Consider the following 57,671-nt stretch of genomic DNA (forward strand, 5'->3'; position numbering starts at 1 on the left):
CTGAGCAAGTAACTCAGCACCTTGTTGCCAGTCATTTAAATTACTTGGCAGTCCTGCATGATTAATTATAATTTGAAGCTGCGGTAGCTGCTTAGCGTAGTAAGCTATTTGATTGGTTATTTCGCTATTTTCAATATCAAATTGAGCTTCAAAATGCAGTTTATTTGTAGCCAATAAATTAAGGTTATTAATACAATGAGGGCTTTTTAGTCTCACTGCATCACCTTCTTCGGTTATATCTCTTATACCACAAAGGCTTGAATGAGCCAGTGCATTTAGCGCGTGATTAAATTGCTCTGCGGGCGCATCAATTTGGTTGTAACTAATAGCCTTAAATGAAAGGTTTTTTAAATGCGAGCTTAGCCAGTTTAACTCGTTTATAGGTGATTGATTATCAAACCCAGCCTCAATGTGCACAATACCCGCAAGTTCAAAATCAGTACTTTTAACAAGTTGCTCTGCACTTATTGGTTGTTTGATTTTTTCTAGGTTAGGCCATGCTGGTGGGTTTTCGCCTTGTAGCCAAGTATATTGCCCCTCGGCAAGATTAAAAAAATGCACATGAGGGTCAATAATTTGCATGCTCATTGGGCAGTGTAACCACCGTCAATACTTTGTAGGCTGCCAGTAATAAAGCTGGCATCGTCACTTGCTAAAAAGCTCACAAGGGCAGCAACCTCATCGGCTTGACCTAATCGGTTAAGCGGTTGAAGACTTGCTTCCTCGGCAACTATTTCAGCTTTGTTTGCGCCACTTTTTGCGCAGTACGCATCTATCGCGTTATGAAATAGCGGGGTTTCTATTGTGCCAGGGCATACCGCATTTACTCTAATATTAAAGCTCGCGTAATCAAGCGCCGTTGTTTTGGCCATTGAGGCAAGGGCATGTTTTGTTAGGTTATACGCAAAAGAGTTTTGCTTACCTATAATTGCTTGATCGGATGCGACTAATATAATAGCGCCGCTATTTTGCGCTTTCATGCTTGGCAATACGCTTTGTACTGCGGCATAGGCGCCTTTAACATTAAGCGCAAAAAGTGCATCGAGAGTTTGCTCGTCGGTGCTTTCTATATTTGCGCTTAAGTGTTTTCCAGCATTAGAAACAAGTACATCAATACGTTTACTTTGTTCACAGATAGCGTTGATGCAGCTTTGTACCGCCGGTACATCACTTACATCACACTGATGAAATATACCAGTTTCGCTTGGCTCTACATCAAGGTTATGTACTTTATAGCCATTACTTAGCAAACGCTTTACAACGGCTAGACCAATTCCTTTTGTACCACCTGTAACTACTGCAACTTTAGACATACTTACTTCCTTTATTGCTAACTAGTGAGAGTGACCGCAGCCGCCTTCAGCGTGCACATGTCCGTGAGAAACTTCTTCACTCGTCGCTTCACGTACAGATACAACTTCAACGTCAAACGTTAGTGTTTTGCCCGCAAATGGGTGGTTTAAATCACAATCTGCGTTAAAACGACCAACCTTAACAATAGTAACCTGATGACGACCTTGGTTAGAGCTAACCATTGCTGTCATACCTGGTTTCCATACTTTAACGTCGCCTTGTAGATGCTTAAGCGGAATACGTTGAATTAAATCATCAACACGCTCGCCGTACGATTCACTTGGCTCTAGAGTTACACTAAATTTTTCGCCAGCTTCTTTGCCTTCAAGTGCTTTTTCTAAACCAGGAAGCATGCCTTCGCTGCCATGAATGTAAGTAAGTGGCGCTTCGTTTGTGCTACTTTCAATTTGCTCGCCCGCTTCGCTAAGGGTGTAATGAAATTCAACTGCTGAATTTTTGCTAATTTGCATGCTTGTCTCTTCAAATAATAACTATGTTAGGGCGCAATTTTACGCGAAATATACTTGTTTATAAACTTAACGTGGCTGATTTAGTGTTTTTTGTAAATCTAGCAGTAAATCTTTTTTTATTGGGGCTGCTTTTTGCTTTTCAGCCTGTGGTATAAACAGTACTAATTGAGTGCCAGGCTTTAAAATACTTGATGCAGAGAGTTTGTTCCATTTTGCCAAGTCGCTATGAGGTACATCATAAAGCTGACTTATACTCCAAAGGCTATCGCCTGACTTAACTTCGTAATCTATTTCAATGGTGGGGATCGCAATCTCTTGGTGTTCTAAATAAGGGCTGATTTTGTAATCAACAGTTAATGTGCTTGGCAGGGTTTTAGGTTGTCCAACTAATAATTTTTCTCCAACACCTATTAAATTATTATTTTTATTATTAAGTTGTTTTAAAGCTTTTACAGACATACTAAAACGCCTGGCGATACTGTAAAGCGTATCGTTTTGTTTAACGATGTACTCTCCAGCAAAATTTGATTTGAAGAACTGACTTTTTAATAATGCTTCTTGTCCTATAGGCAGCAGTAAAGTGTGCGGCCCGTTAGGTGAGCTTTGATTTTTTAAATATCCCTGATTAATAGCATGTAACTGCTTTGAACCTATACCAGAGAGCTTGGCAATGACTGAAAAGTCGAACTGCTGACCTATGTTCATCTGTGTTGTAAATGGCTTATATGCAAGCTTTGGGCGTTTTATACCCTTTTGTGGGTGTTTAACTAAATAGCTTAAAGCGAGTAACTTAGGTACATAGTCAGCGGTTTCTTTTGGCAGACTGAGCGACCAGTAATCGGTGCTTTTACCGCGTTTTTTGTTTTTTTCGATTGCACGTTTAACACGGCCTTCACCACTATTATAAGCGGCCAAAGCATGTAGCCAATTACCATCAAAGCGTTTATGTAAGTAACTTAAGTAATCAAGTGCAGCATCGGTTGAAGCAAGGACGTCTTGGCGCCCGTCATACCATTGGTCTGACTTAACACCAAAGTGATGCGCCGTTGCGCCAACTAACTGCCAAACACCAACAGCTTGCTGTGATGAGGCTATTGTTGGTCTAAAATCGCTTTCTACAAATGGTAGTAATGCGAGCTCCATAGGTAATTGCTTTTGCTCAATTTTTTTTACGATGTGATACAGGTAAGGCGCTGCGCGTTTGCTCACTGTTTGTAAGTAGTTAGGTTGCTTTGCATACCAGCTGATACGCTTTTTTAAAGCGCGATTTTGATAAATCGTAAAGTGTAGATTATTGGCTATATGCACCCACAGATCGGTGGTTTTTGGTGGGCGCTTTTTTACGATTGTTTTTTTGAATTGAAGTGGCGTAACTGCCTCTTTAACTTGAGGCGTTTGAGCTACTTCATCGTCAATATCATAAGTATAGTCAGGCTCAAAATGAGTAAATATTTGTGGAGCTTCTTGTGGTTCTTGCTCCGTTGATTGACAACCAAATAACAAAATACCCAAACAACATAAAACCAAACTGCGCATAGTGATCACTTTTGTAAATTCCTTTTATTATTTTAACACAATCCGTTGTGTTGAGTTATTCTGCGCTTTTTACACGATTTAGGCCTGCTTGTAAAAAAAAGTTACTCGATTTTATATTAAGCGCTTCTTGTTTATAAGGCTCAATAACTGATTCAGGAAACGATAGCATTAACTGCTCAATACTTTGATCTTTATTGTTTTTAACATGCTCCGTTATGGCTGTTAAAAATGATAGCGGCTGTTTCAGCTGCTCTTTTGTTAATGTGCCGCCGTGGCCAGGTATAATAATAGTGAGCTTTTCGTCGTTAATATATTGCTTAAGCAACGTTTGCCAACTTTTAAGTTCGCCGTGACCAGGGTAAGGAAGCCAGTCAACGATATCGCCACCAATCAGCACACTGCCATTATTAGTAGTAATAGTTAAATCACCGTTAGTATGGGCTTGCTGCGGCTCAAGCGTTACCTCAAAATCACCAAGGTCGATAACTTTACGACTATCAATTACTATTTCGGGTTTGCTAAGCTGATACTCCTGCCAGCGAAAAAGTCGCTTTTTTGCAAGCTTTAACTTATCACGCCATTTAGCTTGCTCTTCTTTAGGGACATTCGCTAATCGTTGGTAGCTCAGCTCAATGCTCTTTTCATAGGTGTCTAGTTTGTCGGTATATGCTGTTTGATAAAGACTAAAATTTTTGTTTACTTGCTGATGAACAATGAGCTTGGCATCAGGATAAAAATTTTGCATAACCGCCATACCTAGCAAGTGATCGTCATGGTAATGCGTGGCAACCAAATAGCATAAAGGTGTTTTAAGGCGTTTTTTTAAATCTTCAGCAAGTTGTTCAACTGCAGCAAAATTGGCACTCGTATCAACCAGTAGGGCACATTTTTCGCCTTCAATTAATACTTGGTTAGAGTCGTAAAAGCGAAGCTTGTCTTGTTGCTTTAAAAACTGAACATGAGGGTTTATTGTATTCCAAGTAACGGCAGCGTAGGTGCTAGGTGCTATTGATAATAAAGTGCATGCCAATAGTAAGTGCTTACATGAAGAGGTTATGTTTGAAAGTTTTAACTTCATTTATTATCTCTACGCTGAGGTTTAATTACTTTAATAATAAACAAAAAGCGCAGTATGCGCTTTTTATTTTTGGTGTTTGGGGTCATTTGCCAAATGCTGACTGAGTTTATCAATCAATTGGTCTTGATGCTGTTGTTCAACTGTAGCCTGTGTTTTTGCTTCTAGCAATTCGTGGCTTAAGTTTAATGCTGCCATTAGTAGGGCTTTTTGATCGTTTCTAACGGTTGAGCGTTGTTTCATTTGCTCAACTAAGTCATTTAGATTTTTAGCTGCTGCTATTAATGCATCTTCCTGCCCTTCAGGGCAAGCAAATTGCTGCTCTTTACCTAGCAACTCAACAGTGACCCGCTGGTTTTGCAGCTCAGACATTAGCTAGCCTGTTGTGCGCTTTGTAATTTATCAAGAAGACCAGATAAAGTAGTGCTGGCATCTTTTTGCTTTTCTTCATTTTCTAAAGCTTCAAGCTGTAGTAATTCGTTTTCATCGCTTAGTTTAGTGTTCTGTTCTTTTAAAGTAGCAACATCTGTTTGTAATTGATTATTACGTTCGATTAAAGAATCGATCAGTTGTTCGAGTTGTTGAAGAGTAGTGTTGTTCATAAAGGCGCTCATATAACTGTAATTAATGTCATGCAAATGTAAAGCAAAGTGTGTTGATTTGCCAGCATTTACGGTGGTTTTAGCTGATTTTTCTTCTGCGTTAAGGGATAATTCAGCATATGAGCTTTTTCATTCAGAAATGGTTCACTTTAACACTCTCTTATCTTGGTGTAAGTTGCCAAAGCCTAGTGCTTATGGTTCACTTACGATATTAAATTGCGTATGGCGAAAATAAATAATGCTTAGTTACAGACACTCATTTCATGCGGGTAATCCTGCCGATGTACTTAAACATTTAGTACTGGCACAAGTACTAAATTATCAAACAATTAAAGATAAACCGCTTGATTATATAGACACGCATTCAGGTGCTGGCTTTTTTGAACTGGCAGCTGCTGATGCGCAAAAGACGCAAGAGTATCAAGATGGTATTGAAAAACTTTGGCAACATAAAAGTGAACATGCTGAGCTTAATGAGTACATTGAATTAATTAAGTCATTTAACGACACTGACGAACTTGAATTTTATCCAGGTTCACCAAAAATTGCAGAGCATTACTTGCGCCGCCAAGATAAGGGCTGGTTTTTTGAACTGCACCCGCGCGATTTATTATTACTTGAAGAAAATATGCAAGGTAAGCGATCTATTCGTGTGCGCGGAGAAGATGGCTTTACCGGCTTAGTAGGATTATTACCACCAGCATCTCGCAGAGCGTGTGTGTTAATTGACCCTCCGTACGAAATTAAAGATGACTACGAAACGGTTGTAAAAACCTTAGTTAAAGCTCACCAGCGTTTTGCTACAGGTACTTATATGATTTGGTATCCGGTAGTAGACAGAGAACGCATTGATAATATGGAGCAGAGCTTAATTGATTCAGGAATGCGCAACATTCAGTTATTTGAATTAGGCACTGAAGCGGATACTGACGTACACGGCATGACAGCATCGGGCATGATTGTAATTAACCCTCCATGGAAGCTAAAGCAAACAATGGATGCAATAATGCCTGAACTTGTTGATTTGTTAAGTGAGCCAAGTGGTTTTTACAGAAGTGAACAACTCGTTGATGAGTAGCTTTAAATAGCGCTTATAATGAATGATAAAATGCCCAGCTTTGCTGGGCATTTTATTTAAAATCAATACGAATGTGTTAGGTAACACATATATTAGGGAGCTAAATATTAATTAAAATAAACTGCGTTAAAAGTAGCAAGCGTATTACCGCTGTTGTTTTTAAGTTTCAGTGACTCGCCTGTAATTTCCCACTTTGAAGTATTGTTAAGTACGTTAGACATAGCTGCCTCTTGGTCCATATTCTCCGAACACATCTTTTTTGTACTCGCTAATTGACTAAGTGTAATTGTGTGCTGCTCGGTACTATAGCTTCCGCTAAAATTATTACAGCCTAAAAAGCCATTAACACGGTAGTCTTTATCGAACTGAATAAACGGTTCTTTAGTAGTAACATTTACTGTTTGAGCATTGATTGTTATTGCTTTCCAGTACGTGTTTGTAAGCGTTACGTCTGGCTTTTCAACGGATACTTTTGAAAGCTCAATTTTATAAGGGCCAGTTAGCTGTGACTCTCTAAATGGGTCGTTATTTGTTGTACTTGTGTAAAGTACTTTGTCTTTATTTATGATTCTGGCGCTTAGGCTATAGCGGTGTTTATCGTTAACTTTACTGGCATCATAAGTTAGCTCTACAGTAAATGGTGGAGCTTGGGTTATATCAATCACTTCTTGGGTTATTATATCTGCTTTTACATCCATTTTAGATACATCCGAAAGCGTAACGATTAACTGTGAACCGGGGCGAAGCATACTGCGATCTTTGTAGCTAACTTGGGTAGTTAGAGTCGATATTGATTTTGCTTGCTCTGTATTTTCAGTCGGCTTAGGTTGTTGATCACAACCGGTTATAGCAAAAGCGCTCAGTGCTAATAAACTAAGTCCTGTAAGTGCTTTTTTACGTGAATGTACTGCTTGATGCTTTTCCATGTTTGTTATCCTTACTCAATATTATCCCCCTAGTGTATTACCTAGTGACTTAATCATTCCTTAACTTATTTTAAACATAAAAAAAGGCGCATTAGCGCCTTTAATAATTAAAAACAAACGATTATTTTTTAACAAACTTAGTTAAAATAACAATGCGTTGGCCGTCAACTCGCCCTTCAATATGTTCAGGGTTGCTGGTTAGGCCAATATTACGAACAGCTGTTCCACGTTTAGCTGTAAGGCTACTACCTTTAACGTCTAAGTCTTTAATTAGGGTAACAGTATCGCCTGCTTGAAGTACTACACCGTTGCTATCTACATGCTTTAAATCGTCATCTTCAGCAAGTGCTTTTTTAGCCCACGTTAGCGTGTCTTCTTCAAGGTAAATCATGTCTAGCGCATCTTGTGCCCAGCCATTATCAGGCGCTAAACGCGAAAGCATTCTGTAAGCTACAACTTGTGCTGCTGGAGTTTGGCTCCACATGCTATCGTTTAAACAGTGCCAATGCGTAGGCGTTATTTCGCTGTTATTCTCGATTTGATCTTTACATGTTTGACACGTGTAAATACATTTATCTGAGTGGGTTTCAGTTACCGGTGGTACTTCATAAACAGATAAGTTCTCGGTGGCTGCACACAATTCACATTGATTATTACTACGTTCGATTAAGGCTTTTTCAATACTCATGGGGCTCTTTCTGATTCTGGTCGAGTTAACATTTGCTGCTATTATACTCCAAAACACGAGCTCTGCGCCATTAGTCCCTTAATTTTGTGTGGGTATATTACTCATATACTTATCTTCAATAGTTTTTATATATCCTTGAGCGTGAAGGTTTTTAATTGCTAGGTTTATTTGGGGCAATAATTCTTTATGTTTGCTCAATAAGCGAATTCTTAAAAAACCATGGGAATGCTGTGCGCCAAAGGCAATGTTTATCCCTAACTGCTTTGCCCAATAGAGCGCAGTTAACTTACCTATTAGTGCCGCTTCTACACGGTTTCTTGATAGAGCTGTCATAAGTTCTTTTTCGGATGGAAAGTCAACACGCTCAAAGGTGTTGTCATTAAAGTAATAGTAACCTAGTACCGTTCCTATATTTTTACCCTTCAAGCTATCAACGCTTTGCCAGTGCTGGGCATTTTTAGGCAAGGTAACAATCATTTCTGTGGCATAAATGAGCGGCTCTGAAAAAACATAACGAGGGTCATTTCTCTCACTCTTTGAGAGCCATTCTAATGAAATAACATCAAAATCGATTATTTCATCTTGTAAATATTTGGTAATACGCTTTGTAGGTAGGCCGATATGAGAAGCTGCAATATTGGCATCATCGAGTACTTTTTCAATAATTTCGGGTAATATGCCAGGCTTTTCTGGATCATTTGTATAATATGGATAATGACTCCCTGACGCGCTAACATTATATTTGAGGGGAGTAGGGTTAATGCTGGCATAGCTAAAAAATACAAATAGCAGAGGGCTCAGTACTAATAACCGAATAAAGTTAGTCAAATCTCTACCTTTTATATTAATATTTTATATTAGTGTTGTGTAATTTTAACATTTTTGCAATGACGACTATATTTATCTTATGCGTGTTGCATTAAAGTACACATATTATTGGCTGTTTTGCCATCTTTTATTTATAGGTTTAGAGCCAAGTGAAATTACAGAACATACCTGATGAAGTACAAAAAATAACTCAGTTTGTTGCGCGGCAACCTATTTTTGATATAGACCAGAATGTTTTCTCGTACGAATTGCTTTATAGAGACTCAGCCAATAATGCGTTTCCTGTAGGCACTTCTGATGTCCATGCGACAAGCCGCCTATTTTTTAATGCTTTAATGTTGGTTGGTTTAGATAGACTTACCGCACATCATTTAGCTTTTATAAACTTGTCATCAGAAACTATTCTCGATAACTTCCCCAAACTTTTATTGCCAGAAAATAGTGTTATTGAAATAGTGGAGCGCACGGGTAATATTCCTGTGGTGGCTGAGCGTGTGCAAGAACTTAAAAAAGAAGGCTATGTTTTTGCACTTGATGATTACGATGGCGATCCAAAATGGGAGCCACTGTTAGCACATGTTGATTACATAAAAATTGAGATAGATGATCCGGTTATTAAAACCAATATGCGCATTAAAAAAATAAAACGCGCAAATCCACATGCAAAAATAATTGTTGAACGAATAGAGACGCATGAACAATTTAATGTATTAAAATTGGCTGGCTGCGATTTATTTCAAGGGTTCTTTTTTTCTCGCCCAGAAATGATTACGTATAAAGGTGTAGAGCCTTCAAAGCTAACCGTTTTTGATCTATTGCGTTTTACAGCAAAAGAAACACTTTGCTTTAAAGAAGTTCATCAACGAGTGGCCAGAGATGTCGCCATAACAGCGAGGGTTTTAAAGCTGGCTAACGCGCGTTCAGGCAAAGCAAATTTAGTCATTACTTCTATTTCACAAGCGGTTATTTATTTAGGTGAGGACACAATAAGACAATTTGTTCGCGTATTAGCAATTAGTGAGTTGGGGGTCGAAAAACCAACCGAATTAACTAAGCTTGCTTTAACGCGGGCTCAATTTATGTCGCTAATATTGGAGCAAAATAATAAAGAGTTGACCGAGCAAGGGTATCTGGTGGGTTTGTTCTCGGTGCTTGATGCTATTTTAGATGCTGAATTAAAAGATATAGTTAAAGAGTTTACTTTAGATGCTGCAATATCTGATGCGTTACTATTAGAGAGCGGCATCTTAGGGAACTGTTTATCGCTTATAAAAGAGTTTGAATTAGATAATATAGATGAAGCTATGGTCCATTTGGCCAACATAAACTCAGAGCTGCACATTGGCGATATATTTAATTTTTTATTGGATGCTGTTTTATACAGTGATGACATTATTGAGGCAATAGCAGAATAAATATGCGTAATTGGTTGTCGGTTATAAGTGTAGTGGTTGCTCTTTGTTTATTGTTTCCTGGTATTACAAAACCAGTATTAACAATAGAGGGCAACATAGATAAATCAAAATTAGCGCAAGCGGGCATTGAAATGCTTGCTGAAGAGGGCGATGGTCGGACTCGTAGCATGCTAATGATGTTCTCGAATATGTTAGGGCTTGATAAGTTAGAGGGCGAGATTAGCGCCTATAACAAAACACAAAGTATTTTAGGCACAGTTAAAGAGCTTGCTAGTAATAATAATTTATTTGTAGCTGCTTTAGTGGGGTTGTTTTCTATTGTTATTCCAAGCTTGAAGCTGCTATTACAATTGCTTTATTGTTGCCTACCTTTGAATGGGTTTAAGCAAAAGCTCGGTCTGGTTATTTGTGCATTAAGTAAGTGGAGCATGGTTGATGTATTTGTTATTGCATTAATAGTGACTTATCTAGCAGGTAACGCTCATAGTAAAAGTGGTGAGCTACTTGTCATGAATGCCCAATTTGGTGAGGGCTTTTGGTATTTTAGCGCATATTGTATATTTGCAATTATAGCGAGTAACTTAATTAAAACACCTGATAAACCGCAGTCTACATAATTAAAGTATTTGTGGTTGCCGTTAGGTTATCTTACAATCATTTTAAAATTTATTAAAAGGCATAATGTTGCAACGTTTTTACTCTAGTTTACTCATGATAACTTTACTGCTCACTTTTGTGGGTCAGGCAGTTGCGTCTGTAGCTATGGTATGCGAAATGCCACATATGCCAACGAAAACAGCAATGCATGCCCAAATGCCAATGACACAAAGTAGTGATACAACAGCTGTCGCTAGCATGTCTGAAAATATGATGCAGATGGATTGTTGCGACGACGAAAGTACGCCACAAAATGATTGCAAATGCCCTATCAGTGGCTGCGCTGCTAATTCAATGCTTAATGTTGATACTTTATTTAGCGTTACTTTACTTGAATCTGAAAAAGTAAATATAAGTGTATTTACTACACAAATTAATATACCTCGTTCACTCTACCGCCCTCCTATGTCTGCTTAATAGCAGGATAGGTGTATGTAAAAATTGCGGTAACCCCGTTTATTGGTAATTCCTAAACACCTTTTTTGCTTCCTAATTTAAGATTTTCTTTTATTTTTAGATGGAGCAGGTGATGAACCACGCTGTAAGTATTAAAGCCGTATTATGTAGTGTTGTGTTTTTTAGCACAGCTGTTGATGCGCAAAACAATTCAAATAACCTAAATATCGATACGCTAAAGCAAGCCCGCAATGAGCAAGCGCTTAGCTTAACGCAAGCGCTTAATTATGCATTAACGCATGAGCCATGGCTAAAAGCGAGTGGCTACCAAGAAGATGCCGCAATAGCACAAAGTATTGCCGCAGGCACCTTACCCGATCCTGTTTTAACGGTTGGCTTACTTAACTTACCTACTAACGGTTATGCGTTTGATCAAGAAGGGATGACGCAACTTAAAGTCGATTTAAGCCAAAAGTTTAGCCGAGGGAATAGTTTAGCACTTAAACAAAAGGCATTAGCTCAGTCTGCTCAACAATATCCTTGGCAGCGCGCCGATCGCTTAGCACAAGTAAAAGCAATTGTGATTGAGTCGTGGTTAAACGCGTATCGTGCTCAGCGAAGTATTGCTTTAATTGAGCAAGATAAAGGGCTATTTACTCAGCTTATTGAAATTACCGAAGCAAGCTACGCAAGTACCTTAGGTAAAACACGCCAGCAAGATATTATTCGTGCGCAATTAGAGCTCACTCGCCTTGAAGATAAGCTGGTTATGCTTGAGCAGCAATTTGAAAGTGCTAAAAACCGTTTAGCACAGTGGTTACCTATGAATATGCTTATGCAGCCTTTAAACACCGAGTTTACTAAAACCACAGGGCTTGTTGATTTTGAAAACCTTGAATTTAATAAACTAATACAGTTGCTTATGGCGCATCCCGCAATTATTGCGATAGATAAAACCGTCACCGCAAAGCAAACCGAAGTTGCACTCGCCAAGCAAAGTTACAAACCTCAAATGGGCGTTAATGTGGGTTATGGTTACCGAGATGATACGCCTATGGGGGTGTCGCGAGCTGATTTACTTTCAGTAGGATTTAGCATTGATTTGCCATTGTTTACTGATAACAGACAAGATCAACAGGTTAAATCGGCTATTGCTAGTGCAGAAGCTACTAAAACACAAAAGCTGGTGGCGCTTCAAAAACTCAAAGGCATGTACTTTAAGGAGTTTAGCCAACTCGCTCGTTTGCAAAAACGCGATGCGCTTTATCAAAATACGTTATTACCGCAAATGTCAGAGCAATCTCAAGCAACACTAAATGCTTATACGCGCGACGATGGGGATTTTTCTGACGTGATGCGCGCGCGTATTAGTGAGCTTAACGCCAAAATAGACGCGCTTAATATTCAAGTAGATCAGCATATTATTACCGCTCGCCTTAATTATTATGCAAGTAGCTTAGACCCCCAAGTAATGAGCGATAAAACTGGAGAATTACATAATGAATACTAATTTAAAGTTACTTGTTGCCGCCTTAGTCGGTGCGGGCGCATTTGCGTTAATTGGCGCCTTAGTGATGCAGTTTTTACCTAGCAGCTCGGCGATGCATGAACAGCAAAGTGCTGAAAAACAGCCCTTATATTGGGTAGCCCCTATGGATAGTAATTACAGGCGTGACGCGCCAGGGCTGTCGCCAATGGGAATGGATTTAGTCCCTGTATATGAAAACGATAGCAACGCTCAGGATGGACCAGGTGCAGTAACTATTTCGCCTGCAGTCATTAATAACTTGGGTGTAAGAACTGCCAAAGTAGAGCTTAAAACACTTCACAGCGATATAAATACTGTGGGGTATGTGCAATATAACCAAGACCAACTTATTCACATTCATCCGCGTGTAGAGGGCTGGATTGAAAGCTTGTACGTTAAAGCGCAAGGAGCACAAGTTAAAGCCGGTGAGCCTTTATATACTTTGTATTCACCACAATTGGTGAATGCACAGGAAGAGTTTTTATTGGCGGTTAATCGTAATAATACCGTGTTAATTCGCGCTGCAAAGGCGCGTTTAGAGTCGTTAAATGTATCTGATGGATTTATCGAGCGCTTACAAAAAAATAAAAAGATAATGCAAAACATTACTTTTTACGCAAAGCAAAGTGGTGTGGTAGATGAGCTAACAGTACGAGAAGGCTTTTACGTTAAACCAGGCACATCAATGATGAGTATTGCTCAGCTTGATGAAATCTGGGTAGAGGCAGAAGTGTTCGAGCGCCAATCAGAACAAGTGAGCGTTGGTTTACCTGTAACAATGACGCTTGATTACTTAAAAGGTCAAAAGTGGGAAGGTAAGGTTGATTACATTTACCCCGCGCTTGATGCTAAAAACCGGACTCTGCGTGTAAGACTCAGGTTTGAAAATGCAGATCATCGGTTAAAACCAAATATGTTTGCACAAGTGAGCATTCACGCTAAAGCGAGTAAAGCGCAATTTACAGTCCCTAAAGAAGCGGTAATTCGCACGCAGCATCAAAACCGTGTGGTTATTGCATTAGGTGAGGGTCGTTTTAAATCGGTAGAAGTCGAAGTTGGGCAAATTAATAGTAATGAAGCAGTCATTTTGTCAGGTGTGACGACAGGTGACACGGTAGTGACCTCAGCGCAATTTTTAATAGATTCTGAGTCAAGTAAGAGCTCCGACTTTAAACGAATGGAAATGCCTAGTTCTAGCATTAGCTCAGGTATGAGCTCGGATTCTGGTTCAGGCTCTAATATGAACATGGATATGCAGCCACAAAGCGCCACGGTTAACGGCACTATTAATGCCATAGATACACAAAATCGCATTATTAATATTAGCCGAGAAGCCATTGAAAAATGGAATCGAGAACCCGCCACAATGGACTTTGTATTAGCGCCAGATATTGATATTAGTCAGTTTGAAAATGCCCAGTATATTAATTTTACTTTTAGCATTATTAACGATGAATTTGTAATTACTAAAGCGCAAAACGTAGAGCCGATTGATCATTCTACTATGCAACCTATGCAACCTATGCAACACAGTTCTCACTAGGAGCCATTATGATACCTGCCATTATTCGCTGGTCTGTTGGCAATCGCTTTTTTGTGTTGTTGCTTACATTAATTTTACTGGGTGGAGGGTTGTTTGCGATAAAAAATACGCCCGTGGACGCCTTGCCTGACTTATCTGATGTTCAGGTCATTATAAAAACCACTTACCCGGGGCAAGCGCCGCAAGTAGTGCAAGACCAAGTTACATTTCCGCTCACCACAGCAATGCTTTCTGTGCCGGGTGCACAAACTGTAAGAGGTTTTTCGTTTTTTGGAGACTCGTACGTTTACGTCATTTTTGACGAAAAGACCGATCTGTATTGGGCGCGTAGCCGAGTACAAGAATACCTAAGCCAAGCAGCAAACCGATTGCCCGATAGCGCTACGCCAGAGCTTGGCCCTGATGCAACAGGCGTAGGTTGGATTTACTTATACGCACTGGTTGATAAAACAAATAAACACGATATTAGTCAGCTACGAAGCTTACAAGATTGGTTTTTAAAGTTTGAGCTACAAACCGTACCAGGAGTCTCTGAAGTGGCTGCTGTTGGTGGCATGGTTAAGCAATACCAAGTCAATGTAGAGCCTGATAAATTACGCGCATATGGTATCCCACTTAGCCTTATTCAAACGGCTATTCAACAAGGCAACCAAGAGATGGGTGCCTCGGTAGTTGAAATGGCTGAAGCAGAATACATGGTAACAAGCACCGGCTACATTAAAAGTGTTGCCGACCTAGAAGCTATTCCGCTTGGCGTAAACGCTAATGGTACTGCGCTGCAATTGCGTGATGTAGCTGATATTAGAGTCGGGCCGCAAATGCGCCGTGGTATTGCAGAGCTTAATGGCGAAGGCGAAGTGACCGGCGGCATCGTTATTATGCGCTATGGCGAAAATGCACAAAAAACTATTGAGCTGGTAAAAGCAAAATTAGAATCGCTTAAAAAGGGATTACCAGAGGGCGTTGAAATAGTCCCTGTGTACGATCGCTCCAACTTAATTAATAACGCGGTAGATAATCTAACAAGTAAGCTAATTGAAGAGCTGATTGTAGTTGCTTTAGTGTGTGTGGTGTTTTTGTTTCATGTGCGCTCATCATTGGTGGCGATTATTACGTTACCGCTTGGGATTTTAACGGCATTTATAATTATGTATTGGCAGGGGATTAACGCCAATATTATGTCTTTAGGGGGAATTGCAATAGCGATAGGCGCAATGACCGACGGCGCTATCGTCATGATTGAAAATATGCACAAACATATGGAAAAAACGCCACTTACCAACGAAAACCGCTGGCAAGTTGTGGCTAAATCGGCGAGTGAGGTGGGTCCTGCATTATTTTTTAGTTTATTAATTATTACCGTCAGCTTTATGCCGGTATTTATTTTAGAAGCGCAAGAAGGGCGTATGTTTGCGCCACTGGCTTACACTAAAACCTATGCTATGGCAGCGTCTGCTGGGCTTGCGATTACCTTAGTGCCGGTATTAATGGGTTACTTTATTAGAGGTAAAGTTATTTCGGAGCAAAAAAATCCAGTTAACCGATTACTCGTCGCAGCGTATCGCCCACTACTTAACTGGGTGCTTAAATTTCCAAAAATGACATTGGTACTCGCGGTGGTTGTTTCTGTTATTGGCTTTTACCCGGTAAACAAAATAGGCAGTGAATTTATTCCGCCACTTGATGAGGGCGATTTAATGTATATGCCCACAACGTATCCTAGTTTATCGGTAGGTAAAGCGCGCGAAATACTACAGCAAACCGACAAGCTAATAGCCACAGTACCTGAGGTTAAAACAGTATTTGGTAAAGTTGGGCGAGCAGAAACAGCAACAGATCCTGCGCCGCTTACAATGATAGAGACGTTTATTCAGTTAAAACCAAAAAACGAATGGCGCGAGGGGATGACCCTTGAAAAACTTAAAAAAGAACTCGACGGTTTGGTTAAGTTTCCGGGGTTGACGAATGCGTGGGTAATGCCAATTAAAACACGTATTGATATGCTCGCAACCGGTATTAAAACTCCCGTGGGCATTAAAGTTGCGGGACCAAAGTTGAGTGAAATTCAAAAAATTGGTCAACAAATAGAAGTGCTTTTAAAAGATGTGCAAGGCACCGCATCGGTTTACTCAGAGCGAGTAGCGGGTGGGCGTTATATAAAAGTAGATATAAATCGTGAAAAAGCGGCGCGTTATAGCTTAAATATTAGCGACATACAGCAAGTTGTATCTACTGCAATAGGTGGTACAAACGTAACTCAAACCGTAGAAGGGCAAGAGCGCTACCCAGTTAATTTACGTTACCCGCAAGCATACAGAGACTCGCCAGAAGAGCTAATGTTGTTACCCATTGTAACGCCTACAGGGCAGCGTATAGCACTTGGTGATGTAGCCGATGTATTTATTGAAGATGGACCGCCTGGTATAAAAAGCGAAAATGCACGTTTAAACGGTTGGAGTTTTATTGATATAGATGGCGTTGATATTGGTACTTACGTTGAGCACGCTCAGCAAGTGCTCGATAAAGACCTAATACTACCTGCTGGCTACTCAATTACGTGGGCTGGGCAGTATGAATACATGCAGCGCGCTAAAGACAAACTGACTTATGTATTACCACTTACATTAGCGATTATTATTGTATTGCTTTACCTTAATTTTAGAAGCTTTGCTGAGGTCACTATTATTATGGCCACGTTGCCACTGGCAATGATTGGTGGCGTATGGCTAATGTATTTAGAGGGCTTTAACTTTTCAGTTGCAGTAGGTGTGGGCTTTATTGCCTTAGCTGGGGTAGCGGTAGAAATTGGGGTCATTATGTTGGTGTATTTAAACCAAGCCTATCAAGAAAAGTGCTTCGAAGCAGAGCAAGCCGGAAAACCGCTTAGTTTAGTGCAATTACAGCAAGCTATTATTGAAGGTGCAGGGCTTCGAGTACGCCCGGTTATGATGACTGTCGCGACAATTATTATCGGTTTATTACCTGTACTTTATGGCACGGGCACCGGAAGCGAAGTAATGAGTCGAATAGCAGCGCCTATGGTTGGCGGTATGGGTAGTGCAATTGTACTCACCTTACTTGTTATTCCTGCGGTTTACCTACTGTGGCGCAAACAAGGACTCAAATAATATAAAGCAACAAGACGATAGAGCAGTGCGGTTACTACCCACGCATTGCTCTATAAAAATTACCTATAATTTGTAAGTTATTCTATTAAATTGCTAATTAATATTCGTTTTAAAAATAACCTTCTGTTTTTAAATGTTTTTTTAATTGGCACGCTTTACGCAGTGTAGTACCTATACAGTCAACTAAGTAAGGAATGCACATGCAAGTTAAAACAATTAAAGAGGTATACGATTGGACCGTTTTGTTTCATACGCAAATGGCGGCTAATTTTCATAGCGTAAAGGATTTACTCGATGAACATAATGCAATGCTGGTGGACTACTACCTAAATTACGAAAAAAAACTCGCTGAAGATTTAGTCGGGTTTAAAGCGATAACCGAAATAAATACGCTCGATACGTACTGTTATGAATACTTTGCTAAAAATCCTGAGCTAATTACTTTCGAAGACATTAGTAAAGACCAGCAATTTGATGAGAAAGTTATTCAAGCTTATTTATCAGAGCAGCATCAAAAGGTAATTGAATTATACGAATACTTACTTGAGCGCGCTGAAACTCAAAGTGGCCAAGAAAAGCTGCAACAAATACTAGAGCTGGAAAAGCAAGGTATAAAGCAAATGATGCAAAGTACGAATCGTCATATGGATATGTAGCTTTATAAGATAACCATTTAAAATAGCCGATGCTTGTATCGGCTTATTTTATGTCTGCGTTAAATAACCCGCAGAGGGCTTTGATAGACTGGCTAGAATAATATGCGTGTCAACGTGTGGCACGCACATAGGGATGTCAAACTTCTTCTGTATCTACAATTAAATCACTTGTTATTGATTCTAATGCTTCAATGACTTCATCTTTATTCATACCATTGGGTAAAGTAACGGTAGCAACAGCACTAAAAATAGGCACCCCCCAATTAGGCGCACTTTGCTGCCTTGAATTTAAATGAGTAATGTTAGCGCCTTTGTGGCGTATTACACTCGCCAACTCTTGAACAATACCTGGGCGATCGTTACCTGTAATAACCAGATTGATTTGTTCTAATGTTGATGGTTCAATTTCTGTGTTTCCGGTTTCAATTCGAACGTCTAACTTAGGTAACTTATTTAAAGCGCTTTGTAATGATTGAAAGTGTTCCTCAGCAACTTCAAGTTGAATAATACCTGCAAAATGACCTAATAAATGGCTTAAGTTACTGCTTAGCCAGTTGCCATGATTTTGTAACACGACGGATGAGATACTATCTACTAAACCAGGGCGATCTTGCCCTAGAATAGTTATAACCAACTGCTTCATAAATAATTCTCTTTTTAAGCCCAAAGAAAGTAAATGCATAGGCATTAAGTGTATTGTCTAATCTAAATTGTGTGTTGTTGCACTTTTTATAAATCGTTGATTTTAAAATAATAAAAATGAATATGGTTGTGTTGACCATACGTGGTATTAATAGTCATTCTTATTTAGTAAGTACTCTTTTAGTATTGACCTCGATAAATGCTTTGTCCAATTATTTTATAATTTAGTTCACTTAAAAATCATCTATATGAGACTTATTTAGCGATTTTCTTCGCTAGTTTTATTTAAAACCGTTTTAACATGCTTATTATTACTGCTGTAACATTACTGTCATCTTGATGAAATATAATTTATACAACGTTAAGATTTAAGGGTGTTTTGATGACTTCAAATCCGAATAAACCGACTTTTAATACGGATCGAAGCCGTCTATTTAAAGATCGGTTTGCCAAATTTGGTATAACCGCAGGTGGGATAATGGTATTGGTAGCACTGCTATTAATATTCTTTTACCTTCTTTATGTAGTACAGCCAATTTTTGAATCAGCAAAAGTAGAAAAACGCGATAGCTTTCAGGTCGCTAATTCGCAGCAAATAGCAGGCCTAGGTGTAGAAGAGCAAACTGAAGTTGCTTATTTACTCAGTCAGCAAGGGCAGGTTGATTTTTACAGTGTGCAAGATGGCAGCTTTGGTAAAAAGCTTAAAACATTAAACGCCGAGCTACCAAGTGATGCAACAAGCTTTGCAACTAGCGCGCCTTTTCAAGGGCATTATGCGTTTGGTTTAAAAGATGGCACTGTAATGGTCGTAGCACCTAAATTTTTGGTCACCTTTCCTAATAACGAGCGTAAATTAACGCCCCGTTTAGACTTTCCTCTTGGGGAAATGGCTCTGGAAGTAGATGAACAAGGCGCAGCTATTAAACGCTTTGCATTTAGCCACTATGAAGACAGAACAGCTGTTGTCGCACTTACAGAAGACAAACGGGTGCTGTTTAGCAGTTTTGTTGCTGAAGAGAATATGTTTACTGGCGAAGTTGAGTGGGTTGTTGAGCGCACAGAGCTAGATGTTGAAGGACGTGTAGATGAGCTATTAATGTCGCCAGATACAACCCGTACTTTTGTACGTTCTGCTAATCAAGTTTATGTATACGATACACGTGACCCAAGTGATGTAGAGCAGATTCAGCTACTTTCAGCTAACGAAGAAAATGCCAATATTGTATCTGCACAATTACTAGCAGGTGCAAACTCATTAATGCTTGCCAATGATAACGGCGAAGTTTCGCAGTGGTTTGAAGTTAACACTGACACTGGCCGCGAATATCAAAAAATACGTTCATTTGAAACGACTAAGCAAAGTAAATTAAATGTATTTACAGAGTTCTACCGTCGTACTTTTTTTACGACCAGCAATAACGGTGAGCTTGGGGTGTACTACACAACAAGCGAAGCAAAATTATGGCAAGGTAAAGTAAGTGAAGGCGCAATACAAAACTTTGCAATTTCACCGCGTTCAAATGCTGCATTAATTTTAGCGGATAACAAACTAACAGTATTAGAAATACATAACGAGCATCCAGAAGTCACTTGGTCAGCGCTTTGGCAAGAAGTGTGGTACGAAGGTTACCCAGAGCCAGGTTATATATGGCAGTCAACATCAGCCAGTGATGACTTTGAATCTAAGTTTTCATTAGTGCCAATTTCGTTTGGTACATTAAAAGCAGCCCTTTATGCGATGTTATTTGCTGTGCCTATTGCGCTTTCGGCGGCAATTTACACGGCATACTTTATGTCGAGTAAATTACGTAAGGTAGTTAAGCCTACTGTTGAAATAATGGAAGCATTACCCACCGTTATTTTAGGTTTTTTAGCCGGTCTTTGGTTAGCTCCATTGATAGAAGAGCACTTACCTGCAATTGTTGGGTTACTCATATTATTACCTTTAGGTATGTTAGCGACAGGTTTAGCTTGGACTAAATTACCAACCAAAATTCGTCATCGAATTCCTGAAGGATCTCATTCAATTATCCTTATTCCGGTCGTTTTACTTATTGGCTGGTTTTCGTTTGCGATGAGTGAATTTGTTGAGCTTTGGATGTTTGACGGCAATGTACGTCAGTACTTAACAAATGAGCTAGGTATGACATTCGATCAACGTAACTCGCTTGTTGTAGGTATTGCGATGGGGTTTGCAGTTATTCCAACTATATTCTCAATTGCAGAAGACGCCGTATTTAGTGTTCCAAAGCATTTATCAAATGGCTCATTAGCATTAGGTGCAACACAGTGGCAAACACTAATACGTGTTGTATTACTTACAGCAAGCCCTGGTATTTTCTCTGCGGTAATGATGGGACTTGGCCGCGCCGTTGGCGAAACCATGATTGTACTTATGGCAACGGGTAATACACCTATTATGGATTGGAGCATCTTCCAAGGTATGCGTACGCTTGCAGCAAATATTGCAGTTGAAATGCCTGAGTCAGAAGTAGGTAGTTCGCATTACAGAATATTGTTCTTAGCGGCCTTTGTACTATTCATATTCACATTCATTTTTAACACAGTCGCTGAGTTTGTTCGCCAGCAACTGCGTGAAAAATACAGCTCAATGTAAGCGGAGAGACATGACATGGTAAAGCAGTGGTTTAAGTCTGGTTCTCCTTGGATTTGGATGACCGGTGGTGCAGTGAGCATCAGTTTAATTTCAGTTCTAGGCTTATTAGCAATGATAGCCTGGAAAGGATTAAGTTTTTTCTGGCCTTCAGAAGTTGTGCAGTTTGAACTTGAAGGGTCAATTTCAAAACAAACCGTTATTGGCGAAATTTATGACCGTGAATTAGTACCAAAAACGCGTTTAGCCGCGACAGGTATTGACGTTAGCGGATTTGAAAAAGAAGAAATAGAGCGCTTACTTATTAAAACAGGTAATCGTGAGTATGTAGATTTAGACTTTCGTTGGATATTAGAAACCGATATTAAAAATAAAACAACGCCAGCAACGCTTGCTGTATTTGAGCGTAGTAAAAACGGTAATTTTTATGGTTATGTTGAAAGTGTAATTAAAGATGGTAAACCAGTCGAAGGCGATAAAATTGAAGCTCTACATGAACTTGTAGAGCGTGCCGTGGATTTAAACGACGAAGCACTTGATTTACAAAATGGTGACATTGGGCATATTAACTATGAGCTTGAGCGTCTTCGTTTAAAAGAAAAGGGCTACTTACTAGATAACGCACTCACTGATGAACGTGTTGCTGAGCTTGCTCAAGAGCGTGCTGAATTACGTGCGCAGTATGGTGTACTTGAAAAAGATTTATTTGCACTACGTAAACAAGCTAAACGTGACCACGTAACTGTAAAAGATATGCGCGGTGAAGTAGTTACGATTCCAATGTATCAAGTACTTGATGTTTGGTTTCCAAATGATATGGGCTTTTTTGCAAAGCTAGGGCACTACTTTGTGCAGCTAGGTAAGTTTGTATCTGATGACCCACGTGAAGCAAATACAGAGGGCGGTGTTTTCCCTGCTATATTTGGTACTGTGTTTATGGTTATGCTGATGGCTGTAATAGTGACGCCGTTTGGTGTTGTTGCTGCAATTTACTTACACGAGTATGCCGCTAAAAATGCAGTCACTAAGATGATTCGTATTGCGGTGATTAACTTGGCCGGTGTGCCTTCAATTGTGTACGGTGTATTTGGCCTCGGCTTTTTTGTATACATGTTAGGTGGTAGCTTAGACCAATTATTTTACCCTGAAGCGGCACCAACGCCAGTATTTGGTACGCCTGGTGTAATGTGGTCGGCGTTAACGCTTGCTATATTAACTTTGCCAGTTGTTATTGTATCGACTGAAGAGGGCTTATCTCGTATTCCAAGTACCGTACGTGACGGTTCGCTAGCGCTTGGCGCAACAAAGGTTGAAACGTTATGGCGCATAATTATTCCAATGGCAAGCCCTGCAATTATGACTGGTTTAATACTGGCAGTTGCGCGTGCTGCAGGTGAAGTTGCACCCTTAATGTTAGTAGGCGTTGTAAAAATGGCCCCTACATTACCACTTGATGGTAACTTCCCGTATTTTCACTTAGATAGAAAGTTCATGCACTTAGGCTTTCATATATACGATGTTGGCTTCCAAAGCCCTAATGTTGAAGCGGCACGTCCGCTGGTATACGCCACTGCCTTTTTATTGGTGTCAGTGATTATTACCCTAAACATAACGGCCATTGGTATACGTAACCATTTACGTGAAAAATTCAGGTCGCTTGAACACTAATTAGTAAAGATTTTATAGGTAACAAAAATGATTACAGTCGCTCCACAAGTAAACCAAGCTAATATTGGTCAAAAGTTAGACCTAGAAAATTTAACGGATGATCAAAAAGCGCTAGAGATTAAAGACCTCGATCTTTACTACGGTGATAAGCAGGCGCTTAATAAAGTAAATATGAACATTCCTAAAGGCCAAGTAACTGCGTTTATCGGGCCGTCTGGGTGTGGTAAATCAACATTACTGCGTTGTATTAATCGCATGAATGATTTGGTTGATATTTGCCGTATTGAAGGTGAAATATTACTCCATGGTCAAAATATTTACGATAAGAGCGTAGATGTAGCAGCACTTCGTCGTAATGTAGGCATGGTGTTCCAGCGCCCTAATCCATTTCCTAAATCAATTTATGAAAATGTAGTTTATGGCCTGCGCTTACAAGGCATTAAAGAGAAACGTAAATTAGATGAAGTAGTAGAGCAATCACTTCGTGGTGCTGCTTTGTGGGATGAAGTAAAAGATAGATTGCACGATAGCGCGTTTGGCTTATCGGGTGGTCAGCAACAACGTTTAGTTATAGCTCGCTCAATTGCAATTGAGCCTGAGGTACTTTTACTTGATGAACCAACATCAGCACTCGACCCTATTTCTACTTTGGTAATCGAAGAGCTAATAAACGATTTAAAAAACAAATTTACCGTTGTTATTGTTACACACAACATGCAACAAGCAGCGCGTGTATCTGATCAAACAGCCTTTATGTATATGGGCGAATTGATTGAATACTCAGACACAAATACCTTATTTACTACACCAACGAAGAAAAAGACTGAAGATTACATTACCGGTCGTTACGGTTAATTAGCCCGTTATAGCGTGTTGTACAAGATTAAGAGAGAAGGTAACTATGGAACATAATATTAATAAGCATATTTCTGGGCGCTTTAACCAAGAACTAGAAAATGTACGTAACCATGTATTGAGTATGGGTGGCTTAGTTGAGCAGCAATTAAATAGCGCGCTTGATGCGGTGAGTCGTAACGATGCTGAGCTTGCTCAAAAGGTACGTCAGAACGATTACAAAGTAAATGCAATGGAAGTCAGCATTGATGAAGAATGTACGCGTATCATTGCTCGTCGTCAGCCTGCAGCAAGTGACTTACGTTTAGTGATTGCAATTGCAAAAACTATTGCAGATTTAGAACGTATTGGCGATGAAGCTGAGCGAATTGCTAAAGTTGCACTAGACTCATTTACTAAAGATCAACAAGACTTGCTAGTAAATATTGAGAATATGGGCCGCCAAGTTCTAAAGATGTTACATGATGTACTAGACGCATTTGCACGTATGGATGTGCAGCGCGCATTTCAAGTACATAAAGAAGATGCAAAAGTTGACCGTGAATATGAAGCTATCACACGTCAAATAATGACTTATATGATGGAAGATCCACGCTCAATCCCTAAAATTATGGACTTAGTTTGGTCTGTTCGTTCATTAGAGCGCATAGGGGATCGCTGTCAAAATATTGCGGAATACATTATTTATTTTGTAAATGGCAAAGATATTCGTCATACATCTCAAGAAGATATAGAAAAATCGCTATAATTTTTTACCTATTTTTCTTTTTTATTAAAGCGGCTTAGTGCCGCTTTGTGCATTGCAAGCCTTAGTGAAGTAATAAAAAGCGTTCACAATCTTGGTTAATACTGTAAAATTCATGCTGCAAAGCATATCAATTTGATTAAAGGGTCAGTTATGCCTACAAACGCGTTTTTAGGAGTATTTGCAAAATCTCCTATCAAACCAATGGAAGAACACATCAAGAAGGTTCATCAAGCAAGTAAAGCCTTGATACCTTTTTTTAATCACGTATTTAAAGAAGAGTGGGTACAAGCTGAAGAGCTTCGCATCACTATTCGCAATTTAGAACGTGAAGCTGATGATATGAAAAGAGATATACGTTTACAATTACCACGTGGTTTATTCATGCCGGTAGAGCGTACAGATCTTCTCGAATTAGTAACTCAACAAGATAAAATTGCCAATAAAGCAAAAGATATTGCAGGGCGAGTGATTGGTCGTGAAATGACCATTCCAAAAGTTATGCAAGCTGATTTCTTAGCTTACTTAACCCGTTGTGTAGATGCGACTAAACAAGCATCTAAAGCAATTAACGAATTAGAAGAATTGCTAGAAACGGGTTTTAAAGGTCGAGAAGTCACTTTAGTAGAAAAAATGTTAGTTGAATTGGATGCCATAGAACAAGACACGGACGAAATGCAGATAAAAGTACGCCGCCAGCTACGTGATGTAGAGGGTGAGTTAAATCCAATTGATGTTATGTTTTTGTACAAAATCATTGAATGGGTTGGCGAGCTTGCAGATATTGCAGAGCGCGTAGGATCACGTCTTGAGCTGATGTTAGCTCGTTAATTTAAAATCAGTTCAAACACGAAAGATTAAGGTTTTACAATGGATATCATTGCATCTTACGGCACGGTATTAATTTTAATTGCCGCAGCAGTCGGCTTTTTTATGGCTTATGGTATTGGCGCGAACGACGTAGCGAACGCCATGGGTACATCTGTAGGTTCAAAAGCGCTAACAATCAAACAAGCTATTTTTATAGCGATGATTTTTGAATTTGCAGGCGCCTATTTAGCAGGTGGTGAGGTTACATCAACAATTCGTAAAGGAATTATTGATGCAGCACCATTTGCAGATATTCCGGAATTAATGGTTCTGGGTATGATTTCGTCTTTATTTGCAGCCGGTGCTTGGTTATTAATGGCCTCGTTCTTAGGTTGGCCAGTATCTACAACTCACTCAATCATTGGTGCAATCATTGGTTTTGCGTTAGTTGCAGTAGGTACTGAGGCGATTCAATGGGATAAAGTAGGTGGTATTGTAGGTAGTTGGATTATAACACCTGCCATATCAGGCTTTATTGCATACTTAATATTCATGAGTGCACAAAAACTTATTTTTAATACAGATGCACCACTAAAAAATGCTAAACGTTATGTCCCTCTTTATATGGGCTTAGCAGGTTTTATCATGGCATTGGTTACAATTAAAAAGGGCTTAAAGCACGTTGGTATAGACCTAGGCTCAGCTGAAGGCTATGCACTGTCAGTAGGTGTTGCAATAGTTGTTGCTGTGATTGGTAAAATTGCCATATCTCGCTTAAATATTGATCCAAAAGCAGATAAACAAATGCAGTTCAACAATGTTGAAAAAGTATTTGCTGTTCTTATGGTACTTACAGCATGTTGTATGGCATTTGCACATGGTTCTAATGATGTTGCTAATGCAATTGGTCCACTAGCAGCTGTTGTAAACATTGTTGAAAACAATGGTGAAATTGCTAAAAAAGCAGCTATTGCTTGGTGGATTCTACCTCTAGGTGGTTTTGGTATTGTTGCTGGTCTTGCTATTTTAGGCAAAAAAGTAATCAAAACAATCGGTGAAGGTATTACACATTTAACACCTAGCCGTGGTTTTGCTGCTGAACTAGCTGCTGCTTCTACCGTTGTTATTGCCTCAGGTACTGGTATGCCAATCTCTACTACTCAAACCCTAGTGGGTGCGGTATTAGGTGTAGGTATGGCACGTGGAATTGGCGCGCTTAACATGGGTGTTATCAGAAACATTGTAGTTTCTTGGGTAATTACATTGCCAGTTGGCGCTGCCCTTGCTATTGTTATTTTCTACGTACTAAGAACCGCATTTGGGGTTTAATAAAAAAGTACTCAAAGACTTTTAGCTTGAAAAGATCTCAATGCCCTAGGTGTTGGGGTCTTTTTATTTGTGGAAAGAAAAAATGACTAACCTTCCAAGTATTAAACAACTACAGTATTTATTAGCTGTTCATCAACATCAGCACTTTGGCAGAGCCGCTAGTGCCTGCTTTATAGGACAATCTACTTTAAGTAGCGCTATTCAAAATCTTGAAGAAACACTAGGCTGTCAGCTAATTGAGCGTGAAAATCGCAGCCTTATGTTTACCAGTATTGGTGAAGAAGTTGTTGAGCGTTCTCGTAAAATAATTAACGATACAATTAGTTTAAAAGAGCTTACAAAAAGCTTTTTAACACCACTAAGTGGTAAGCTGACTGTGGGTGTTATACCTACAATTGCAAGCTTTATAGCGGCTCCGCTTTATCATTTTTGTAAAGAAACCTTTTGTGATTTAGAGCTGGTATTAATTGAAGATACGAGTGACAAGCTACTGGATAAACTTGAACATGGGCATATTGATTTAGCGCTACTTGCACTGCCGTACGAAACAGATAAATTTCATACACAAGTATTGGCAAAAGATCAGTTTAGTTTAGTGCACCATAAGGATTACAGCGCTGCAAAGGGCGTAGTCGACTTTAATCTATTACCAGAGGCTAGCGTATTCTTATTAGAGCGCGAGCACTGCATGACGGGCCATGCGCTTAGTGCATGTCATTTAAACCGTGCCAGTTGTATTAACCCATTTGAAGCTGCAAGCTTACATACTCTATTAAGCATGGTTGAGCATCAGCTCGGGGTGACTTTTTTACCACAGATGGCGATTAATGCGGGTATTTTAGATAATAAAAATATGGTGGCTACACCATCACAAAGTGATGCATATAGAGATATTGGTATCTTGTGGCGTAAAACTACGGGCCGAATTCGAGACTTTAGGCTATTTAGTCAACAGCTTGAGGTGTTTTTAAAGCGTCAATGTAGTTTAGATTTTTCTAAAGCAGAATAATAAGTGAACTAAAGCAGCCTACAAAGGCTGCTTTTGATTTTGAAGATGACTTTCAAAAGGCTCAAGTTCAGGTAAAAATAATAAATAAATCCATACCACCAAGTTAAAGTAAGGCACGCAGCCTAATACAGTAAAAACCTTAACTGGGTAGCCTTTGATATTCGCGTAGCGGTAACACTGATACGCGATTGCAAAATGTATAATCAGTAATAACATAACTAGTTGTGTCATACCTTCTTCCTTAAAAGCTTAAATAGCTTTGAAACCCACTATAAATATCGGTACTACGCCGCCAAAAGGTAATGTCATGTTTTTAAAGTGAAATACATGAAAAGGCACGACATTTTTTATTTGATGCTGAAAGTATAGGCAAGAAAGGTAATATTGGTAGTAATAAAATGATTAAAATTGTTTAAATTTGTTTATTTTGGGCTAGCTTGTTGTTGGTAAAACGTTTTATTTTTAGAAATTTTTTCGAGTTCATCTTTTACTTTTTCAACAGGTATTGGGCGTGCAATAAAGTAGCCTTGCCCATAATCAACACCAATTTCTTTTAGTGCAAAAAATATATCTTCGTTTTCAACGTACTCAGCTACAGAGCGCTTATCGAGAGACCGACTAATATCATTTATTGCCTTTACTAACGCTAAATCTATAGGGTCATTGAGCATATCACTGACAAATGAGCCATCAATTTTTACATGCTGTGCTGGTAGCTGTTTTAAATAATTAAATGTACTAAATCCAGTTCCAAAATCATCGATAGAAAAATGACAGCCTAAGCTATTAAGCTTCTCAATCATTTTACGAGTGGCCTTTAGGTTATTAATACTTGCAGATTCAGTTATTTCAAAAATTATCCGCGAAGCAGGCACGTTATACTTTTCAAGGTTTGATTCAATTAATGGCAATAAGCGTTCATCTAAGAACGATTGTGCAGACAAATTGATAGCAACTTGGTTTAACTCTGGGTGCTTAGATACACACCCAATAGCATTACGTATAACGCATTGATCCATCAAAAATGTGTCGTTAAGCATTTCTAAAGAGGGAATAAACTGGTTTGGGTATACGAGTTCACCTTTGAGTTTTAAGCGTAAAAGCGCTTCAAAATAAGCAACTTTACACTCTTTAAAATCCCAAATAGGTTGGTAATGTAGTTCAATATTATCTTGCTGTAGTGCTTGGCGAATTTCATGGCCCCATTCAAGCCCTGTTTGTAGTGTATTATTTTGAGCATCTTCTTTTGAATAGCAATGTACTAAGTTACGCCCTAGGTTTTTGGCAATATACAAAGCAATATCGGCTTGTTTTAAACACTCATTAGGGTCGTTATTTTGTGTCGTGATTTGAGTTAAACCAATAGAACAGCTAATAGTGTATATCTGATCTTCTGATTTAAAAGCGTGTTTTTCTATCGCACTACACACACCTTCTGCAATAAGGTGTGCATCCAGTAAATTCATATTGGTAAGTATGACTGCAAATTCATCCCCACCAATTCTGCATACCAGGTGATCGTCGCCAATATTTGCTTTAAATAATTGCGCCACTTCTTTTAAAACTATATCGCCCTGATGATGGCCTTTACTGTCGTTTATTATTTTAAAGTGATCGAGGTCAATATAAATAACAGCATGCTCTATGCCATCATAGGTGTATTTATCTTGGCATATTTTATTAAGCTGTTGATCAAAATAATAACGATTATGTAAACCAGTTAATGGGTCATGGTGTGCTAAATGACGTAGTTGAATCTCAGCTTGCTTTCGTTCGTGTATATTGTCGATAGTTGCGGTTATAGTCGCGTTATTACGACTATTTTTTATTAGCTGCAATCTGCATTCAACCCAAATTAAATTGCCATTTTTATGGGTGAGCTTTACTTCTATTTGTTGCTGTTGCTCGCCACCATGTAAAATATCGTTAATAGTGTAGTCAAGCCTTCCTTTATCTTCGTTATTACAATAAGCGCTTAATGGGTTTTGTAGTGATGATTTAACACCAAAACCGCTTAATGTTTCCCATGCGGGGTTAATAAAACGAATATTACCTTGCTGATCGAGCTCTAAAACGACTGTATTTAAGTGCAATAAAATACGCTGATGAGCTGAAAATAACTCTTTGTAACGCACTTCGCTCACGCTTAATTGTTCTACTTTGTAAGCAAATTCAGCATAACTCACCATAAAATCTTCACGTCGTGCGGCGTGGTCACACACTTTGTTTAAAAATGAAGGATCGTAAGGGGCTCTAATAAAGTCGGTAACACCCGAAAGCAAAAGCTGCTCAGCGTAATCGGCATCGTCACTTTCTATAATTGTAACAATAGCTTGTTTAGAATTGTGCTGGAGGATTTCTTCAACGAGTACACTCGAGCTCTCTGCACTTGATGTAGTGGCATCGAGTAGCACAATTGAAAATTGTTGTTGGTTATAAGCGTTAAGTGCCGCTTTAGCTGAAGTTACGTGAGTGATAGCAAAGTTTAACTTTAACTGTTCACTTATTTTGTCGGCCGTATTTTGAAGTGGCTCTAATAATAATAAGTTTAGCCGGCTACTTTTTTCTAAGTGAGTAGATAAAACATTCGCAAGTACTTGAGGGAGCATATCTTTGTGCTCAAACGGTAGTACAGCATCTATTCCATAGCTTCGGGCTGTTGTTTCGGCAATCCGTTCACAGTAAATTGGCGGAATAAGTAAGATTGGTGTGTTTTTTGGTGTTTTTAATAACCCTGAGCGGATCATCCTAGAAAAGCGCCAGCCATCAATTTTACCAACATTAATGCCCGTTATTATAATATCAACAGGGTGTTGTTTTAAAAGCTTTAAAGCTTGTTGGCTGTCTTGGGCATCAATAAAGGTAAATACATTTAAGCTCTCTAAAGTGCCCTTAATCGCGCGACGTTCAGCACTACTTGCGTTTAATATTAGCAATTTAAGCTGGTTTGGCACGAGTTGAACACCCCTAATATAACTTATAATAATTTAGCCGAACAAGAATAGTGACATTTAACCATAAGAACAAGAGAATTTAATGGCAAACATGCAAACAGACATTATAAGTTTGGCTGATTTCTTGAGCTTAATATCCGATACATATACACTTGGCGCGATTTTAAATGATGTGGATTACTAATTATGCGCGTGGCTGACTTTAGCTTTGACTTACCTGATGAATTAATAGCTCGTTTTCCTAAAGCGGACAGAACCAGCAGCCGTCTACTCACTTTAGATGGCCCAAGCGGAACTTTAGAACATAAAGTGTTTAGCGATATACTTGATTTAGTAAACGAAGGCGATTTATTGGTCTTTAACAATACACGCGTTATTCCTGCACGTATGTTTGGTCAAAAAGCTTCAGGCGGAAAAGTTGAAGTACTTGTAGAGCGGGTATTAGATGAGCATCGCGTACTTGCGCATGTACGGGCAAGTAAGTCGCTTAAGGTCGGTAACGAAGTTATTTTAGAAGGCAAAGCCAAGGCAATAATGGTTGCACGCCACGATACTTTATTTGAGCTTGAGTTCGATCATAGCCAAAACGTGTTAGATATACTTAATGATATTGGCCATATGCCACTGCCTCCTTATATTGACCGACCTGATACCGATGCTGACCGCGAGCGTTATCAAACTGTTTATGGAGAAAAGCCAGGTGCAGTTGCAGCACCAACTGCAGGTCTACATTTTGACGATAAGTTAATGACAGCACTCAAAGATAAAGGCGTAAATATGGCTTTTGTTACGCTACACGTTGGCGCTGGTACTTTTCAGCCGGTACGAGTTGATAGTGTTGATGAGCATGTAATGCACTCAGAATACATAGAAGTACCTGATGACGTAGTTGCAGCTGTTGCGCAAACTAAAGCAAATGGTGGGCGTGTAATTGCGATAGGCACAACTTCAGTTCGCTCATTAGAGTCGGCTGCTAAAGTTCACGGCGGCAAGTTAGATACGTATTTTGGTGATACCGATATATTTATTTTTCCGGGTTATCAATTTAATGTTGTTGATGCCATGGTCACAAATTTTCACTTACCAGAATCAACGCTTATAATGTTAGTCAGCGCATTTAGCGGCCAAGACAATATTATGGGCGCTTACAATACTGCAATAGAGCAGCAGTACCGCTTTTTTAGTTATGGCGACGCGATGTTTTTAACACGAAAGTAACAAAATGTTGTTTAATACTCAGTAGAATATATTAAAACCCCCAGCTTAGTTGCTGGGGTTTTTGTTTGCGGCAATTGGCAAAACTGAATTTATCGCAGCTAATAGTATTAGTGAGGCAAAAAGGGTAGAATCAGGCGGTTAAATTATAGCTTGTTGGACTGTTTTTCCGACATTGAGGATGATATGAAATTTGAATTAGATTGTACTGACGGAAAAGCGCGCCGCGGCCGCTTAATTTTTGACCGTGGTGTAATAGAAACACCTGCTTTTATGCCTGTTGGTACTTACGGTACTGTAAAAGGTATGACGCCAGATGAAGTTAAAGCCACTGGTGCGCAAATATGTTTAGGTAATACCTTTCATTTAATGCTTCGCCCAGGTACTGAGATCATTAAACAACATGGTGATTTACACGACTTTATGAATTGGGACTTCCCAATTTTAACTGACTCAGGCGGTTTTCAAGTATTTAGCTTAGGCGCAATGCGCAAAATCACTGAAGAAGGCGTTTTATTTCAATCTCCAGTAAATGGTGATGAAATTATGATGTCGCCTGAAAAGTCGATGGAAGTACAGCGCGACTTAGGTTCAGACATCGTTATGATTTTTGACGAGTGTACGCCATACCCAGCGACTGAAAAAGAAGCTAAAGATTCTATGGAGTTATCTCTTCGTTGGGCTAAGCGCTCAAAAGAAGGGCATGGCGATAATCCATCTGCTTTATTTGGTATTATCCAAGGTGGTATGTACCCAGAATTACGTGCACAATCACAAGCTGGTCTTGAAGAAATTGGTTTTGACGGTTATGCATTAGGCGGCCTATCAGTAGGTGAGCCTAAAAACGAAATGATGAATATCCTTGATCACTGTGCGTTTAAAATGCCAGAAGACAAGCCTCGTTACCTTATGGGTGTAGGCAAGCCAGAAGACTTAGTTGAGTCGGTTCGCCGTGGTATTGATATGTTTGACTGTGTTATGCCAACACGTAATGCGCGTAACGGCCATTTATTTATTACCACGGGTGTAGTAAAAATACGTAACGCAGTGCATAAAACAGATACAGGGCCACTTGACCCTGAGTGTGATTGCCATACGTGTAAAAACTATTCACGAGCTTATTTACATCACCTTGATAAATGTAACGAAATTTTAGGTGCGCGACTAAACACAATTCATAACTTACGTTACTATCAACGTGTTATGGAAGGTTTACGTAATGCAATTAGCGAAGGTAAATTAGAAGAATTTGTACAAGATTTTTATGCTCGCCGAGGCCAAGATGTGCCAGAGTTAGCAGATATAAAAAATTAAACTTTAAAATTAAAGAGGAAGTATCATGAGTTTATTTATTTCAAATGCACACGCAGCAGCTGGTCAACCTGCGGCAGGCGGTGGTTGGGAAATGCTAATAATGTTAGCTATTTTCGGTTTGGTTTTTTACTTTTTAATCTACCGCCCACAAGCTAAGCGCGTTAAAGAGCACAAAAGCCTAATGAGTATGATGGCTAAAGGTGATGAAGTACTTACCCAAGGCGGTTTAGTGGGCAAAATTGTGAAAATTTCTGAAGAGAAAGATTTCATAGTTATCTCTTTAAACGAGCAAGCAGAAGTTACAGTACAAAAATCTGCAGTATCTGCAGTATTGCCAAAAGGCACAATGAAGTCGCTATAAAAATAATAAGGACGACCCCGTGTTAAACAAGTTTCCAGTTTGGAAGTATTTACTTGTTTTAGCTGTGGTAGCCATTGGCCTTTTATATGCCTCTCCAAACTTGTATGGTCGTGATCCGGCCATACAAGTTTCAGGTGCTAAAGGCGCTGATGTCGATCTCAGTGTTGTAGACAAAGTAAACGCAATCCTTAAAACAAATAATGTAACCGCTAAATCGACAATACTTGAAGATGGACAAATTTTAGTTCGTTTAAAAAATGTTGAAGAGCAACTTAAAGCGCATGACTTACTACGTGATTCGCTGAGCGATGATTACATTTCTGCTATTAATATGGCACCTGCTCAACCAGCTTGGTTAAAAGCGGTTGGTGGTAACCCTATGAAGCTAGGTCTTGATTTAAGTGGTGGCGTACATTTCACCATGGAAATCGACATGGCAACAGCGGTTGATAACCAGCTTGAGCAAATGGAACAAGATTTTCGCAGTGACCTGCGCGAAGAAAAACTACGTTATCGTAGTGTTCGCCGCGTAGCAGGCTCCGATCGTATGCGTGTAGAAATGCGTACCGAAGAAGACAAAAATGCTGCAGAGAGTTTCTTAGAAACTCGCTACCCGCTAAATGTCTACATTGATGACAGCAGTAACGATAAAGCATTTTTTGCCACTATGAGTGAGCAAAAACTCAAAGAAATTCGTGATTACGCCATTAAGCAAAATGAAACGATTATTCGTAACCGTATCAACCAAATTGGTGTTGCAGAGCCTAACGTACAACGCCAAGGCGCTGAGCGTATTATTGTTCAACTACCAGGCATTCAAGATACTGCACGTGCTAAAGAAATTTTAGGCGCGACAGCAACACTTGAATTTCGTGAAGTAGACGAAAACGCAGATATTAGCGCTGCTGCCCAAGGTCGTATCCCAGCGGGTACTGAAATGATCATGAGCCGCGACGGTTACCCTGTTGTACTTAAAAAGCGTATTATTTTAGAGGGCAGCCATATTACGGGCGCGCAATCTGGCGCTGATGAATACCAACGTCCGCAAGTAAGTATTACGCTAGATAGCAAAGGTGGGGCAAAAATGAATGCCTTTACCAAGCGTGCTATTGGTAAGCGTATGGCAACGGTATTTATTGAGTACAAGCCATCGGGTAAAAAAGATGCAGACGGTAAAGCGCTTCCGCCTATTAAGGTTGAAGAAGTTATTAACGTAGCAACGATTCAAGCCCGTCTTGATCGCTCGTTCCGTATTACCGGCATTGATAACCCAGCAGAAGCACATAACTTAAGCTTACTACTTCGTGCTGGTGCACTTGTAGCGCCAATTCAAATTGTTGAAGAGCGCACAGTAGGTCCAAGCTTAGGACAAGAAAATATTGAAGCGGGTATGACTGCGGTTGCACTTGGCTTTGCGTTTGTACTTGTATTTATGCTTGTGTACTACAAAGGTTTTGGTATGGTTGCAAACCTTGCGCTTGCGGCTAACTTAGTACTAATTGTAGGTGTTATGTCTTTAATTCCGGGCGCTACACTTACGCTACCTGGTATTGCCGGTATTGTATTAACGGTAGGTATGGCGGTTGATGCTAACGTACTTATTTTTGAACGTATTCGTGAAGAGCTGGCCGATGGCCGTAGCCCTCAACAAGCGATTCATTTTGGTTACGATAGCGCATTTAGCACTATATTTGATGCCAACATCACGACACTAATTGCTGCCATTATACTGTTTGCAGTGGGCACTGGTCCGATTGCGGGCTTTGCAGTGACACTTGCGATTGGTATTTTAACTTCAATGTTTACAGCCATCGTTGGTACCCGTGCGGTAATCAACTTATTTGTTGGTGGTAAACGCATTGATAAACTTTCGATTTAAGGAGCAGACATGCAAATTTTAAGTTTGGGTAGTAGAACCCTTCGTTTCATGTCTCTTCGAAAAGTGGCTATGGGTTTCTCGACGCTACTAATTTTAGCGTCGTTTGCATCAATTTTTATCAAAGGCCTAAACTTTGGTTTAGATTTTACCGGCGGTACTGCGGTAGAAGTGGGTTTTTCACAACCGGCTGACCTTAAAAAAGTACGTGATGCACTAGCTGATAATGGTTTTGCTGATGCATCAGTGCAGCTATTTGGTTCAAGCCAAGAAATTTTAGTTCGCTTAGCACCACGCGGTAGCGATGTAAAAGCTGAAGTGATTGGTAACCAAGTAATCGATGCACTTAAAAAAGCAGACGACAGCGTAGTAATGCGCCGTATTGAGTTTGTAGGCCCAAGTGTAGGTGAAGACTTAAAAGAGCAGGGTGGCCTTGCCATGTTAACTGCGCTTATTTGTATCTTAATCTACGTTGCGTTTCGTTTTGAATGGCGCTTTGCAGTAGGTGCGGTAGGTGCACTACTTCACGATGTTATCATTACTGTGGGTTTATTTTCGGTATTAGGTTTAGAGTTTGATTTAACTATATTAGCGGCAATTCTTGCGGTAATTGGTTATTCACTCAATGATACGATTGTTGTATCAGACCGTATACGTGAAAACTTCCGTAAGGTACGCATTGACGATACGATAGAAATTATTGATATTTCACTTACGCAAACACTTAACCGTACACTTGTAACATCAATCACGACTATTTTAGTATTGATTGCCTTGTTTGCATGGGGCGGACAAACCATTCATGGTTTTGCAACTGCATTACTGTTTGGTGTGTTTATTGGTACTTATTCTTCGATTTATGTTGCGAGCTCTGTTGCTATTGCGATGGGTGTAAGCAAAGAAGATTTAATACCAGAAGTAATTGAAAAAGAAGGCGCAGACCAAGACGCTATGCCGTAATGGTTTTGTAACTACTTTAAAAACCGCTCATTGAGCGGTTTTTTATTGCCTGTAATATATTTATGCTCACGATTGTTTTAGCTTTACTGTGCAAGTATGAATAAACAGTGCTAACTTTGTAGAGCACGCCATGAGTGTAACGTCGTACTATGTATTTAAGATAAGTATTAATAGCGCGGTTATTAATAAGTACAGTTACATAATATCGCCATCTTTTATTTAGGCGCTGGAAGCTGTTTAGCTTAAATAACGCGATAATTTAAACTATCAATAATAACTATTAAAACTACCGATAATAACTAGGGTGATAATTATGTTGCCATTAAAGTATTTGATTAACGTAGTAAGTTTGTTTGTATGCAGCGCTTTAGCGAGTGAGGTAAATATCGTAAATGTAGCGCAGGAGCAGCGTGTGCAATATGCTCGTGATGACTACCTTAACGAGCTATTAGAAAAAGCATTGGTGAGCGCACAATACCCTGCAGAGATTAACCCCGTTTTAATTCATCCCCATCAACAACGTACTTTAATAGCACTAGATACAAAAAATTTAGATTTATACTGGAGTATGAGCAGCCCCGAAAGAGAGTCTTTAGCTATTGCGATTAAAATCCCATTATTTAAAGGCTACATAGGTAAAAGGGCACTATTAACAAGTAAGAACAGCATTGCTAGATTTAAAGGTATTACTAGCTTAGAGCAGTTAGGTCGGCTTTCTGCGGTGCAAGGTCATGATTGGCCTGATACAAAAATAATGGCGTTTAATGGCCTGCATATAAGGCCGTTTGCAAATTATCAGGCTATGTTTGCCTTAACAAGTGCAGGGCGTATTGATTACTTCCCACGTTCATTTATCGAGGTTAATTCAGAGCTAGCGGCAAATAAACAAAGTAACCTAGTGATAGTACCTAATTTATATATGAGTTATCCGACAGGGTTTTATTATTTTGTATCAAATAGTAAGCCAGAGCTTGCAGTGGCAATTAAAAAAGGGCTTGAGATAATGCAAAAAAATGGCGAGTTTGATGCTTTATTTGATGAATATTTCGCAAAAGATTTAAACTCGTTACCCTACGAAAAAGGTAAAACAGTAGAGTTGAAGCTAGATAACCCTTATTTTTAGGCACAAAAAAAGGAGCCAGGGCTCCTTTTTAGTATGCTATTAGTAGCATTTAATTAGCGAAGTAACGACTCAGTTAATACTGGACGAATTTCACGAATAATTGCTTGAGTCAGTTTTGGTGAACCACAGATAATATTGCCGCTGTGGTTATAGTTATTACCACCGGCAAAATCTACAACCATACCGCCCGCTTCTTTAACCATTAGTTCGCCCGCAGCAGAGTTCCAAGGTTTTAAACCAATTTCAAAAAATCCATCAACACGGCCAGCTGCAACGTATGCCATATCTAAAGCAGAACAACCTGCACGGCGAATATCAGCAGTATGTACAAATAATGCTTTAAACGCTTCAGTGTATGCATCCATGTGGTTTTTGTTTTTGAAAGGGAAACCAGTAGCAAGTACAGTGCCTGCAAGAACCGTAGTTTTGCTAACGCGTAGACGTTTACTGTTTAACTGAGTGCCTTGACCGCGAGATGCAGTGAAAAGCTCACCACGAATTGGATCATAAATAACAGCTTGGTCTAAACGACCTTTAACTTTAAGTGCGATAGAAACCGCGTAATGAGGGATACCTTTGATGAAGTTAGTTGTTCCATCAATAGGATCTACAATCCATTGGTAATCATCATCCTTGCCTTTATGCTCACCTAGTTCTTCACCAACAATTGAGTGAGTAGGGTAAGACTGTAAAATAGTGTCACGAATTACGGCTTCGGCTTCTTTATCAATGTTAGTTACTAAGTCGTTAGCGCCTTTTTGTTGCACTTCAACTTTTGATAAATCTTCACTTGCGCGAAGTAAAATTTTGCCTGCGTTGCGCGCAGCGCGAACCGCAATGTTTAACATTGGATGCATGGTATTACCTTTGGGTTGTAAAAGAACGTTTATATATTTCAGCCGGCGTATTTTAGCGACTTTTGCCATAAAGTAAACAATAAACCCCAAATACTTGTGTTTGTTTTTTATACAAGATTGAAAAGTTTATATATTTTTAAAAAATAATTATCTGCATTTAAATAAATTAATTTTAAATAACACTTTACCTAAAGTTAACTTGAGGTTTTATCGTACTCCTAACTTAACTGATAGGATAACATTATGTATTTAGAGCACGTAAACTTAGTCGCGAATGATATAGATAGTATGCTTACATTTTATCGCGCTGTATTTCCACATTGGTCGATTAGAAGTGAAGGCAGAGGTGACTGGCATGGAAAACCAAGACGCTGGGTACACTTTGGAGATGACACGCATTACATTGCGATAAGCAGTCATGGTGAAGGTGAAAACAGAAACTTATCGGGCCATCAAATTGGTTTTGCACACTTTGCTTATGTAACTAATAATTTAAGCGCAGTAGTAATGCGCTTAAATAAAGCGGGTTTTACTCTAAGCAAGCAAGGTAGCGAGAACCCATTTAGGAAAAACGTCTACTTTATTGATCCTGCAGGGTTTGAAGTTGAGTTTGTAGAGTATTTAAGTGATATACCAAGCGAGCGAAATAACGATTTATAATAAAATACCAAGCAGCACGCTAAAGTGCTGCTACTCAATTATAGTGAGCGGTTATTATTACCCGTGCCAAACTGGGTTTTTAGCTCATTTGCAAAGCTTATAAATTTTTCTTTAATTGTGCGCTTTATTTTCACCTCAACCGAGCCCATTACTGCCTTTCCTTCAATATGAATTGTAGGGCCTTGGCGTTTGTTAAGCGACACAGATTTATTTTCAAGGCTACTTAAAATACAAAACATTTTAGACACTACATTGACATGCTCTGGTACGTAAATTTCATCGCTACCAAAAATACAGTTAACGTGAATAGTTACATTTTGATGCGCAAAAATAGCATCGGTAAAATCAAGCACCACCGATCCCATAAAGTTACTCAAATATATATTTTTTGGCACAACCCACTGACCACTTCGCTCGTTAGATCCTAAAATACTGCGTAATGTAAAATCATCATCACTGTTTTGCTGTGCACTATAATGTGGTGTAAATTGCGATTGTTTTTCTGCTTTATATTGCTGATCGGTATTAAGTGTTAAGTCTTCTACTAAGGCTAGCAGTGCTTCGTTATTAGGTGCATCCATCGCATTATCTAAACGTCTTTCGAATGCATCAACAGAAATAACACCATGACTGTAATTATAAATTAATTGATCAATCACTTGTTCGCGTACTTGCTCTATTGGGCGGTCTTCAACTTTTACAGACATGAGTTATTCCTTCTTATATTTAATATTGATACTGCTCTTGTAGTTAAGCTGCAAACCGCGTACCAAATATAATTTCATTAATTATCAATTGGTTATTTTTTAACGGTGTTTTTTGTTTTGTTATATTAACGATAGATTAACCAAAAGAGCAATTATCTAGCTATTTTCACTATTTGAGAAAGTTTTACCGAGTAGCCTGTAAATAGTTACACAAACATAGATAAGGTTTTCTCTTTTAATTAATTCAAGCTATTGAATTTAAAGTATAAATAAAGTTGGCCTGAAGCTCGCATTAGTTAAAGTGTCTTTAATCAAAAGGAGAAAGATTATGAAAACATTTAACAAATCTATTATCGCAGCTCTAGTTCTTGGTACTACGGCTATGGGTGCCCAAGCAAACAGCTGGGAAAACGAAAGTAAAGATGCTTGGATTGATGGTAAGGCAGAAACCGTTCTACTTATGAACACTAATCTAAACAACTTTGACATTAACACTGATGTAAAAAATGGCAAGGTAGTACTTACAGGTAAAGTTAATAGCGAACTTGATAAAGAGCTAGCAGAAGAACTTGTACTTAGCCTAGATGGTGTAACTGATGTTGATAACAGCCTTACAGTTGTTAAAAGCATGGACACCGAAGATAAAAGCAACGACATGATGGACGATGATGATAACGACCTAACGGACGCTAAAATCACCACTGTAATCACAACTCGCTTCCTGTTTGACTCAGAAGTAGGTGGTACAGACATTGATGTTGATACCGACAACGGTGTGGTAACTCTGAATGGCTCTGTAGAGTCTGAAGCTGAAAAGCAACTAGCAGTTAAAATTGCTAAAAATGCTGAAGATGTTCGCGACGTAGTCGATAAACTAGCTATTGTTGCTGAATAATACAGTATAATTAAGGCCCAGTAATGCTGGGCTTTAAGTCTTTTCAATGTTTAATTTAAATGGAGTTTAGTCATGGATATTATTCGTATAATACTTTCGGTTTTATTACCGCCATTAGGTGTGTTTTTGCAAGTTGGCTTAGGGATGCATTTTTGGTTAAATATTCTATTAACACTGCTAGGTTATTTCCCAGGGTTAATACATGCAATCTACATTATTGCGAAAAAATAATGACAGATTATATATTGTGCAAGCCGACTACTGAGGTTTAGCTAAATACTTCAGTACCGATCGGCTCACAATATTAGTTTTTAGAGAGTTTTTAGATTAAATCCAATTTTTAACACTCTTCAACCCATTAATTCACTTCCTTAACTCACTCCCAATATTATTTTAAAACTATACTTATTGTTTACTAATAAGCTTTCCAGCTAACAGTCGCGCTCAGATTCTGACTTGATGCCATTTAGGAAATCTTCAACATTAGTGTGTTTATACATCTACAATATACAATCAAATACTTTATTATTTAGTGACAATATTACCTTCACTTCTAGTGTTATCATTAAACTAGGTTTTAGGCATATTGAGGTAGTTAATTGAATATTCGACTTATAATGTCAGGCGTTGTGTCTTTCGTTTTTTATTTTAGTTGGGCCTACTGGGCAAATAGCGCGGCAGACATTGCTAAATCGGTTACGCTTCAAGCTGCATTAGTGCAAGGTTTGTATAGTGGATTTGTAACGCTGTTTTTTACCTTTATTTTAGAAAAGGTCGTCAACAAGTATAAGTTTAGTTATGTAACGCTTGCGTTCGTAACTCCAATTATTTGTATGTTTCATTCTAAAACACCACAAAACGTAGCAATACGACAAAGCTTCAATAATGCAATTAACTCTAGCGCCTCGTATTTAAGTAACAAAAAAATAGCAGGTGTACTTTTTGCGCCTATTATTCCGATTACTGTTCAATCGAGCTTAGTGATTATGGTGAATGTAATTAATCAGACACCTAATTTGGCACTGACAGTAGCCCCAAGCATATTTTTTACAGCCTTATATGCCTATACATATATGTTAGCTTTGCTTAAAAAGTAGAGGGTTAAATATAAAAGACTATATGGGATAGGGGTTTTTATAATTTAATGCAGTGAATAGCACGGTAAATATCTTACATTTTATGTTTATTCCCACTTAAAAGATTACTATTTAAGCAGTTAGCTTGTTGATTGTTAAAATAAAGGTTTTTGGTAGTGACAAGCACCTAAAAAGTTTTTATACTGCAACCCGCTTTAGTCGCTCTGTGACTGAACGCTTCAAAAATTAACTGCCTGGCAGTTATATAAAGTTGGCCCCTTAGCTCAGTTGGTTAGAGCACACGACTCATAATCGTTAGGTCCCCAGTTCGAGTCTGGGAGGGGCCACCACTTTTACAAACTTTCCAAGTAAATACCTATCCAAATTATTTAAAGCTACATTAATTTAATATTATGTAATTTTTATTCTTTAGTTATCCCCAATAATAAACGTAATCTAAATAAAGTTAATCCATAGATTAAGCTAAGTCTTCTTAAATTTGGAATAGTGCGAATGCACTATTAAATTCCAGCATTAGGTCAGATGCTTTGCTTTATAAGTGACAGTGATCAGCATTTAATTTCAGAAGACAAAAAAGCCCCTATTGGGGCTTTTTACTTACTAGTGTTTACTTTTATTGCTCAAAACTACAAGAGTTAACTAATTTTTACGGTATATCTCATGCTCAATATCGTAAATATTTACGCTTAGACTGTCTGATGCTCTGCAATATGTTTTTAAACATGAAAGTAGCAGTTCGCTTAACATTTGTTTTTGCTCAATTGAGCGTCCTGCCAAAATATGTACCGCGATATGTATAAACCCTGATTTTCCTGCGCCAAGTTGATATTGCTGATAAGCAATAGCACGTGTTTTTATGGTTTCTAATTCAAATAAGTTACTTTCAAAAGCGGTTGTATGAATTTTTTCTACCAGTACTTGAGGTAAAACGGGGAGGTCTTCTGAGTGTTCAATAATAATGTGCGGCATTTAGGCGTTTCCTATTATGAGTTACTGCATGAGCGAGAGGTAATTGTATCAAATACAAGAGGGGTCGCTAAACCCTGAGCTATCTAAAATCTTTACTTTAAACTAATTTAGTCGTATTTATTTTTGATGTTAGTATAAAAACAAACAGGTGAACCTTCGCTTAGTAACTTATCTACTAAGTTACCTATATATTGATTAAGGATAAGTATGAAATTACCACAAAAATTTAAACGTTTAGCTTTACTTGCAGGTGCAATTGTTACGTTAAGTGCTTGCTCTGACGATGTTGCGTCGGTAAGCCTTGGGTTATTTACAACTAAAGATGTTGTGGTGAATTCGCAGCAAGATCCTATTGTTGAGGGCGTTACTTGTCATATTAGTCATATAGAGGCTAATTTAGATTTTTCAGATCCCTCTGATATGTCTATAGCATGTCGTCAAACGGGGCCTATTACAGCGCAGCAGCTACAAAAAATAGACCGTAGCAAATCGGGCGAGGTGATCTTTAAATCATCTAAAAGTATATTATTTAAATCACTAAAAGTGCGTCGTATTTACGATGCTGAAAATCGTACTTTATTGTACTTATCGTACTCAACTAAAGAGTCCAGTGGAAGCCACCACCATGCGCTATCAACAGTGCCGCTATACAATACTCAAGCGTGGGACTGGGCGCTTACACAAAAAGACTAAGTTAGCACCTACGTAAGCACCTAAACTAAAACCTAAAAGAGCACACTATGTTAGCTTTATTTAAATCAAAGCCATTATTAGAGCAGCAAGAACAGCAATGGCTTATTGATACATTTATTTGGGCTGTAGAAAACTTTGATGCTGAGTTTTTTACAAAGCACACTCAAATAATACTGCCAACGGCTACTTTTTTCCCTGATTCGGTATCGAGCATTGAAGAAATGGCGAGTAATGTTTTTAACCGCGTTACTAATTACGCGGGTATGAACGCATGGCCTATCCAACTAGTTGCACCGCAGCAATTACAACCGCAAGTTTTTCCACACTTTGAATTTAGCAATGAAATACGTGGCGAAGGCAGCCATCTAATTGTGCCGCCAAGCCATACGATTAATATTTCTTTTAATCCTAACCAGATTAATCAGCCACAAGATTTAGTGGCAAGTTATGCAGGTACTCTGGCCACCATACTTATTCATCACGTTGGGGTGCTACCGCCAGGTGGTAGGGAGTATTTACCACAAGCAGTTGATGCACTTGCTTGTTTTTTAGGGTTTGGTGTGATGATGAGTAATACGGTGTATCAGTTTAAAGGCGGGTGTGGCTCTTGCTATAACCCATACGCTAACCGTGAAGCTAAGTTAAGTGAAACGCATACGGTATTTATGCATGCCCTAATTAGTTACTTTAAAAACGATAAGGTGTCTAAAAAGCACTTAAAGCCGCATTTACGTGGTCAGTTTAAAAAAGCACAAAAAGAAATTAAAGCATTGGTAGATAATTCGGCCAACCCGCTGTTATTAGCTTATTCGCCAAACTAGCAAGGATTTGCGTGGAATACTTAGATGAATTTTTACTGATTGTTATTGCTCATTTTTTTGCAGTAGCAAGCCCAGGGCCCGACTTTGCCGTAGTACTTAAGCAAAGTGTGCAACAAGGAAGGCGCAATGCATTGTGGACAAGCGCCGGTGTTGGCGCTGCTATTTTACTGCACGTTGCCTATTGCGTTTTAGGTGTTGCGCTTATTTTAACGCAATCGCCTAGTTTATTTATGGCGCTTAAGTACCTTGCTGGTGCATATTTAGCTTACTTAGGCGTACAAGCTCTTAGAGCTACAAAACCGCCTGCAAGTAATGAAGGCGAGGCTGTAAAAGATGTTGAAAACAAAACCGTTCAAGAGGAACCCGTTTGGGTGGCTTTTAGGCGCGGCTTTTTCACCAATGCATTAAACCCAAAAGCCACGTTATTTTTTATGTCGTTATTTACACTCGTGATTAGCCCAACAACACCTACTAGCATACAGGTCGGCTACGGCGTGTACATGGCATTGGCTACTTGGGCGTGGTTTTCAATGCTTTCAATGATGCTTTCTCGCGATAATGTAAGGGGCTTTTTCCAACAACGCGGTTATTGGTTTGACCGTGGAATTGGCATTATCTTAATTGCACTTGCATTACGTGTTGTTATTTAACTTATTCAAAAAGCGCAGGAGATAAAAATGCCGCTATATAATTTTTCGTTTGGTTCTAATATGTCATCTAATCGTTTGTTAGCGCGCTTGCCCAATGTAAAGCGTGTAGGAACTGCGGTACTTAAAGGCTACGAGCTTACTTTTGATATGCTATTTAAAGATGGCTCAGGTAAATGCAGTATTTGTCCAAGCGATAAAGAAGATGCATTGGTTTACGGCGTTATTTATGAGCTCAATGAAGAAGAAAAAGCTATTTTAGACAGTATTGAAGGGCCAGGTTACGATTGTGTAGATATAGCCCCAACGCTTTTAACGGGTGAGACTGTAGCCGCACATTGTTATATAGCTAATACCCATGACAGCGATGTACTCCCATATGATTGGTACATAAAACACGTTCATCGCGGTTCACTTGAAGCGGGCGTACCAAAAGAATACAGTGATGCCATATTAAATCGCGCACAAAAAAGCGACACCAATCAAGAGCGCGCAGCAATTGAATTTGCAGTTCATCAAAAATAATAAAATAGGATTGATATGAAATTAACCAAACTTGCCGCAATTGCACTATTAGCAGGCTCTACGTTTAGCAGCTGGGCACAAGTTGATACCAACAAAATTGACGACGTAATTAAAGCGTCAATGGCACGTTTTGACGTACCCGGTATGGCAGTTGCCATTGTTGAAAACGATAAAGTAATATTTGCTAAAGGCTTTGGTGTAACTAATCTCGATACCAACAAAAAAGTAAACAAAGACACTTTATTTGGTATTGCTTCAAACACAAAAGCATTCACTACTGCGGCACTGGCAAAGTTGGTTGATGAAGGTAAATTAAGCTGGGATGACCGCGTAATTGATCATTTACCAGAGTTTAGATTGTACGACTCGTACGTAACACGCGAAATGCGTATTCGTGACTTATTAAGCCATCGCAGTGGGCTTGGGCTTGGGCAAGGCGATTTAATGATTTGGCCAAGTACCGATAAATCAGTTGATGAAATTTTAGCGGGATTACAGTATTTAAAACCAGCGAGCAGCTTTCGTAGTAAGTACGCTTATAACAACTTGATGTTTGTTACCGCTGGTGAAGTGGTTGCACGTGTGTCGGGTATGAGCTGGAACGATTACATCGAAAAAAATATATTACAGCCGCTGCACATGGATAACTCACGCGCGGGCTTTTCACGTATTCCTAAAAGTAATAAAAACTGGGCGACAGGTCATATCCCTATGGATGGCACGCTTCATCCATTTTTTGTGAACTACCTTGAGGACTTTAGAGGCGCAGGCGCCATTGCTTCAAGTGTAAGCGATATGAGTCAATGGCTACGTACGCAATTAGCAGGCGGTAAAATGCCAAGTGGCGAGCAGCTATTTAGTGAAAAGCAACAAGCGCAAATGTGGCACCCACATATTACGTCTATGACGTCTAAAAGTGCGTTTGAATCGTATCATCAGCAGTTTAGGGGTTATGGGTTAGGCTGGAGTATTGAAGACTACCACGGCTTTAAAAAGCTAGGTCACGGCGGTGGTATTTTGGGAATGGTATCGCAAGTTACTTTATTGCCTGAGAAAAACCTCGGTATTGTTATTTTATCTAATCAACAAGCTTTTGGTGCACTTTCGGCAGTAACCCATGAAGTGCTTGAAGATGCACTTGAACTTGAAGATAAAGACTGGGTAGAAGATTTAGCTAAAAGTCATTTTGAAGGCAAGCAACAAGCGTATGCTAATGCAAAACCAGAAGCCCCCGCTGACTACCAACCACAATTACCAAATATTAATTACACCGGAACATTGCACGATGACTGGTACGGCGATGTAATTATTGAGCAGTTAGATGGTAAATTACGCATTGATTTTACGCACACTAAACGCTTGAAAGGCACTCTTGAGCATTACACTGGTAATACATTTATTGTTAAGTGGGATGAAAAATTACTAGAAGCAGATGCGTTTATTCGTTTTGAAATGAGCTCACAAAATCGTGTAAACAGTGCCAAAATGCGCGCGGTATCAACACAAGTGACCGACTTTAGCTTTGACTTTAGAAACCTACATTTAAAAGCAAAATAGCTAATATTGATATAAACCAAAGTCGCAAAGCCACCCATCGGTGGCTTTGCTATATTAAGTTTTTACACCTTGTAAGGGACTTTTTATGCGTACCGCTGTTATTTCTCATCCTCATTGCCGTAAGCATAAAATGATAGACGACCACCCCGAGTGCCCAGAACGTCTAGATGCCATAACCGATAGATTACTTGCCAGCGGCGTAGATGTTGGCTTAACACACCTCCAAGCACCCAAGGCCGAGCGTGAGCATTATTTACTTGCTCACGATGAAGCTTTACTTAAACACGTAGAAAATACGCTACCAACAGAAGGGCTCGCTAATTTAGATGGCGATACGTGGCTGTGCCCCGATTCGTTTAAAGCGATTGAGCGGGCAGTAGGTGCAGGATTGTTAGCGGTTGATGAAATACTTGCCGATAAACTCGATGCTGCTTTTTGCTCAGTGCGCCCGCCAGGGCATCACGCTAATAAAAACTCATCATCTGGGTTTTGTGTGTTTAATAACTTAGCTATTGCTGTTAAGTACGCACAAAGCAAAGGGGTTAAGCGCATTGCTATTGCGGATTTTGATGTACACCACGGTAATGGCACGCAAGATATTTTTATTGATGACGAAAATGTACTGCTTTGTTCGTTATTTCAGTATCCGTTTTATCCAAATACAGCGATTAAAAATAATAGTCATATAGTTAATTCACCTCTGCCAATTGCCAGTAATGGCGACGATTTAAAAGAGGTGTTTGCTCAGCAATGGCTACCAAAATTAAAAGCGTTTAAACCTGAATTACTTTTTATAAGCGCAGGGTTCGATGCTCACCTAGAAGATGATATGGCAAGCTTAAAGTTTGTAGAGGATGACTATATTTGGCTTACCGAGCAACTATGTGGTGTTGCTAAAGAGGGCGGTTGTAAAGGGGTTATTTCGTATTTAGAAGGTGGCTATGCGCTATCAGCTTTAGGTCGCAGTGCTGTAGCGCATATAAAAGTGCTTACTGAGGTTTAAATAAAGAGAGTGTTTATAGCCCTAGTAAATCAAACGCCTGCGCAGTACTTAGGGTTTTGATTTTACCAAGGCAGCATTGCCCTTCATTTAATAAGTAAGCTGTAACAAGCTGTGCTAGTTGCTCGCCATTCAATTTAGGGCAAACAGTGCCTTGTAAATTAAGGTAGTCACCTTGCTTGTTAAGTACTCGCACATCGCTTAGCTCACTTTGCGTAACGCTGTGCAAGCACTCTTGTTGCTCTTGTTGGTTATGGGCTATCTCAAGCTCATTATAAATAACCAATAATTGTGGGTAGCTGTTTAACATGGCCCGTTAGCCTACGGTTACTTCATAAGACGTAAATTTACGTATATTAATAACGCCTTTTTCAAAGATTAAGTACTGACCTTTAATACCTTGTAAAACACCACTTACAACAGGGTCTTTATCAAAGTTAAATGAGCTGATTTTTGTTGGGTATTCGGTTACTGGAAAGTTTAAATCAACCACATCTTCATCAAGTTGCTCTATTGCTGTTGCGCCAAATAATTCACTGAGCTCGTTTAGCTTTTCACTAATTTGTGGGATCAGCTCGGCTGCCGCTGCTTTTAAGTCAATTGCGTCGTTTTGACCTTTTAGCATATTGCGCCAATTAGTTTTGTCGGCAATAAATTCAGCCAATGCAACTTCTACTAAACCAGATTGCAGGCGAGTTTGCACTTTAAAAATAGGTAATGCCTGAGTGGCGCCTTGATCAACCCAGCGAGTCGGTATTTGTGTGTGGCGGGTAATACCTACCTTTAAACCTGAGGTATTAGCGAGATATACATAGTGTGGGATCATGCAGTTTTCTTCGCCCCACTGTGGCTCTCGGCAAGTGCCTTGATCATAGTGGCAGGTTTCTGGTTTCATTATGCACATATCGCAACTAGCAAGCTTGCGCATGCATACAAAACAGTGACCTTGAGAATAGCTTTTTTTGGTTTTTTTACCGCAGTTAGAACATAAAATAGTGCCACTAAAGGTAAGCGTAAGCTCCTTACCTATAAATGCATTTAAGTCTACTAAGTGTTCACCTACAGGTAAGTGATATTGTACTGGTTCGGTTAAGCTCGATTTTAGTTTACGCAGTGTGCCTTGCATCTTTACTTGGCCCCTAAAGATGTTAAAAAGAGGAGTCTAACATTTTTAAGCTATATTGGCTTTTTAAGAAGTGTAAATAGTCGGTGTAAGGCAGTGCTTTTGCGTATAAATAACCTTGGGCGGAATCAGCGTTCATATCTTTGAGCAAGTGATGGATTTCTTGGGTTTCTACCCCCTCAATTGTTATTGATAAGTTGAGGTTATGCGCCATATCAATGGCTGTTTGTACAATAACCTGGTGAGTTGGGTTATTAGGTAAATCAAAAACAAATGACTTATCTATTTTAAGTTCACTAAAGTGATAATTAACTAAGTAGCTAAGTGACGCGTAGCCTGTCCCAAAGTCATCCAGTACCACTTTAATACCTAATGCGGTTAACTCATCAACTAACTTTATAAGTGCATCTTGACTATCTACGAAGGCTGATTCGGTTAGTTCAAATTTAAGTAAGTGTGCCGGCACTTGGTATTTAATTAAAATATTTTCTACTTTTTCGGCTAAATTATTTATGGTTAAGTTTTTAGCACTTAAATTTACGCTAATTGTGTGCTCGTTATAGCCATTTTTAGTAAGCTCAACTATGTCTTTACAAGCTTGCTCTATTACCCACAGTGTTAGCTCGTTAATAATACCTGTGTGTTCAGCAAGTATTATTAGCTCTTCAATTGATAAGTTGCTGTAAGTTGGGTCGGGCCAACGTAATAAAGCTTCAGCACCACTTACGTGGTTACTTAATAAGTTTATTTGAGGTTGGTAGTAAAGCGCCAGTTGATTTGTTTTTATGGCTTGCTGCAGCTTAGCGGCTAGAGCAACGTCCATCATCAGATTATTACCGTTTGACGATGACCCAACTTGATTAACGCTACCTTTTGCTTTTTTAAGCGCTAAATAACCACGCTTTAACCAATATTCAAAGTCGTTACTTTTACCTGCACTACTAATACCTATACTGTAACTAAGCTGCAGGTTTAGTCCTTTAATTTCATATTGCTTTGGTAGGCTACTAATTATTTTAGTCAGTAGTGCTTCTAGCATTTCTTGGTTTTGTGTTTTTGTAGAAATACAGGCAAATACACCACTGCTTAAATCGGCTAAGCGAGGACTGGTGTTTAAATCTGTTTCGAGGTTTGTAAATTCACGTTCATGGCTGAGTTCTAATTCAAGCTCTTTGGCTATATGCTTTATAAGTGTGTAGCCCTGAGAAGAGGTAATAATCGTATTGAGTGAATTAAAGTGACGTATTTTTATTAAACACAACGTTGTTGAGCGATTTTGGCTTTGTAGTGCCATAAATGCTTGTTTTAGCTTGGAGCTATTAAGTAATCGTGTTTGTTGTGTATGCGTGGCATGATAAAGCGCACGTTCGCGCTGATACCTTACCCTGTCTGCTAATGCCATCGCCATTAAAATAACTTCACACAAAATAGCGACTAAAAAGGCATGGCGGGTTGCAAAGGTATACGGTAAAACACCAGTGAGTTCCATAGGCTGAATTGCCGCACCAAAAATTAGCGGTATCCATGATAAAACATAAAACTTAGCCCACCTAAAACCACTGCGTAACTTGTTATATATTAAAATAATACAGGTAATATAAAGCAGTACCATTACACCAAAAAATATAGGAGCCGCTATATTTTCAGGAATAAACAAGCTACATACAGCAAGAGTAAACATAAGCCAAAGTAGAGCTATGCTCATTTTGTAACGCCAACATTTATCTTTATGATAGCGCAAAAACATGGTGCAAAAAGCAAGGGTGAAAAAGGCGACCCCATAATTACTAAATACAATTTGTTCGTGAATAAAGAGCTGCCATTGCTTAGGCCATAAATAAAAACCAAAGCCCAATACTGCACCCATTAGTGTAATAGCGCTGACGATGTAGCCAATATAAATTAAATAAACACGGTCTTTTATACCAAAATAAAGCACCAAGTTATAAAGTGCAGCCATCAATAGCACGCCTACAAAAATACCCCAGATCCCAGTTTGAGATCGCACTAAGTCAATAAACTCTTTATCACGATACAAGTTTACAGGTGTTTTACTTATGCCGATTGTGTCTATTTTTATTACTAGGCGTTGTGATGATTTTCTTTCTACTAAAAAGCGAATATGCGGCACGCTGTATTCAAACAAAGAGAGGGCTTCTTCTTTATCGCCGAGTTCGTATGTTTCAACTAGTTTGTTATTTTTATCGAGGCGATAAACCGTAAGGTGATCGACCATAGGGTTGTCAAAATGTGCCACAACATTTTGCTTGTTAAGGCTTTTATTTTCTAAATCAAGAAACAACCAATAATTTTGTTGGCTAAAGCTCCATGGAACATCTGAAAATGGTTGATGAGTAAGTAATTCAGGTTGGTTAATGATGGTATCGAATGTTTTAGTTTTGGTTTCGTCAATATAGTAGGCGTAATCTAGGTACATTGGAGCCGTTTTATCAATTGTATATCGTGTAGGCACGACTAAGTTTGATGCCAATGTACTGATTATAAAAAATATAAAAATCAGTATGGCAACAGCAATTGCATGGTAACGTAAAGTTCTTAGTTCCAACGTTAATTTACTTTTAAAAAACCTTTTAATTAGTGTAGCACTAAAAAAGCGCAGATAAACTGCGCTTTTGTAGTTAAATTAACTGGTTATACCAATGAATAGGTATTACAGGCTATTGCTCGCGTGCAATAGCACGGTAAGCTATATCAGTACGATATTCCATACCATCCCAGCTAATCTGTTTAACAAGCTCATAGGCGCGCTGCTGCGCTTGCGTAACGGTGTTACCAAGTGCTGTTGCGCATAATACGCGACCGCCTGCGGTTACAACGTCATTGCCACTTTGCTTAGTACCCGCATGAAACACTTTTTCACCCGCAGGGTAATCAACTTTTAGCCCCGAAATTGCATCACCTTTAGGGTAATCACCAGGGTAGCCTTTAGCGGCAAGTACAACACCAACTGCAGCGCGTGGGTCAAACTTAATTGTTGTTTTATCAAGTTCTACACGGTTAGCAGCTTCAATCAATTCAACCAAATCTGATTGCAAACGTAGCATCATTGGTTGAGTTTCAGGGTCGCCAAAGCGACAGTTGTACTCAATTACTTTAGGGGTACCTGTTTCGTCAATCATCAAACCTGCGTATAAAAAGCCGGTGTACGGATGGCCTTCGCTTGCCATGCCTTCTACCGTAGGGTAGATCACTTCGTTCATAATACGCTGGTGGATTTCATCCGTAACAACTGGCGCAGGTGAGTATGCACCCATGCCACCCGTGTTAGGACCGGCATCGCCATTGTAAGCGCGTTTATGGTCTTGACTGGTAGCAAATGGTAATACGTTTTTGCCATCAACCATTACAATGAAAGACGCTTCTTCACCGTCTAAAAACTCTTCAATAACAACACGGCTTCCCGCATCGCCAAAAGCATTACCCGCAAGCATATCGCGAATAGCATCTTCGGCATCGGCTTCCGTCATTGCTACAATTACGCCTTTACCTGCAGCTAAACCATCTGCTTTTACAACAATTGGCGCGCCTTTTTCTTTTAAATAAGCAAGGGCAGGGTCAATTTGTTCAAACGTTTGATAATCGCCTGATGGGATATTGTGGCGCGCTAAAAAATCTTTAGTAAACGATTTAGAGCCTTCAAGCTGGGCTGCGCCTGCCGTTGGGCCAAAAATAGCCATGTTATGTTCACGAAACTTATCAACAACACCCAGTACTAACGGTATTTCTGGACCTACAATAGTAAGCTCTACATTGTTTTGCTGTGCAAAACTAAGTAAACCCTCTAAGTCGTCAACGTTTATTGCTACGTTTTCAAGTTTTGGTTCAAGTGCAGTACCTGCATTACCAGGGGCTACAAATACAGTATTTACTTTGGTGTTTTGAGCGGCTTTAAACGCAAGTGCGTGTTCGCGGCCGCCGCTGCCAATGACTAAAACATTCATGGCGAAAATTCCTATTTAAAGCGGTTTCTTAAATTTCAGCGTCATGCGGTCGCTTTCACCAATGGCTTTATATTTGTCAGCATCTTGTTCGCCGAGTCTTAAGCTTGGTGGTAGCGTCCATACACCTTTAGGGTGATCGGCTGTATCTTTTGGATTTGCATTTATTTCACTGCTTGCTACTAATTCAAACCCAGCTTGTTTAGCAAGGTCTACTACGTAGCTCTGCTTCATATAACCTGATGTTTTTTGATCTTCGTCAGCACGTTCTTCAGCTAAACGGTGTTCAACTAAACCTAATGTACCACCTGGTTTAAGGGCTTTATAAAAAGCTTGGAATGCACTTAATGCACCGCTTTTATCTTTGCCCATATACCAGTTATGCACATTACGAAAAGTTAAAACCATATCGGCACTGCCAGCTGGCGCAATATCTAAATGTGTTACAGGTGCAAACTCAGTAATTTTAACGCTACTAAAGCGCTCATCTTCAGCTACTTTTTGTTTAAAGCCCGCAAGAGAGCGTTGGTAGTAGCCAACTGATGAATCAGCAGGAAAGTGCGCGGCATAATAAGTGCCTTGCTCTTTTAGTGCTGGCGCTAAAATTTCACTATACCAACCACCACCGGGTGCAATTTCAACAACTGTCATGGTTGGTTTAAAGCCAAAAAATGCAAGTGTTTGAGCTGGGTGACGATATTCATCACGAGCGCTGTTTTTAGCACTGCGTTCGCTTGATTGAAGTGCATGTTCAAGGCTTGATTCGTGGTTATGGCTAAGCGCCATAGTCGATGTCATTGTTAGTGTGGCTACAAGTAGCGATTTTAACGCAAATTTCATTGTTTGTTCCTTCACATTATAATTTTAAATAGGTTATTGAATAATCAGAATACGTGAATTTATAGCAAACAAAAAGGGTTAAACCAACGTTTAACCCTTTGTGTGATTAGTGGCGGAAATGGCGCATACCAGTTAGTACCATTGCCATGCCAGCTTCATCAGCAGCTGCAATCACTTCTTCATCACGCATTGAGCCACCAGGCTGAATTACCGCAGTAATGCCAGCGGCTGCGGCTGCGTCAATGCCATCACGGAATGGGAAGAATGCGTCAGACGCCATAACTGAACCTTTAACTTCAAGGTTTTCGTCTGCTGCTTTTATACCTGCAATTTTAGCTGAGTATACGCGGCTCATTTGGCCTGCGCCTACGCCAATGGTCATACCGTCACGGGCATAAACAATTGCGTTTGATTTAACAAACTTAGCTACTTTCCAGCAAAACAGTAAATCTTTAAGTTCTTGCTCAGAAGGCTGGCGCTTAGAAACAACTTTTAAGTCGCCTTGCGTTACCATGCCTAAATCGCGGTCTTGAACTAAAATACCGCCGTTAACGCGTTTAATATCTTGGCCAGCGGCTTTACCTGTCCACTGTCCACACTCTAATAGACGCACGTTCTTTTTAGCTTCAACAATTTTTGCAGCGTCGCTCGAAATACTAGGTGCAATAATTACTTCAACAAACTGACGGTCAACAATTGCTTGTGCAGTTGCTGCATCTAGCTCTCGGTTAAAGGCAATAATGCCACCAAATGCTGATGTAGGGTCTGTTTTAAAAGCGCGCTCGTATGCTTGTAGAATATTGTCGCCAATTGAAACACCACACGGATTAGCATGTTTTACAATTACGCACGCAGGTACGTCAAATTCTTTAACACATTCAAGGGCTGCATCGGTATCGGCAATATTGTTAAACGAAAGGGCTTTACCTTGCAATTGAGTTGCTGTTGCAACTGATGCTTCAGCAATGTCATTTTCAACATAAAAAGCAGCATCTTGATGTGAGTTTTCACCGTAACGCATATCTTGCTTTTTAGTGAACTGCATATTGATAGTACGTGGGAATTTAGTCTCTACAGCAGCTTCCTCGGTGTAATCAGGCACCATTTTACCGAAGTAGTTAGCAATCATGCCATCGTATTGTGCAGTGTGCTCGTAGGCGGCAATCGCTAAATCAAAACGTGTTTTGTACGTTGTTGAACCATTGTTGTTTTGCATTTCGCTAATAACACGGTCGTAGTCGCTCGCGTTTACCACGATTGTTACATCTTTGTGGTTTTTAGCTGCTGCACGAACCATTGTAGGGCCGCCAATATCAATATTTTCAATGGCATCTTCAAGGCTGCAGTTTTCTTGAGCGACTGTATTCGCAAAGGGGTATAAGTTAACTACAACTATGTCGATAGCAGAAATGTTGTTATCTGCCATTACGCTTTCATCTTGCCCGCGACGAGCTAATATGCCGCCGTGAATTTTTGGGTGAAGAGTTTTTACGCGACCATCCATGATTTCAGGGTGGCCTGTGTGATCTGATACTTCAGTCACTTTTATGGCGTTATCAGCAAGTAGTTTACATGTGCCGCCAGTTGATAAAATATCAACGCCTTGCGCTTCAAGTGCGCGGGCAAATTCAACAATACCGGTTTTATCAGACACACTTAATAGTGCGCGACGAATGGGACGATGAGTATCCATTGTAGTTTGATTTCCTCAGTTAATGAGCTAGCTTAGAAGCGGGCATTTTAACTGATTACTACTCAAAAAACGACTTATAAAGGCTCAATAAGCGTGAGCATTTTGCAATTTAGTTAATAAACTGTAGGCATAAAAAAAGCACCCTAAGGTGCTTTTTTTGCATAATACCAGTTGTATTGGATTAGTAAGTAGTAATAACGATAGAAGAACAAGTCTATAACAAGGCAAAAATTTTGCAGTGTAGTTATTCTACATAAAAAATTTTTAACGACGTTATTGGCTTGTTTAGCTCGTTAGAATACTTACGCTTTCAATATAATTGGTATTAGTTCATGCCGTATTTTTTAAGCTTTTTACGTAAAGTACCACGGTTGATACCTAGTAAAATTGCTGCACGAGTTTGGTTACCACGTGTATATGTCATTACTTCTTCAAGTAATGGCGCTTCTAGCTCTGAAAGAACAAGGTCGTAAACGTCTTGCACATCTTGACCGTTAAGCTGCTTTAAATAGTGGTGAACAGCTTTTTTTACTGCATCACGCAATGGCTGCGGTTTCTCGTGTGACTGAACATGAGGGTTAGTGATAAATGGAGAAGTCACGTTTTGTTCGAACATTATTAAGTCTCTTTCTTTCTTAGTTAGCTGCTAGTGTTTTAAAGTATTGCTCTAATGCGACGACCTGTGCCTGTGGATTGTCGAGCGCATTAAATACTCGCCTAAACTGACCATCACTGTCATGGGTTTGCAAATACCAAGATACATGTTTGCGAGCAATTCGCGCTCCCATTGGCTCACCGTAAAACATATGGAGGTTTGTTAAATGCTCCATTAATATACTGCGCACCTCTGCAATAGCAGGTGGCTGTAAATGTTCCCCAGTTCGCAAATAGTGGTCTATCTCCCTAAATATCCAAGGGCGACCTTGGGCGGCTCGGCCAATCATAATGGCATCTGCACCCGTATAGTCTAAAACCTGTTTTGCTTTTTCTGGTGATGTAATATCACCATTGGCAACAACAGGAATCGACACTGAACGTTTTATATCCCTAATCGTGGCGTACTCAGCATCACCTTTGTACATACATGCGCGCGTACGCCCATGTACAGCAAGTGATGCAATGCCATAACGTTCAGCTATTCTCGCAATCTCTACACCATTACGGTTATCCGGATCCCATCCTGTACGGATTTTAAGTGTCACAGGTATATCAACAGCATTAACGACTGCATCAATAATCTCTTCCACAAGTTCAGGAAACTGTAATAAGGCAGAGCCTGCGAGTTTCTTGTTCACTTTTTTTGCTGGGCACCCCATATTGATATCTATGATCTGTGCACCATTAGCAACATTGAATTGTGCGGCCTGCGCCATAAGCTCAGGATCTGCTCCTGCAATTTGCACCGCGCGTATACCCGACTCACCGCTGTGATCCATACGGTTCATCGACTTTTCTGTTTTCCAAACCTTAGGATTTGACGATAGCATTTCAGACACAGCTAAGCCCGCACCTAAGCGTCGACAAAGTTGTCTAAATGGTCTGTCTGTAATGCCTGCCATTGGCGCGACAATTACATTATTCTCAAGTTGGTATTTACCGATACGCACTATATTCAATAGGCCTCTTTTCAAGGGGCGCTAAGTTTACGGTTTTTTTCACAAAAATCAAAGGCTATAAATTGAACAAAAGTAACTTTTTTTTGCCCTTTTCGTATTGACATTTGATAACCACATGACAAGTAGGTTGATTTGTTTGAAATTCATACAGATTTTATTTTTTACAAGATAACTAGAAAGTTTTTGGATATGTAAAAAAATAGTAAAGCCTGTTAAATACAGGCTTTACATGCATGTTTTGAGTTAATGCTCTAGATTTGATTGTTCGATTTATTACGCTTTTTTAGTGCCACTTACTCGAGTCCAATCACCTTCAACGGCAATGTCATCTAGTTCAATAAACGGTGCATAAATGTCAGCAACCGATTGCGCTTGTTCTTCTAAAATACCCGACATGGCAATTTTACCACCTGGTTTTAATAACCCTAAAATCACACTATGTAATTCGCGAAGTGGCTGGGCTAAAATATTTGCCACTACTATATCTGCACTAAACTCAGGTTGGTTTTCTGGAAGGTATACTTCGAGTTTGTCTGCAACACCATTTCGGTTCGCGTTATCAAGGCTTGCTTCAAGCGCTTGAGGGTCAATATCTATCCCAATCATACGCTCTGCACCTAGTTTTATAGCTGCAATACCTAAAATGCCTGAACCACAA

Annotated in this window: 56 protein-coding genes and 1 tRNA gene (2 of these 57 only partly in view); 32 read left to right on the top strand and 25 right to left on the bottom strand. The window is 39.4% G+C overall.

The window, feature by feature from the left end; translation table 11 throughout:
* The 7 genes from QMA08_RS11635 to zapB all read right to left on the bottom strand — a co-directional run.
* Window positions 1-588, bottom strand: partial view of an amidohydrolase family protein gene (locus tag QMA08_RS11635; RefSeq protein ID WP_290174557.1) — the 5' portion only. The gene continues 252 nt to the left of window position 1, outside the view; 588 of the gene's 840 nt are visible here — the first part of the coding sequence; the start codon lies at window positions 586-588; its stop codon lies off the left edge, out of view.
* Complete coding sequence (locus QMA08_RS11640) at window positions 585-1,313, bottom strand: SDR family oxidoreductase (RefSeq protein WP_290174558.1); 729 nt, start codon at window positions 1,311-1,313, stop codon at window positions 585-587. Before QMA08_RS11640 ends, QMA08_RS11635 begins: the two co-directional genes overlap by 4 nt.
* A 21-nt stretch (window positions 1,314-1,334) precedes the next feature.
* A complete protein-coding gene (locus tag QMA08_RS11645; RefSeq protein ID WP_002957860.1) occupies window positions 1,335-1,823 on the bottom strand; it encodes a peptidylprolyl isomerase in 489 nt (162 codons plus the stop codon).
* A gap of 66 nt (window positions 1,824-1,889) precedes the next feature.
* Entirely contained in the window at window positions 1,890-3,359 is a 1,470-nt protein-coding gene (locus tag QMA08_RS11650; protein ID WP_272451110.1) for a LysM peptidoglycan-binding domain-containing protein, read from the bottom strand.
* 55 nt (window positions 3,360-3,414) lie between these two features.
* Window positions 3,415-4,437 carry an MBL fold metallo-hydrolase gene (locus QMA08_RS11655; protein WP_290174559.1) on the bottom strand — a complete coding sequence of 341 codons (1,023 nt, stop codon included), beginning with the start codon at window positions 4,435-4,437 and terminating at the stop codon, window positions 3,415-3,417.
* A gap of 63 nt (window positions 4,438-4,500) precedes the next feature.
* Window positions 4,501-4,806, bottom strand: coding sequence for a cell division protein ZapA (locus tag QMA08_RS11660; protein ID WP_002957856.1), 306 nt, complete (start codon window positions 4,804-4,806; stop codon window positions 4,501-4,503).
* Window positions 4,806-5,036, bottom strand: a complete 231-nt coding sequence (zapB, locus tag QMA08_RS11665) for a cell division protein ZapB (RefSeq protein ID WP_002957855.1) — start codon at window positions 5,034-5,036, stop codon at window positions 4,806-4,808. The genes QMA08_RS11660 and zapB overlap by 1 nt, the downstream gene beginning before the upstream one ends.
* A 238-nt stretch (window positions 5,037-5,274) precedes the next feature.
* On the opposite strand from zapB, the gene rlmJ reads away from it, so the two are divergent.
* The gene (gene rlmJ / locus QMA08_RS11670; RefSeq protein WP_149603285.1) at window positions 5,275-6,114 is read left to right on the top strand and encodes a 23S rRNA (adenine(2030)-N(6))-methyltransferase RlmJ; all 840 of its coding nucleotides are present in this window, start codon (window positions 5,275-5,277) and stop codon (window positions 6,112-6,114) included.
* A gap of 107 nt (window positions 6,115-6,221) precedes the next feature.
* On the opposite strand, the gene QMA08_RS11675 is transcribed toward rlmJ, so the two are convergent.
* From QMA08_RS11675 to QMA08_RS11685, 3 genes are all read right to left on the bottom strand, one after another.
* Window positions 6,222-7,040: an META domain-containing protein gene (locus QMA08_RS11675; RefSeq protein WP_002957853.1), complete on the bottom strand. Its 819-nt coding sequence runs from the start codon at window positions 7,038-7,040 to the stop codon at window positions 6,222-6,224.
* 121 nt (window positions 7,041-7,161) lie between these two features.
* Window positions 7,162-7,728, bottom strand: a complete 567-nt coding sequence (locus tag QMA08_RS11680) for an alkylphosphonate utilization protein (protein WP_290174560.1) — start codon at window positions 7,726-7,728, stop codon at window positions 7,162-7,164.
* Between the two features lie 78 nt (window positions 7,729-7,806).
* A complete protein-coding gene (locus tag QMA08_RS11685) occupies window positions 7,807-8,556 on the bottom strand; it encodes a transporter substrate-binding domain-containing protein (RefSeq protein ID WP_290174561.1) in 750 nt (249 codons plus the stop codon).
* Between the two features lie 149 nt (window positions 8,557-8,705).
* Between QMA08_RS11685 and QMA08_RS11690 the strand changes: the two genes are divergently transcribed.
* The 7 genes from QMA08_RS11690 to QMA08_RS11720 all read left to right on the top strand — a co-directional run bounded on the left by QMA08_RS11690 (window position 8,706) and on the right by QMA08_RS11720 (window position 17,879).
* Window positions 8,706-9,971, top strand: a complete 1,266-nt coding sequence (locus tag QMA08_RS11690) for an HDOD domain-containing protein (protein ID WP_290174562.1) — start codon at window positions 8,706-8,708, stop codon at window positions 9,969-9,971.
* A gap of 2 nt (window positions 9,972-9,973) precedes the next feature.
* Window positions 9,974-10,588, top strand: a complete 615-nt coding sequence (locus QMA08_RS11695; protein ID WP_290174563.1) for a paraquat-inducible protein A — start codon at window positions 9,974-9,976, stop codon at window positions 10,586-10,588.
* A gap of 94 nt (window positions 10,589-10,682) precedes the next feature.
* Window positions 10,683-11,045 (top strand): hypothetical protein, encoded by a 363-nt coding sequence (locus QMA08_RS11700; protein WP_307734244.1) that lies wholly within the window; start codon window positions 10,683-10,685, stop codon window positions 11,043-11,045.
* 112 nt (window positions 11,046-11,157) lie between these two features.
* On the top strand, window positions 11,158-12,534 hold the full coding sequence (locus QMA08_RS11705) for a TolC family protein (RefSeq protein ID WP_290174564.1): 1,377 nt from the start codon (window positions 11,158-11,160) through the stop codon (window positions 12,532-12,534).
* On the top strand, window positions 12,524-14,095 hold the full coding sequence (locus QMA08_RS11710) for an efflux RND transporter periplasmic adaptor subunit (protein ID WP_290174565.1): 1,572 nt from the start codon (window positions 12,524-12,526) through the stop codon (window positions 14,093-14,095). The genes QMA08_RS11705 and QMA08_RS11710 overlap by 11 nt, the downstream gene beginning before the upstream one ends.
* A gap of 8 nt (window positions 14,096-14,103) precedes the next feature.
* Complete coding sequence (locus tag QMA08_RS11715; RefSeq protein ID WP_290174566.1) at window positions 14,104-17,223, top strand: efflux RND transporter permease subunit; 3,120 nt, start codon at window positions 14,104-14,106, stop codon at window positions 17,221-17,223.
* Window positions 17,224-17,423: 200 nt separating this feature from the next.
* Entirely contained in the window at window positions 17,424-17,879 is a 456-nt protein-coding gene (locus QMA08_RS11720) for a hypothetical protein (RefSeq protein ID WP_002957844.1), read from the top strand.
* Between the two features lie 136 nt (window positions 17,880-18,015).
* Here QMA08_RS11720 and QMA08_RS11725 read toward each other — a convergent pair whose 3' ends face one another.
* The gene (locus QMA08_RS11725; protein WP_290174567.1) at window positions 18,016-18,522 is read right to left on the bottom strand and encodes an ACT domain-containing protein; all 507 of its coding nucleotides are present in this window, start codon (window positions 18,520-18,522) and stop codon (window positions 18,016-18,018) included.
* A 381-nt stretch (window positions 18,523-18,903) separates the two neighbouring features.
* On the opposite strand from QMA08_RS11725, the gene QMA08_RS11730 reads away from it, so the two are divergent.
* The 7 genes from QMA08_RS11730 (at window position 18,904) to QMA08_RS11760 (ending at window position 27,551) form a co-directional block, all read left to right on the top strand.
* Window positions 18,904-21,138 carry an ABC transporter permease subunit gene (locus tag QMA08_RS11730; RefSeq protein ID WP_290174568.1) on the top strand — a complete coding sequence of 745 codons (2,235 nt, stop codon included), beginning with the start codon at window positions 18,904-18,906 and terminating at the stop codon, window positions 21,136-21,138.
* A 15-nt stretch (window positions 21,139-21,153) separates the two neighbouring features.
* A complete protein-coding gene (pstA, locus tag QMA08_RS11735) occupies window positions 21,154-22,803 on the top strand; it encodes a phosphate ABC transporter permease PstA (RefSeq protein ID WP_290174569.1) in 1,650 nt (549 codons plus the stop codon).
* Between the two features lie 27 nt (window positions 22,804-22,830).
* Entirely contained in the window at window positions 22,831-23,658 is an 828-nt protein-coding gene (gene pstB, locus QMA08_RS11740; RefSeq protein WP_002957840.1) for a phosphate ABC transporter ATP-binding protein PstB, read from the top strand.
* 46 nt (window positions 23,659-23,704) lie between these two features.
* Window positions 23,705-24,406, top strand: coding sequence for a phosphate signaling complex protein PhoU (phoU, locus tag QMA08_RS11745; protein ID WP_007586465.1), 702 nt, complete (start codon window positions 23,705-23,707; stop codon window positions 24,404-24,406).
* Between the two features lie 150 nt (window positions 24,407-24,556).
* Window positions 24,557-25,234: a TIGR00153 family protein gene (locus QMA08_RS11750; protein WP_002957838.1), complete on the top strand. Its 678-nt coding sequence runs from the start codon at window positions 24,557-24,559 to the stop codon at window positions 25,232-25,234.
* Between the two features lie 39 nt (window positions 25,235-25,273).
* A complete protein-coding gene (locus QMA08_RS11755; protein ID WP_024597536.1) occupies window positions 25,274-26,542 on the top strand; it encodes an inorganic phosphate transporter in 1,269 nt (422 codons plus the stop codon).
* Between the two features lie 82 nt (window positions 26,543-26,624).
* Window positions 26,625-27,551 (top strand): hydrogen peroxide-inducible genes activator, encoded by a 927-nt coding sequence (locus QMA08_RS11760; RefSeq protein ID WP_002957836.1) that lies wholly within the window; start codon window positions 26,625-26,627, stop codon window positions 27,549-27,551.
* An 18-nt stretch (window positions 27,552-27,569) separates the two neighbouring features.
* Here QMA08_RS11760 and QMA08_RS11765 read toward each other — a convergent pair whose 3' ends face one another.
* Both QMA08_RS11765 and QMA08_RS11770 read right to left on the bottom strand, forming a co-directional pair.
* Window positions 27,570-27,782 (bottom strand): hypothetical protein, encoded by a 213-nt coding sequence (locus QMA08_RS11765; protein ID WP_002957835.1) that lies wholly within the window; start codon window positions 27,780-27,782, stop codon window positions 27,570-27,572.
* A gap of 191 nt (window positions 27,783-27,973) precedes the next feature.
* Window positions 27,974-30,505 carry a GGDEF domain-containing protein gene (locus QMA08_RS11770; RefSeq protein ID WP_290174570.1) on the bottom strand — a complete coding sequence of 844 codons (2,532 nt, stop codon included), beginning with the start codon at window positions 30,503-30,505 and terminating at the stop codon, window positions 27,974-27,976.
* A gap of 186 nt (window positions 30,506-30,691) precedes the next feature.
* Here QMA08_RS11770 and queA point away from each other — a divergent pair, with 186 nt between their 5' ends.
* From queA to QMA08_RS11800, 6 genes are all read left to right on the top strand, one after another.
* Window positions 30,692-31,723, top strand: coding sequence for a tRNA preQ1(34) S-adenosylmethionine ribosyltransferase-isomerase QueA (gene queA, locus QMA08_RS11775; RefSeq protein WP_024605593.1), 1,032 nt, complete (start codon window positions 30,692-30,694; stop codon window positions 31,721-31,723).
* A 183-nt stretch (window positions 31,724-31,906) separates the two neighbouring features.
* Window positions 31,907-33,034: a tRNA guanosine(34) transglycosylase Tgt gene (tgt, locus tag QMA08_RS11780; RefSeq protein ID WP_002957831.1), complete on the top strand. Its 1,128-nt coding sequence runs from the start codon at window positions 31,907-31,909 to the stop codon at window positions 33,032-33,034.
* Between the two features lie 25 nt (window positions 33,035-33,059).
* Complete coding sequence (yajC, locus tag QMA08_RS11785) at window positions 33,060-33,395, top strand: preprotein translocase subunit YajC (protein ID WP_002957830.1); 336 nt, start codon at window positions 33,060-33,062, stop codon at window positions 33,393-33,395.
* A gap of 19 nt (window positions 33,396-33,414) precedes the next feature.
* Window positions 33,415-35,274 carry a protein translocase subunit SecD gene (gene secD / locus QMA08_RS11790; protein WP_002957829.1) on the top strand — a complete coding sequence of 620 codons (1,860 nt, stop codon included), beginning with the start codon at window positions 33,415-33,417 and terminating at the stop codon, window positions 35,272-35,274.
* A gap of 9 nt (window positions 35,275-35,283) precedes the next feature.
* Window positions 35,284-36,231 (top strand): protein translocase subunit SecF, encoded by a 948-nt coding sequence (gene secF, locus QMA08_RS11795; protein ID WP_002957828.1) that lies wholly within the window; start codon window positions 35,284-35,286, stop codon window positions 36,229-36,231.
* 313 nt (window positions 36,232-36,544) lie between these two features.
* Window positions 36,545-37,354 carry a transporter substrate-binding domain-containing protein gene (locus QMA08_RS11800; RefSeq protein ID WP_182671447.1) on the top strand — a complete coding sequence of 270 codons (810 nt, stop codon included), beginning with the start codon at window positions 36,545-36,547 and terminating at the stop codon, window positions 37,352-37,354.
* Window positions 37,355-37,407: 53 nt separating this feature from the next.
* Here the strand turns inward: QMA08_RS11800 and suhB are convergent, their stop codons facing one another.
* The gene (suhB, locus tag QMA08_RS11805) at window positions 37,408-38,211 is read right to left on the bottom strand and encodes an inositol-1-monophosphatase (protein WP_002957826.1); all 804 of its coding nucleotides are present in this window, start codon (window positions 38,209-38,211) and stop codon (window positions 37,408-37,410) included.
* A 243-nt stretch (window positions 38,212-38,454) separates the two neighbouring features.
* Between suhB and QMA08_RS11810 the strand changes: the two genes are divergently transcribed.
* Window positions 38,455-38,871 carry a VOC family protein gene (locus tag QMA08_RS11810; RefSeq protein WP_290174571.1) on the top strand — a complete coding sequence of 139 codons (417 nt, stop codon included), beginning with the start codon at window positions 38,455-38,457 and terminating at the stop codon, window positions 38,869-38,871.
* 38 nt (window positions 38,872-38,909) lie between these two features.
* On the opposite strand, the gene QMA08_RS11815 is transcribed toward QMA08_RS11810, so the two are convergent.
* Window positions 38,910-39,578 carry a LiaF domain-containing protein gene (locus tag QMA08_RS11815; protein WP_039488234.1) on the bottom strand — a complete coding sequence of 223 codons (669 nt, stop codon included), beginning with the start codon at window positions 39,576-39,578 and terminating at the stop codon, window positions 38,910-38,912.
* Between the two features lie 328 nt (window positions 39,579-39,906).
* Between QMA08_RS11815 and QMA08_RS11820 the strand changes: the two genes are divergently transcribed.
* The 4 genes from QMA08_RS11820 to QMA08_RS11835 all read left to right on the top strand — a co-directional run bounded on the left by QMA08_RS11820 (window position 39,907) and on the right by QMA08_RS11835 (window position 41,899).
* Window positions 39,907-40,473, top strand: coding sequence for a BON domain-containing protein (locus QMA08_RS11820; RefSeq protein ID WP_024597541.1), 567 nt, complete (start codon window positions 39,907-39,909; stop codon window positions 40,471-40,473).
* 72 nt (window positions 40,474-40,545) lie between these two features.
* Window positions 40,546-40,704, top strand: coding sequence for a YqaE/Pmp3 family membrane protein (locus QMA08_RS11825; RefSeq protein WP_002957822.1), 159 nt, complete (start codon window positions 40,546-40,548; stop codon window positions 40,702-40,704).
* A gap of 386 nt (window positions 40,705-41,090) precedes the next feature.
* Window positions 41,091-41,570 carry a hypothetical protein gene (locus QMA08_RS11830; RefSeq protein WP_200220344.1) on the top strand — a complete coding sequence of 160 codons (480 nt, stop codon included), beginning with the start codon at window positions 41,091-41,093 and terminating at the stop codon, window positions 41,568-41,570.
* A 252-nt stretch (window positions 41,571-41,822) separates the two neighbouring features.
* Window positions 41,823-41,899: transfer RNA gene (locus QMA08_RS11835), tRNA-Ile, on the top strand.
* 310 nt (window positions 41,900-42,209) lie between these two features.
* Here the strand turns inward: QMA08_RS11835 and QMA08_RS11840 are convergent.
* The gene (locus QMA08_RS11840) at window positions 42,210-42,539 is read right to left on the bottom strand and encodes a 5-carboxymethyl-2-hydroxymuconate Delta-isomerase (protein WP_002957818.1); all 330 of its coding nucleotides are present in this window, start codon (window positions 42,537-42,539) and stop codon (window positions 42,210-42,212) included.
* A 207-nt stretch (window positions 42,540-42,746) separates the two neighbouring features.
* Here QMA08_RS11840 and QMA08_RS11845 point away from each other — a divergent pair, with 207 nt between their 5' ends.
* The 6 genes from QMA08_RS11845 (at window position 42,747) to QMA08_RS11870 (ending at window position 47,785) form a co-directional block, all read left to right on the top strand.
* Window positions 42,747-43,232 (top strand): CreA family protein, encoded by a 486-nt coding sequence (locus QMA08_RS11845; protein ID WP_002957817.1) that lies wholly within the window; start codon window positions 42,747-42,749, stop codon window positions 43,230-43,232.
* Window positions 43,233-43,279: 47 nt separating this feature from the next.
* On the top strand, window positions 43,280-44,053 hold the full coding sequence (locus QMA08_RS11850) for a hypothetical protein (protein WP_290174572.1): 774 nt from the start codon (window positions 43,280-43,282) through the stop codon (window positions 44,051-44,053).
* Between the two features lie 11 nt (window positions 44,054-44,064).
* On the top strand, window positions 44,065-44,703 hold the full coding sequence (locus QMA08_RS11855; RefSeq protein WP_290174573.1) for a LysE family transporter: 639 nt from the start codon (window positions 44,065-44,067) through the stop codon (window positions 44,701-44,703).
* A gap of 27 nt (window positions 44,704-44,730) precedes the next feature.
* Window positions 44,731-45,225 (top strand): gamma-glutamylcyclotransferase family protein, encoded by a 495-nt coding sequence (locus QMA08_RS11860; RefSeq protein ID WP_039488239.1) that lies wholly within the window; start codon window positions 44,731-44,733, stop codon window positions 45,223-45,225.
* A gap of 15 nt (window positions 45,226-45,240) precedes the next feature.
* Window positions 45,241-46,782 carry a serine hydrolase gene (locus QMA08_RS11865; RefSeq protein ID WP_290174574.1) on the top strand — a complete coding sequence of 514 codons (1,542 nt, stop codon included), beginning with the start codon at window positions 45,241-45,243 and terminating at the stop codon, window positions 46,780-46,782.
* 85 nt (window positions 46,783-46,867) lie between these two features.
* Entirely contained in the window at window positions 46,868-47,785 is a 918-nt protein-coding gene (locus tag QMA08_RS11870; RefSeq protein ID WP_290174575.1) for a histone deacetylase family protein, read from the top strand.
* A gap of 13 nt (window positions 47,786-47,798) precedes the next feature.
* On the opposite strand, the gene QMA08_RS11875 is transcribed toward QMA08_RS11870, so the two are convergent.
* The 9 genes from QMA08_RS11875 to prmA all read right to left on the bottom strand — a co-directional run.
* On the bottom strand, window positions 47,799-48,092 hold the full coding sequence (locus QMA08_RS11875) for a hypothetical protein (protein ID WP_002957811.1): 294 nt from the start codon (window positions 48,090-48,092) through the stop codon (window positions 47,799-47,801).
* A 6-nt stretch (window positions 48,093-48,098) separates the two neighbouring features.
* A complete protein-coding gene (locus tag QMA08_RS11880; RefSeq protein WP_024597548.1) occupies window positions 48,099-48,908 on the bottom strand; it encodes a DUF2797 domain-containing protein in 810 nt (269 codons plus the stop codon).
* Window positions 48,909-48,930: 22 nt separating this feature from the next.
* On the bottom strand, window positions 48,931-51,471 hold the full coding sequence (locus QMA08_RS11885) for an EAL domain-containing protein (RefSeq protein WP_290174576.1): 2,541 nt from the start codon (window positions 51,469-51,471) through the stop codon (window positions 48,931-48,933).
* Window positions 51,472-51,583: 112 nt separating this feature from the next.
* The gene (gene purD, locus QMA08_RS11890) at window positions 51,584-52,867 is read right to left on the bottom strand and encodes a phosphoribosylamine--glycine ligase (RefSeq protein ID WP_024590607.1); all 1,284 of its coding nucleotides are present in this window, start codon (window positions 52,865-52,867) and stop codon (window positions 51,584-51,586) included.
* A 15-nt stretch (window positions 52,868-52,882) separates the two neighbouring features.
* Complete coding sequence (locus tag QMA08_RS11895) at window positions 52,883-53,704, bottom strand: class I SAM-dependent methyltransferase (protein WP_002957806.1); 822 nt, start codon at window positions 53,702-53,704, stop codon at window positions 52,883-52,885.
* 106 nt (window positions 53,705-53,810) lie between these two features.
* Window positions 53,811-55,397: a bifunctional phosphoribosylaminoimidazolecarboxamide formyltransferase/IMP cyclohydrolase gene (gene purH, locus QMA08_RS11900; RefSeq protein WP_024603688.1), complete on the bottom strand. Its 1,587-nt coding sequence runs from the start codon at window positions 55,395-55,397 to the stop codon at window positions 53,811-53,813.
* A 325-nt stretch (window positions 55,398-55,722) separates the two neighbouring features.
* Window positions 55,723-56,013 carry a DNA-binding transcriptional regulator Fis gene (gene fis / locus QMA08_RS11905; protein WP_002957804.1) on the bottom strand — a complete coding sequence of 97 codons (291 nt, stop codon included), beginning with the start codon at window positions 56,011-56,013 and terminating at the stop codon, window positions 55,723-55,725.
* Between the two features lie 19 nt (window positions 56,014-56,032).
* Complete coding sequence (gene dusB, locus QMA08_RS11910; RefSeq protein WP_024603689.1) at window positions 56,033-57,004, bottom strand: tRNA dihydrouridine synthase DusB; 972 nt, start codon at window positions 57,002-57,004, stop codon at window positions 56,033-56,035.
* Between the two features lie 282 nt (window positions 57,005-57,286).
* Window positions 57,287-57,671 carry the final stretch of a 50S ribosomal protein L11 methyltransferase gene (gene prmA / locus QMA08_RS11915; protein ID WP_002957801.1) on the bottom strand. The gene runs 497 nt beyond the window's last position, so only the last 385 of its 882 coding nucleotides appear in the window; its start codon lies off the right edge, out of view — the gene reads right to left on this strand; it ends in the stop codon at window positions 57,287-57,289.

It is taken from the genome of Pseudoalteromonas sp. APC 3355, assembly GCF_030407615.1.
In the GTDB taxonomy this organism is placed as follows: domain Bacteria; phylum Pseudomonadota; class Gammaproteobacteria; order Enterobacterales; family Alteromonadaceae; genus Pseudoalteromonas; species Pseudoalteromonas distincta.

What these genes read in the sequence shown, in the direction of transcription:
- QMA08_RS11810 (WP_290174571.1), top strand. Translation starts at nt 38,455, where the DNA reads ATGTATTTAGAGCACGTAAACTTAGTCGCGAATGATATAGATAGTATG.
- suhB (WP_002957826.1), bottom strand. Translation starts at nt 38,211, where the DNA reads ATGCATCCAATGTTAAACATTGCGGTTCGCGCTGCGCGCAACGCAGGC.
- rlmJ (WP_149603285.1), top strand. Translation starts at nt 5,275, where the DNA reads ATGCTTAGTTACAGACACTCATTTCATGCGGGTAATCCTGCCGATGTA.
- QMA08_RS11680 (WP_290174560.1), bottom strand. Translation starts at nt 7,728, where the DNA reads ATGAGTATTGAAAAAGCCTTAATCGAACGTAGTAATAATCAATGTGAA.
- pstB (WP_002957840.1), top strand. Translation starts at nt 22,831, where the DNA reads ATGATTACAGTCGCTCCACAAGTAAACCAAGCTAATATTGGTCAAAAG.
- QMA08_RS11660 (WP_002957856.1), bottom strand. Translation starts at nt 4,806, where the DNA reads ATGTCTGAGCTGCAAAACCAGCGGGTCACTGTTGAGTTGCTAGGTAAA.
- QMA08_RS11850 (WP_290174572.1), top strand. Translation starts at nt 43,280, where the DNA reads ATGTTAGCTTTATTTAAATCAAAGCCATTATTAGAGCAGCAAGAACAG.
- QMA08_RS11895 (WP_002957806.1), bottom strand. Translation starts at nt 53,704, where the DNA reads ATGAAATTTGCGTTAAAATCGCTACTTGTAGCCACACTAACAATGACA.
- QMA08_RS11675 (WP_002957853.1), bottom strand. Translation starts at nt 7,040, where the DNA reads ATGGAAAAGCATCAAGCAGTACATTCACGTAAAAAAGCACTTACAGGA.
- QMA08_RS11815 (WP_039488234.1), bottom strand. Translation starts at nt 39,578, where the DNA reads ATGTCTGTAAAAGTTGAAGACCGCCCAATAGAGCAAGTACGCGAACAA.
- fis (WP_002957804.1), bottom strand. Translation starts at nt 56,013, where the DNA reads ATGTTCGAACAAAACGTGACTTCTCCATTTATCACTAACCCTCATGTT.
- zapB (WP_002957855.1), bottom strand. Translation starts at nt 5,036, where the DNA reads ATGAACAACACTACTCTTCAACAACTCGAACAACTGATCGATTCTTTA.
- tgt (WP_002957831.1), top strand. Translation starts at nt 31,907, where the DNA reads ATGAAATTTGAATTAGATTGTACTGACGGAAAAGCGCGCCGCGGCCGC.
- QMA08_RS11760 (WP_002957836.1), top strand. Translation starts at nt 26,625, where the DNA reads ATGACTAACCTTCCAAGTATTAAACAACTACAGTATTTATTAGCTGTT.
- QMA08_RS11730 (WP_290174568.1), top strand. Translation starts at nt 18,904, where the DNA reads ATGACTTCAAATCCGAATAAACCGACTTTTAATACGGATCGAAGCCGT.
- QMA08_RS11765 (WP_002957835.1), bottom strand. Translation starts at nt 27,782, where the DNA reads ATGACACAACTAGTTATGTTATTACTGATTATACATTTTGCAATCGCG.
- QMA08_RS11705 (WP_290174564.1), top strand. Translation starts at nt 11,158, where the DNA reads ATGAACCACGCTGTAAGTATTAAAGCCGTATTATGTAGTGTTGTGTTT.
- QMA08_RS11865 (WP_290174574.1), top strand. Translation starts at nt 45,241, where the DNA reads ATGAAATTAACCAAACTTGCCGCAATTGCACTATTAGCAGGCTCTACG.
- QMA08_RS11720 (WP_002957844.1), top strand. Translation starts at nt 17,424, where the DNA reads ATGCAAGTTAAAACAATTAAAGAGGTATACGATTGGACCGTTTTGTTT.
- yajC (WP_002957830.1), top strand. Translation starts at nt 33,060, where the DNA reads ATGAGTTTATTTATTTCAAATGCACACGCAGCAGCTGGTCAACCTGCG.
- QMA08_RS11645 (WP_002957860.1), bottom strand. Translation starts at nt 1,823, where the DNA reads ATGCAAATTAGCAAAAATTCAGCAGTTGAATTTCATTACACCCTTAGC.
- phoU (WP_007586465.1), top strand. Translation starts at nt 23,705, where the DNA reads ATGGAACATAATATTAATAAGCATATTTCTGGGCGCTTTAACCAAGAA.
- QMA08_RS11875 (WP_002957811.1), bottom strand. Translation starts at nt 48,092, where the DNA reads ATGTTAAACAGCTACCCACAATTATTGGTTATTTATAATGAGCTTGAG.
- QMA08_RS11715 (WP_290174566.1), top strand. Translation starts at nt 14,104, where the DNA reads ATGATACCTGCCATTATTCGCTGGTCTGTTGGCAATCGCTTTTTTGTG.
- QMA08_RS11695 (WP_290174563.1), top strand. Translation starts at nt 9,974, where the DNA reads ATGCGTAATTGGTTGTCGGTTATAAGTGTAGTGGTTGCTCTTTGTTTA.
- QMA08_RS11750 (WP_002957838.1), top strand. Translation starts at nt 24,557, where the DNA reads ATGCCTACAAACGCGTTTTTAGGAGTATTTGCAAAATCTCCTATCAAA.
- QMA08_RS11710 (WP_290174565.1), top strand. Translation starts at nt 12,524, where the DNA reads ATGAATACTAATTTAAAGTTACTTGTTGCCGCCTTAGTCGGTGCGGGC.
- QMA08_RS11825 (WP_002957822.1), top strand. Translation starts at nt 40,546, where the DNA reads ATGGATATTATTCGTATAATACTTTCGGTTTTATTACCGCCATTAGGT.
- QMA08_RS11840 (WP_002957818.1), bottom strand. Translation starts at nt 42,539, where the DNA reads ATGCCGCACATTATTATTGAACACTCAGAAGACCTCCCCGTTTTACCT.
- QMA08_RS11700 (WP_307734244.1), top strand. Translation starts at nt 10,683, where the DNA reads ATGATAACTTTACTGCTCACTTTTGTGGGTCAGGCAGTTGCGTCTGTA.
- secF (WP_002957828.1), top strand. Translation starts at nt 35,284, where the DNA reads ATGCAAATTTTAAGTTTGGGTAGTAGAACCCTTCGTTTCATGTCTCTT.
- QMA08_RS11725 (WP_290174567.1), bottom strand. Translation starts at nt 18,522, where the DNA reads ATGAAGCAGTTGGTTATAACTATTCTAGGGCAAGATCGCCCTGGTTTA.
- QMA08_RS11640 (WP_290174558.1), bottom strand. Translation starts at nt 1,313, where the DNA reads ATGTCTAAAGTTGCAGTAGTTACAGGTGGTACAAAAGGAATTGGTCTA.
- QMA08_RS11860 (WP_039488239.1), top strand. Translation starts at nt 44,731, where the DNA reads ATGCCGCTATATAATTTTTCGTTTGGTTCTAATATGTCATCTAATCGT.
- QMA08_RS11870 (WP_290174575.1), top strand. Translation starts at nt 46,868, where the DNA reads ATGCGTACCGCTGTTATTTCTCATCCTCATTGCCGTAAGCATAAAATG.
- QMA08_RS11820 (WP_024597541.1), top strand. Translation starts at nt 39,907, where the DNA reads ATGAAAACATTTAACAAATCTATTATCGCAGCTCTAGTTCTTGGTACT.
- QMA08_RS11880 (WP_024597548.1), bottom strand. Translation starts at nt 48,908, where the DNA reads ATGCAAGGCACACTGCGTAAACTAAAATCGAGCTTAACCGAACCAGTA.
- pstA (WP_290174569.1), top strand. Translation starts at nt 21,154, where the DNA reads ATGGTAAAGCAGTGGTTTAAGTCTGGTTCTCCTTGGATTTGGATGACC.
- purD (WP_024590607.1), bottom strand. Translation starts at nt 52,867, where the DNA reads ATGAATGTTTTAGTCATTGGCAGCGGCGGCCGCGAACACGCACTTGCG.
- QMA08_RS11755 (WP_024597536.1), top strand. Translation starts at nt 25,274, where the DNA reads ATGGATATCATTGCATCTTACGGCACGGTATTAATTTTAATTGCCGCA.
- QMA08_RS11650 (WP_272451110.1), bottom strand. Translation starts at nt 3,359, where the DNA reads ATGCGCAGTTTGGTTTTATGTTGTTTGGGTATTTTGTTATTTGGTTGT.
- queA (WP_024605593.1), top strand. Translation starts at nt 30,692, where the DNA reads ATGCGCGTGGCTGACTTTAGCTTTGACTTACCTGATGAATTAATAGCT.
- purH (WP_024603688.1), bottom strand. Translation starts at nt 55,397, where the DNA reads ATGGATACTCATCGTCCCATTCGTCGCGCACTATTAAGTGTGTCTGAT.
- QMA08_RS11830 (WP_200220344.1), top strand. Translation starts at nt 41,091, where the DNA reads ATGTCAGGCGTTGTGTCTTTCGTTTTTTATTTTAGTTGGGCCTACTGG.
- QMA08_RS11655 (WP_290174559.1), bottom strand. Translation starts at nt 4,437, where the DNA reads ATGAAGTTAAAACTTTCAAACATAACCTCTTCATGTAAGCACTTACTA.
- QMA08_RS11800 (WP_182671447.1), top strand. Translation starts at nt 36,545, where the DNA reads ATGTTGCCATTAAAGTATTTGATTAACGTAGTAAGTTTGTTTGTATGC.
- QMA08_RS11845 (WP_002957817.1), top strand. Translation starts at nt 42,747, where the DNA reads ATGAAATTACCACAAAAATTTAAACGTTTAGCTTTACTTGCAGGTGCA.